Consider the following 57,671-nt stretch of genomic DNA (forward strand, 5'->3'; position numbering starts at 1 on the left):
ATAAAAGCTACCCCGGGGATAACAGGCTGATCTCCCCCAAGAGTCCACATCGACGGGGAGGTTTGGCACCTCGATGTCGGCTCATCGCATCCTGGGGCTGTAGTCGGTCCCAAGGGTTGGGCTGTTCGCCCATTAAAGCGGTACGCGAGCTGGGTTCAGAACGTCGTGAGACAGTTCGGTCCCTATCCGTCGCGGGCGCAGGAAATTTGAGAGGAGCTGTCCTTAGTACGAGAGGACCGGGATGGACGCACCGCTGGTGTACCAGTTGTCCCGCCAGGGGCATCGCTGGGTAGCTATGTGCGGAAGGGATAAGCGCTGAAAGCATCTAAGCGTGAAGCCCCCCTCAAGATGAGATTTCCCATCGCTAAACGCGAGTAAGATCCCTTGAAGATGACGAGGTAGATAGGTCCGAGGTGGAAGCGTGGTGACACGTGGAGCTGACGGATACTAATCGATCGAGGACTTAACCAAGAAAGAGCATCTATTCGTGAAGGAACCGTTATCTAGTTTTGAAAGAATGACATTCCGATGTCATTGACAACAGGAAGGAAAACAGAAAAGGCTGCTTGGTGGCAATGGCGAAGAGGTCACACCCGTTCCCATCCCGAACACGGAAGTTAAGCTCTTCAGCGCCGATGGTAGTGAGGGTTTGTCCCTTGTGAGAGTAGGACGCTGCCAGGCTGCCTTTATTTAATTGTTTTTAGGAGGATTAGCTCAGCTGGGAGAGCACTTGCCTTACAAGCAAGGGGTCGGCGGTTCGATCCCGTCATCCTCCACCATCTTGCATGCTCGTGCAGCTCAATTGGAGAGCATGTTCTGTCTTCTTTGATTATACTTCAGCGTACTACATTGAGATTCTTCTTAAGCAAGCTTACTTTCATTGGAATAACAATTTAAGCAAAGGCAAAAACTGAGTATTGAAGTTGTTATTATGCCGGTGTAGCTCAATTGGCAGAGCAACTGACTTGTAATCAGTAGGTTGGGGGTTCGATTCCTCTCGCCGGCATCATTTTAGTTGTTTTATTATGAATATGTCTTTCAATCAGTTGTTATACAAGCAATGCTTCATCAAATTTGTGGCAGGTTGTTTTGCCCTGATGTCATTGATCGTCCTCCAAATAGTTAAGACAGAAGAGACAGCTGAAAAAATATTTTTGATTATGAGCCATTGCTCAGCAGGTAGTGCAACGAGCAAAGCCTCGTCGAATAAGCGGCGAGTTGTCCCGACGCATCTATCATCCTCGAGAAGCTGGCAGAGGAAGGGACATCTGACAAATGAAAAATGGATTAGGAGAAAAAAATTTTTTATGAGCCATTAGCTCAGTCGGTAGAGCATCTGACTTTTAATCAGAGGGTCGGAGGTTCGAATCCTCCATGGCTCACCATTTTGACGCGGGTGTGGCGGAATTGGCAGACGCACTAGAATCAGGATCTAGCGCCTTTATGGCGTGGGGGTTCAAGTCCCTCCACCCGCATCATATGCGGAAGTAGTTCAGTGGTAGAACACCACCTTGCCAAGGTGGGGGTCGCGGGTTCGAATCCCGTCTTCCGCTTTTCTCTGCCGGGGTGGCGGAATTGGCAGACGCACAGGACTTAAAATCCTGCGGTAGGTGACTACCGTACCGGTTCAAGTCCGGTCCTCGGCACCATATTGGCGCCCGTAGCTCAATTGGATAGAGCGTTTGACTACGGATCAAAAGGTTAGGGGTTCGACTCCTCTCGGGCGCGCCATATCGGGAAGTAGCTCAGCTTGGTAGAGCACATGGTTTGGGACCATGGGGTCGCAGGTTCGAATCCTGTCTTCCCGACCAGGGAATTTAAAGGGGCCTTAGCTCAGCTGGGAGAGCGCCTGCTTTGCACGCAGGAGGTCAGCGGTTCGATCCCGCTAGGCTCCATCCAAATATTTATTTATACAACCAATTCCAATAATCCACTGAACCTTAGGGAGATTCCTAAGTTTTTTTTATTGCCCATGAAAAATGGACATGCCTGGCGCAGGTCGTTAAAAATTGCATATCACAATAAATTGATTGTTGAGGAAGCCAATCGGCGATATCATTGTGCTTGGTTATTTCTCACACTGACAGTTCGGAATGTCGAGGGAGGAGAGCTTCGCCAAACGATTTCCGATATGATGAAGGGGTTTAATCGTTTAACGAAGTACAAGCGATTTGATGCAGCCGTCCTTGGGTATTTTCGAGCTTTAGAAATCACGAAAAATCATGAAGAACATACATATCATCCACATTTTCATGTGTTATTACCAGTAAAGAAAAGTTATTTCACAGGCAAGTTATATATTAGTCAAAAAGATTGGACAAGCCTTTGGAAAAAGGCAATGAAACTTGATTACACGCCGATTGTACATATACAGCGGGTCAAAGGGAAAACCAAGATTGATGCTGAACAGATCGAGAGTGAAGTGCGAGAGGCTATAGAGGAGCAAAAAGCTGTTTTGGAAATTTCAAAGTACCCTGTGAAGGATACAGATCTTGTCCGCGGCAACAAGGTGACTGAAGACAATTTGGATACGGTCTACTATCTGGACGACGCGCTGTCGGCTCGGCGACTAATCGGATATGGTGGCATTTTGAAGGAGATACATAAGGAAATGAATCTCGGGGATGCAGAGGACGGCGATCTGGTTAAGATTGAGGAAGAAGATGATGAGGTGGCAAACGCTGCATTTGAGGTTATGGCTTATTGGCATCCTGGCATAAAGAATTACATAATCAAGTAAGAAAAGCAGGCCTAGAGCCTGCTTTTCTTACTAAGGTAGATGTTTTTTTAACTTTTTGTCCCATCCTGTGAAGACCATTATTGCCGTTATTGGTAGCCCTAATGCCATAACAAAAATCAAAGATACATTTTCAGATGGACCTAAGATTAAATAAATCAATAACATTATAGCCGCGAGGCTAATATAACTTTTTAAAAATGCTATCAGTGAGTTTTTATTCATAATCTCGCCCCATTTTAAATTATTTTACAATCGTGTATTATATTTGTACTGAATAGGATGTATGGTAATTTTTATAATCAGTTATTGTTATTTTTAATCTCTTTCCTTTTTTTGCAGCATTTATAACTTCTTTTTTATAAAGAGAATTAGAACTCAGTTGTGTTGCTAATGCAAGAAGCCCATCCAGCAACTCCACCCCATTTAGTAGCAATAGCTAAAATAACAATTTTTAGATTACTATTACCTTTTATTGCTTTCATATTATTAGCCAACTCTTTATTGAGCTTTGGATAAAGTATAAGACCCTACTACAACTCTCTTTTCTGCTGCATGAGCAACATTACTTGATTTATTAAATCCCAAAAAACTTGTTGATCCTAACAGAGGTGGGGCAACCAATATAATCTTCACTAAAAAACCAAATTTCTTCTTTTTCACAATCATAGCATTATCTCCTTTACTTTCACACTCTTTTTCAATCAAAAAACATCCTTTCCTGGAATTATATGGGCCCATATACTACTACTATAAACAAATATAAGTCTTTTTGGAATACTTTGGATATGATTTAATTAGAATTAGTCGAAAATTAAGAAGGGTTTGAATTAAAGATAGGAAAAAACGTTTTACTTTTTATAACGTGTGGTTTTTTGGATTGATAATGTACAACATTAGAGAGCATACTTCCTTTGCTACAGCGACGATTATTTTAGCTGCTTTCATTGCTGTTTGTTTGATGCTTGAGGTGGTTTGGAAAAGATATAAAAAAGACTTAGAAGAATACGAGAAAGATTTTAAAAAAGCTATCAGAGAACAAAATGCTATTTTGGAAGTTTCTAAGTATCCAGTCAAAGATACGGATGTCATTAAAGGGAATAAGGTCACGGATGAAAATGTGGAAACCGTTTTGGTGTTAGACAACGCCTTGGCATATAAGCGATTAATCGGTTATGGTGGTTTGCTGAAACAGATCCACAAGGAATTGAATTTGGGAGATGCAGAAGATGGAGATTTAGTCTATATCTCCGAAAATGACGAAGTAGCAAACGGTGCTTTTGATGTGATTGGCAAGTGGCATATCGGTTTAAAAAATTATGTGATAAAGAGAGATTAATAGGGTGTAGAAAATTAGAGATACAGAAGATACGGGAGATGATTTTCGTATCTTTTTTTATTGCTCGGCGGGTCACTAGAGGGAAGAAGGTGACGCATGGCGGTTGTCAATTAAAATGTGCGGTAGCGGACCGAAGGGAGCATAAGGAGCACATTTTTTTGTGTTGCTTAACATAGTGCTTTGAAGCCGTTAGTATGATCCGAAAAGTGTATAGCGATGGGGGCAAACAAAACTATCGATATCGATCGAAACATAAAAAATGGGAGAATTTCTAATAAATCGCTAAATATGGTTGATTAATGGTATATTTGGTAATATTATTTAATTGATCAGATGAAGAGAAAGTGAGAGTTTAAATATGAGTTCAGCTATACAATGGCTCAGCAGCTTCATTATTTTTTAGGAAAAATTTAAGAAAATAGATAAACATCGCGTAATGAACATTGTTTCTAAATTTCGTTTTATGGTTTTATTGATGAGGTGCAGACTATGTCATATGTAAGAATTTTTTTTCTTATTGCAATCAATGCTTTAAGAGTATATCAAAGCAATTTGTATGAAAAATTTGAAAAAATTTTACCTGAATTTAAGTACCTGGCGAAATATTATATATACTTACCCATGGTGCTAGTTGAGCGTCAACGCTCAACTAGCCCAAGAACAACGAGCGAATAGGCCAATAAAATGGCATCAAGCGCCGTTTCAAATCCAGAGATCGAATTGGCGCGAATTTTCGTGATCCGAAATGAATCCACTAAAACCGAGAACGCGGTTTCGACGATTTTGCGTTTTCGTTTCATCCATTGTTTCCATTCTTTTGATTGCACCACACGTTGATTTTTTCGGGCAGGCGTCCAAAAAGCGATCTTGTATTCATCGTACAGCTTCTTTTGCAGGGCTTGGCTCACATATCCTTTGTCGCCAAGTGTATACGGATGAGGAAGTTGAGTCATCACTGTTTCCGCAGCTGTCCGATCGTGGCAGGATGCCTCGGTCAGGACATATCCCATCGGAAGCGCTTGGTCGGTAATCTGAAGATGAAGCTTAAACCCATAGTAAACCATCTTTTTGGATGCACAATACCCAATATCTGCGATTCCTTGAAATCGTTTGACGCGATACATTCGTGCGTGGTGGCAGAGTTCAATGGGTAAGCTGTCCACTACCGCATAAGCGTGATGTTGTCCACGTTTGGCGAGTTGGTGACGAATCCATTTGATCGCCCAACGCAAAGAACGGCATCGACGGTTGTATCGAGAGCGCTCTAGGAACTTTTCCTTGGTGAACAGGTTTCCAATGACAAATCGATGCCAAGCCCGTTCCGAAGTAAAACCCAGCAATTTTCCAAGAACGTGAATGGCGATGATAACCTCATCCTCTTGCTTCAACAAATGACGATTTCGACGTTGCAAATACATCTGAATACAAGACAGTTGTGCTGATACAACGAATAAGATCGCGGTATATTGCTTTTGAATTTTTGCTTGGTTTATTGTAAAATGAAAGTGCTCTTGCATGGAACTTCTCCTTTTGAATGTTTGTTCGCACTTTCATTTTAAAGGAGATCCTCATGCAAGGGCTGTTTTTATGTCTCGAGATTTTATCTAGCACCACGGGTATATACTTTTATGCAGCGTCAAATATTTTATTATTAGGGATTATTCTTTTACTAGACCCTTCTCAAAATGTACATATTCATCGTATTTTAAATGACTATAAATGGGAAATTTTAATCGCAAAATATTTAATGGAATTATTTATCATTATAACTTTGTTAAGATTTGAAGTTCCAAAAGGATTTAAAAAAGTTTATGGATTAATACCGTCTATTTTTTATGTAATCACTGCTAATTTTAAAAACGTTTATACATGGATACTGATACAGTTTATATATTATGCATTTTTAGATAAACAACTTTTTTTGATCTTATTGATTTTAAGCTGTATCATCATTTATCTTTCTTTGTTTGCTAAAATATCAGAATTTCAATACATATTAAATATTTTAAAAATGGCTCGTCTCATGTTTGTAATATTGTTAAGTTATCAAATCATTCAAGAAGTATCGCAAAAAGCAGGTTTTAGCTTCGCGAGTGCAAGCAATAAAATCGAGGTTTTATTATTTTTATGGGTGGCTTTTCTATTAATTCTGTTAATATCTAACTATTTTTTATTAAGATATATTAAAGCTACTACACGAATTTTCCAGGAAAAACAATTAATCCATTATTTCAAACTATTTTTTATACCCTTCATATTTTTGACTTTGATACAGATCGCGTCCAGCTTGTTTGTTTTTATCAGCAATATCGAAGAATCACTGATAATCATGTCCTATTTAATTTCATCTCTTTTTGTAAAAATCAAATTTATTGATTTTTTAACTATGGAAACTTATGGTTATTATTTGTTTATTTAAAGTCTTTAGACAAAAAAATTCAATCTGAGTTTATGATGAATATTAACTTAAATAATTTCTTCTTATTATTGCCCGTTTTACTATTTCACCTCTGTTATCTCATTTTAAATCAGCAATATATTTATGCTTTCCTGCAGATGCTTGTATACATATTAGACATTAAGGCAGATGAACTAATCATTTTAATCACGAGAAAAATATTGAAGAAAAGTGAATTGCCTAATTTGTTTATACACACAAAAAAAGGTTTATCCAACGTATTATTAATAGCGTTTGTTCCCAGTGCCATTATTAGCATTCTTGTAAACAGTAGCAGCATAAAGAGCTCCAGCTTAGCTACAACGATGTTGCTGCTCGTTTCCGTCATACTATTTTGTGTGTCAATATTGGCGCATTATTGGAGGAAGAGCTTTTTTGACGAATTACATAAGTGAGGTAAAAAATAAATGTTAGAAATTAAAAATTTAACGTATAGCATAGGGGAGAAAAACATTTTAGATCATATATCTTTTTCAATACCTGAAAATAAAGTGACAGCCATTGTCGGGCCTAATGGCGTGGGCAAAACTACAACCGTGCAAATATTGTCGAATATAATCAAAACGGAAAATGCTTCTGTTAGGAGCCTAAATCGTAATAAGAAAATCGTTTACTTGGATATTGAATATTTAGTTTTTGATGAGTTGACAGCACAAGAGTTTCTCGAGTTACATTCACGAATTCATAATAAAAACATCCATGAGTAATTTTACTCCCCACCCATGCATGAAAATCCATCATTCCTTCCCATAATGGATATGAACGCAAACAGTTTTGAAAGACGTTCTCTTTAATGGTGGTTCGACCCTGTAATAAAAACTGTTTGAGTCCATTTGGTGTTCCACCCATTGTCAGCCCTTTTCGTGTGAAAAGGTGACTACGAACAGAAAAATGCCTAACGTGCAAATGGACTCCCTGTTTGCGAATTTATCGATGGAAGGAGTAAGAATCATGGATGTTCTTTATCATCGTTGTGCAGGATTAGATGTCCATGCCGAAACAATTGTCGTTTGTGCTCTTCTTGGAGAGGAAGAACACGTTCAAAAGGAAGTTGAAACATTTCCTACTTTCACGAAAGACTTGTTTCGTCTTCTGAAATGGTTAGAAGATCGTGGTGTCACTCATATTGCGATGGAGAGTACGGGCGTTTACTGGAAACCTGTGTTCAATATTTTGGAAGATTACTTTGACATTACACTTGCCAACGCTCAGCGAATCAAAAATGTACCGGGGAGAAAAACCGATGTTTCCGATGCAGAATGGATCGCCAAATTGTTGCGTTACGGATTGATCGAGAAGAGTTTCGTACCTCCTGAGAACATTCGAGAATTACGGGATTTAACTCGCTTGCGCAAAAAATGGATCGGGCAGTTAACCGCGGAGAAAAACCGCATTCAAAAAGTGTTGGAATGTTCCAATATCAAGTTAAGTTCCGTGATTTCGGATGTATTTGGTGTATCTGGGCGAAAGCTACTGGAACGTTTAATGAAACAGGGATACATCGAAGAAACCGAAGTCGATGCTTGCATTCACAGGAGTATGAAGAGGAAAAAACAACAAATTCAGGATTCTCTCTTTGGTACATTGACCAACCATCAACTGTTCATGATTCGCCAATCGTGGAAGCACATCGAATCGTTGGAAAGTTTACTTCGAGACATCGAAGAACGAATCGACCAACTCTTACAAGTATACAAACAAGAGATGGAGCTTCTTGTGACCATACCGGGGATCAAGAAGGAAACCGCTGCCGTGATTATCGCTGAAATCGGAGTCGATATGGGACAATTTCCAACGTCTCAACACCTCGCTTCATGGGCGGGAGTCGCGCCGGGAAATCATGAAAGTGCTGGAAAACGAAAAAGTACCCGAACGACGAAGGGGAATCCGCATATCAAATCGGCGTTATGTGAGGCGGCTTGGGCTTTGTCTCGATGTAGGAATCAACGTTTGGCAGCGAAATATTGGTCATTGGCGGCACGCAGGGGAAAGAAAAAAGCACTCGTTGCGATCGCGCACCGAATGCTTACCATCATTTACTGCATCATTTCTCGAAAAGAACCGTTTCGAGAGCAGTAAATAAATTAGTATAACCAAAAAGGTTCAGAAATATACGAGATACCTAAAAATAAGGTAGCTCTGCTTTCCTATTTCCTTTTTTTGGTCGTTAATAGGGTATCCAATTTGATTGTGGGGTATACCGCTTCAGCCATGGTTAATTGATTTTCACAGAAAATAAAGAAGAGCTTGAAGAACTATTAAACGAATTTGAAGTATTGAATATTAAAGAATTTTTACCGAACAAGTTAAAGGGTCTTTCCTTAGGGCAAAAGCAAAAATTGATTATATTAATGGGATTTATGTCCAATGCAGATATTTTAATATTTGATGAGCCATTTAACGGTTTAGATTATAAATCTGAAATGAATTTTAAAGAGCTGCTCAGAAAAAATAAGTTTAACTTCACAATTATCATCACTACCCATAATTTTCATGATATCGAAAGGTACACTAAGCAGTGCATTGTGATGGAAGATAGCAAAACGATTAAGCAGATTACAAACGTAAATACTCAAAGTTATAAAAAAAATATATTTCAGTATTTAGGTTTAGAACAGGAGCAGTATAGATGAATCGTCAGTTCGTCATAAAAAGGGAAGAGTTCATGAAAATTCCTCTGCTTATATTTGGTTTTTTATTGGCAGGATTCTTCTTTGGCGCATTATTAGAAGTCGATTTAAAAAGGGAAGCTCTCGATTTAAATTTTATTGATATTTTTTTCAATAACGCCTCAATCGGCATTATGTTAGTTCTGCTAACAAGTTTCATATCTTATCCGATTATTTTATATAATTCATTTTTTTAGGGTTAAACATATATTTTAGCATAGAGCTCTTTGGCGTATATAAAACTTTCATGACTTTAATTTTCCATACGCCGATAGAAATAGTAGGATGGATCATATGTATCATCGCTTCGAAAAGAATGAAAGATTTTTATAAAACTGTGTTAAAAAAAGAAATAAACAAAGAAAATATAAAGGCTGTTTGTATGTTATTGCTGACAATGATAGCTGTTTACTTTGTTGCAGCCATAGTGGAATATTATGCTTTTGAATTTCTGGGGGGACATAAATGGTTAAATTAAAAGCAAATGAAAAAATATTATTAATACTGTTTACGCTTTGGTATTTATTATCCATACAATTTATCAGTCAATACATGATCATGAATCAAGGCAGTGTAATCTATGAAATGAACATTTTTAAAACGAAAGAAATCATGTTTGTATTCCTAAATTTTGTCATAATGATCTTTTCGATTGTTTTTCTTTTCTTTCAAGCTTTTATCTATCGATTTATCATACTATTATTTAAACCGCAGAAATATCCATCAATATTTTCAAGCTTTTTTTATTTAATGATTGGATATTTGCCATTTTCCATTACGATCATTATCACAAACTTTATTCATCAAGAGTATGTTTACAATATTTCAACGAATATATACGCAAAAATTTTCATAACGATTATTGTAAACGTAATATATATATTCATCATTGTTAAAAAAAATATCATCGATTCCAAAAAGGCGCTATTATTGTGTATGTTTTTAATCGTAATAAATGCTCTAGTTTTATTCATTAATTTCAATTCACTATAAAAGTCGATCGCTTCATCATTGCCTGTTTTTCCAGAGGAACTTGGCAAAATATATGAGAGGATATGAAAATGGTTAATGAAATTTTCTCATCACAAACCAATTTATGTTATACTTGCTGCAATCATGATAGGATGCGGACTGCAATATTTCATACTTAGCAATGAGAATATGAAGTCTGTACAGGATGCTTTATCGGAAGAATCGGAGTCATTGATTTTCCAAAGCTTCTCTGTCGATATCATTGCCCTAATTGCCTTGCTATATTATATTTTTTGCTCTGCTAATTCAATCATGAAAGATGGAGTTTTTGAAAAAAATAAAAGCACCCGTAAAATGATTTTACATAAAATATACGCTTCTTATTTGTTCGTATTTATTTGCAACGGAATCATTGTATTATCGACTAGCATAATCGTTATCATACTTTATGGATTTCATCATGATATTTTTTATCATGCATTGTTATTACTTATTGCGAAGTCCTATACCGCAATTTTTTATGTAACATGATCTATGTTTTTGGCTGTTCTATTCAAAAAGTATATGTTTATTTTTCCATGCTTTTTGTTGTGGAGATTGCAAAAATTGCGGTTTTTGCATTTCTGCGTAAATTTGCTGTTTTTGATTACGTTATATTTAATCATTTAGATATTTCTTCTTATTTCCATTTGCCGTCTTCGGGAATTGATAAGGGATATAACATATTATTTTCCATTGCCATATATTTAGCGTATATATTCCTTCTGCAAGCTTTGAGTGTTTATATATTCAACAAGAAAAGAGAGCGTGTAACCTATTAATTAACATTTATCGTTGTTATGGATGGCATTATCACCATTGTAAAGATTTTGAAAAGGCCGTTTAGCTCGCTAGGCTAGCTGTTAAAAATACTTTGGCTTCATATCAAAAGAAAAGAAAAGTCAGACCTGTTCTCTTTTGTCCATTATATGATTAACTGAATATACCAATGGAAAATTTCCGTTTCATAAAAATATGAAAGCACGGCTCCAATACTGATGAAAGGTCCGAATGGTATCGCCGATTTACGGCTTAATTGTTTCGTGATGATGCCAAATAGACCGAATAATGCACCAATTAAGGTAGACAGGAAAAAAGCTAATAACACTCCTTTAAGACCTAAAACATATCCTAAAACAGCAAATAGTTTAATATCTCCGCCTCCCATTCCGCCATTGCTTACAATGGCAATGATATAAAGAAGGATAAAACCGACAGTCATTCCAATTATCGAATCATACCAAGGATGAAGCGGAATCCAGGTCCGCAGGAGAACAAATAGAACGAAGAAAAAGATTAAAATTCGATTCGGAATCAATTTGTAAGATAAATCACTCACCGTAATAATGATCAGGAGTGAAACAAAGGGTAGTGCTACTAAAAGCTCCTCGTTAAATCCAATTTTGTAAAAACTAAAAACAAATAGTAAACCTGTAAACAGCTCCATCACTGGGTAAATAGCCGAAATCGGAACACGGCAGCTGCGGCATTTTCCTTTTTGAAGCAAGTATGAAAAGATGGGTATTAATTCATACCAGGATAAGAAATGGCCACAATGCGGGCAGTGCGACCTCGGCTGAACGATTGAGCGTTTTTTCGGGATGCGAAGACCGACAACATTAAAAAAAGACCCGAAAATGATTCCGATAGCAAAGAAAAAAAGGTAAACGAAAACCATTGCCAAACTCCTCGTACATTAGTATTTAGGGCTGTTTTTACCATTTTGCGATTCCTTATTTGTTTCTGATGAATGATTTTTATCTGCTGAATCAAAATAAAAGGTAGTTAATTGAATTTCCATCGTAATGGTTTGATTCGTTTCGTCCTCTAAAAGCTCCTTTTCCCCCGGTTTCGTGAATGAAAGGACGTCCACTCGGGTGATTCGCTCCAATTTTTCTATTTCTTGTAGGAATTGTAAAAAATGCTTGAAATCTGGTGAAACAACCGACAGATTGAAGGTAATTAGTTTCACGTTTTTATATTTTTCTTTCTCTGTCGATTCGTTCGAAGCTGATTGGTTTTCGCTTTGATTAGACGGAGCATCCGTATTTTCATTTTCAGATTGATTAGTTGCAGACTCCATTTCGGCTGATTCATTTTGCTCCTTATTTTTGTTCGTATTGTTCGTATCTGTTTTATTGTTTTCCGATAATAATTCCGATTCAGACAGCGTTTGCTCATCCTTAAAGGAAATGTTCTGGATTTGGCTGCCGCTGACGTATTCCGCTTCCTGTAAATCAAGCAGCAGCTGGTCCATATTGCGGCTTAACGGCATTTTTTTCTCTAATTGAGCAGTATTTTCTTCCTTATCCGTTTTACTTTTATTTAATTGTGCTTCCAATTGCTTCATTTCCACTTCAAGCTGATTGGCATCTAACTGTGCAAGCGCAACAACGTCTTTCAAAGGCTTTACCGTATACATATACACAACGCCAATAAGCAAAAACAGTAAAACGATTAAACAATAAAAAAAGATTTTCCTTTCTTGGAGGAAATCACTCATCTTCTTCACCCCCGTTTTCGTCCTCTAACGCCGAAGAATGAGTCTCAAGAATAATATTCACATCATATCTCGGAATCTCCTTGAACATTTCTTCATCCACTTGTTCATCTGAAGCTTCTTCAAATGTGAAGGTTTTAATTTCTTTGATCCTTACATTTGTAAAAAGAGGGGAAGAGACGAGCTTTGAAACATAAGATGCGGCAACATCCAATGATTCGAATTGGGTTTGGATCGACAATTGTTTATTTTCATATTCATAATGGCTTAAATAGCTATGATTTGGCAGCAATTCCAGCAATTCTTCAATGAGATGTGAGGTAGGTGCGGTCAATTCCTCTGCTTTAGCGACCGCTTCTTCTAAGCTGCCTGATTGTCCATGTTTTTGATTTTCTACTTGAGTTTCTAAAACTTCCTTATCCATTTTTAAATTTTCAATTCTCGTATCGGCCAGTTCTTTCTCATTTTTCGTATGAATATATTGATAAACAATGATCGATAAACAGATTAGCCAAACAATAAGAAAAGAGATAAAAATAATCAAAACCGTCGAACTTTGTCTTTCGGATTTCGGCAATAAATTTATTTCAGGGATCACTTAACTTCCCCCTTTCAAGGCAAGCCCCAAAGCAGGTATAAAATGACGAGGAACTTTATCCATTTTTTCAGGAGAAAGGTAAGCATCTAAAATTGTAACGGGAATTTGAAATTGATCTTCTATTTTTTTTCTAATCAAATCTAAGTTTGGAAAATCCCCTAACAGCATAATTTTCGATACAGCTTTCTGACCTTTATGAATGGAGTAGCGGTAAAAATTCATCATCCGCTCCAATTCCATTATTTGATCATCAATTAAACTTAAAAATTGCGCTTCATCTCCATGATACGTCCAGGTGAGCAGATCATCATCGTATTGGTAGCTTGTCCAATCCTTCATTTGAATATCTAAATCTTGAAATCTTAAAAATTCAGGCTGGTTCTCCGAAAAAATACTGATCATGATTGAGTTTAAATTCAACTCAAAAAATAAATATGCTTCATCTGTATTTTTTGTCATATATGTATATTGGAAATACCGATATACGCCAATTGAACGAATATCAGCAGCGACAGGCTTTAGTCCTGTATCAATCAAAATCTCCGTATATTTTCTCATTTCATCTTCTGGAACAGCAAAAAGAAGCCCTTCCCGTTCTTGTGTATCAGCTTTTCCAGGCAATGGTGATACATCAAAGATTGAATTGTCAAATGGAAGATAAAGTGTATGTCCTAATTCCATAATAAAGTGGCCGTTGATTTCTTTATCTTTTAAATGAGCAGGAAACTTTACCTTTCTCATAATGACAAGGGAATCAGGCGCATAAAACTGGACATTCCGCCTTTTGATTCCCCACTCTTTGACGGTCTCCTTCATAAAATGATAAAACTCCATCTCATCAAGAATTCGCCCATGCTCTAGCAGGCCGTTCGGTATAGACTTTTCTTTGAAATGTTTAATATTTGATAAATCGCCGCCGGAATGATCCACCATCCGAAGCGCATAATCATCGATGACTAAGTTGATTGTTTTTTTAGCCGAAAGAAAAGTGAGCATAGGCGAACCCTCCTGTGACCAAAATATTTTTGCAAAGAGAAATACTTCAGTTTTTGATAAAAAGTAACAGGCAAATTATTATGTTTACATGTTCCAAGTTAAAACGAAAAAGATTTTTAATTATTTTCTTTTTCTTTATTTAAGAAAGCGCGTAATTTTCCTTCAGTAGCAGATTTACCAACACCCTTTACACGATTTGCAGGATGACCAGTAATTTTCCAATTTTTGCCGTCAAATGTAACAGTAAATTGATCATCATCATTTTGTTCAATATCAATATACCCTGCAAGCTCACTGGCTTTATAAGAGGCTGAACCAGAAGTATTATCTTTATCTTGTGCATATTTTAGTTTGGCAGCTGAAATAATATTTAATGCCTCTGATACAGTAGCACGGTCTCTAGAATCGCCAATGACATTTGTGATAATCGGGATTGCAATAGCTAGTATGATTGCAATGATGATAATAACAGCCAATAGCTCAATTAATGTCATCCCTTTTTCTTTTTTGAGAAGTTTTACATGTTTTCTCATTTCATATTCCTCCTTTGTTTTTAGTTTTCCAAAATTTACTTTCATAAGGCAAAACGGCAAGCGCTTGTCATGTTCCCGCAAACTTTATTAACTCGATTTCTTGATCACCTCCTAAAGGAATTTTTTTGGAATCTAGTACAATACGTTTCTTTTAGACATGCTTTAATGCTGCAAGCTTCGTCATCTATTTACATTTGCTGATAAATGCTAAACATAGGCATCATAATGGCAAGAACAATCGTCCCAATGACAAAGGCTAAAATGACGATCATAATCGGTTCGATCAGCGATTTCAAAATTTCAACGCTGCGGTCAACTTCCGCTTCATAGAAATCAGCTATTTTGGTTAACATGAAATCTAATGAACCAGTCTCTTCGCCGATCGCCGTCATATGGGTGACGAGCGGCGGGATTACCCAGCTTTTTCTAAACGGTTCGGATAAGCGGTCTCCTTTTTCTAAACTATCACGTGCGTCCAACACGACTTTTCCAATGACTGGATTGTTGACAACCCGCTCGACAATAGTTAATGCTTGTAAAATCGGCACTGAACTAGAAAAAAGAGATGATAATGTCCGCGTCATTCTTGCAATAGCTGATTTTTGCAGCAATTTGCCGAAAACAGGCATTTTTAACAAAATAACATGGACAGCGTAATAAAAGGCTTTATTGCTTTTCATCAACAAGCTGAAAGCAAGAATCGCTGCTAATAAGACAAGAAGTACAATCCACCAAAAGTTTTGAACTACATGGCTTGCGCCAACTACGAATTTCGTAATGGCAGGCAGTTCACTGTCAAATTGGGCAAAAATTTCGGTGAATTTAGGCACAATCGTTAGCATCAGAAATACAACAACTGCAATGATGATAATGATTAATGTGATTGGATAAGCAAGAGTTGATTGAATTTTTTTCTTCAAATCGTATTGCTTTTCAAAATAAGCCGCCAGCCTGTCCAATGTTTCGTCCAAACTCCCGCTGGCTTCCCCGGCGCGAACCATATTGACAAAAATGGCCGGAAAAATTTTCGGATATTTGCTCACCGCATCTGAAAAAGCATTTCCTGTCCGCAATTCCGTTTCAATCTCAGCCAATACTTTGGCCAATGCTTTGCTTTCCGTCTGCTTTGATAAAATATTCGTTGAATCTACAATAGAAACTCCTGCACGGATCAGTGTTGCAAATTGCCGGCAATAAATGACAAAATGCTGGTTTTTCACAGGTCTGCCAATCGATACTTCCTTATAGATCAAGCCTTTTGCTTCATTGATCTCACGGGGGCTTATTCCTTGTTCTCTTAATTTTGCTATCGCATTTGTTTTATTTAGTGCATCAATCGTACCTTTCTTTAGCTGTCCTGTTTTCGTACGACCGACATATTTATAGATAGCCATTTTCATCACCTTTATTGATATATGGCATGGCGCTTTCGTAAGAAATTTTTCCTGAGCTTAATAGGCTTTGAACGGACATTTCCAATGTATGCATTCCTTGAGCTCTATTCGTTTGCAAAACATTGTGGATTTGATGAATTTTTTCATTGCGAATCAAGTTTGAAATGGAAGGATTATTAATTAAAATCTCCGTTGCAACCGTTCGCCCGGATCCGTCCTTTAGCGGGAAAAGGCGCTGTGAAATGATTCCTTGCAAAACGTTTGCTACTTGAAGGCGAATTTGCCTTTGCTGATGGGGCGGGAACACATCTATGATCCGGTCGATCGTCTGGGCTGCACTGCTTGTGTGCAATGTGGCTAGCACTAAATGACCTGTTTCAGCAGCAGTAATAGCTGTCGATATCGTCTCAAGATCCCGCATTTCCCCCACTAAAATAATATCCGGGTCTTGCCTTAAAGATGCGCGCAGTCCGTTTGCAAAGCTTTTTGTATCTGAACCAATTTCCCGCTGATTGATAATGGATCGCTTATGGGAATGAATATATTCTATTGGATCTTCTAATGTAATAATATGTTTGGAATAGTTTCGATTAATATAATCGATCATCGCTGCCAATGTCGTTGACTTACCTGAACCGGTTGGTCCCGTGACGAGAATTAACCCTTGGGGCTTTTCCATCAATTTCTCGACAATGGAAGGTATTTTAAGCTCTGCGATCGTTGGGATCTTCGTCGGTATAATTCGGATCGCGACACTTATATGATTGCGTTGGCGAAAAGCGTTTAATCGAAACCGTGAAATTCCCTCTAATTCATAGTTAAAATCAAGCTCGCCCTGCTGCTCGAACGTATCCCACATCGTCTCCGGAATAAGCTCTTTCGCCATTCTTTCCGTGTCGTTTTTAGACAATGAATGGTCTCCGTAAGGCTTTAGCTCGCCGTTTATGCGAAAAACCGGAGGAGAGTTGACAATTAAATGGAGGTCTGAAGCATGATCAGTAAAAGCTTTTTTAAGTAAATCTGATATATTGTATGACATGAAGCCCACCTCCTACTCGAGGACAGCGACGCGTAAAATTTCTTCTGTTGTCGTTAATCCCTCTTTTACTTTCAGCAAACCGTCATCGATTAAAAATTTTAATCCTTTTTCCCGCACAAAATTTTGCAAATAAGAAGTTGACGTATTATTCATGATGAGTTCACGAATCTCCGCATCGATCGGCAATACCTCTTGAATGGCTAGGCGCCCGCGGTAGCCGGTCATGTTGCAGCTCGGACAGCCTTTGCCTTTTGCAACCGTCTCGATTTCAAGGCCTCTATTCGCAAAAATTTCTTTTTCTCTTTCAGTCGGGCGGACGATTTCGCGGCAATCCCGGCACACTCGTCGAACTAAACGCTGGGCTACAATGCCAATGATTGAAGACGATATGAGATACGGTTCAATGCCCATATCGATTAATCTCGTTAAAGCAGCAACTGCACTATTCGTATGTAGAGTACTTAATACTAAATGACCTGTAAGTGACGCCCGAATGGCAATTTGTGCTGTTTCTGTATCACGAATTTCGCCGATCATAATAATATCCGGGTCCTGGCGCAAAATCGAGCGAAGCCCATTGGCGAATGTCAGGCCGATATCTTCATTTACTTGAATTTGATTGACTCCTTCGATCTGGTATTCGACAGGATCTTCAACCGTGATGATATTTACATCCTCTGAATTTAACTGATTTAAAGCTGCATACAATGTCGACGACTTTCCGGATCCTGTAGGTCCAGTGATTAATATTATTCCATTTGGCTGCTTTAGCATAGTAATAAATTTTTCCAAATTTTCATCTGTAAAACCGATTTTTTCCACACTGTTTAATACATTGCTTAAATCAAGAATCCGCATCACGACTTTTTCACCAAAAATTGTCGGCAGCGTGGCGACACGAATATCCACCGGTTTAAAATTAATCGTTGTTTTAATTCGGCCGTCCTGCGGCAATCTATTTTCTGTAATATTTAAGTTTGCCATAATTTTAATCCGGGCAATGATGACATTTTGCATATGTTTTGGCAGTGACCGCTCTAAACGTAAAATGCCGTCGACCCGGTAGCGGACCTTTACGTCTGTTTCTTGCGGGTCAAAGTGGATATCACTGGCACGCTGGGCAAGACCGTTGGCAATGATTTGGTTGACAAGACGAACAACAGGAGAATCTTCATCCGTTACTTTTGCTTCATCCATTGAATCCTTTGGTGAAAGATCACTCATGATCTCTTCCATCGATTCTTGAAGATCATAATATTTTGTGATCGTTCGATATAATTCATCTTTTGTCGCAATAGCGGGTTCAATATGGCATCCTGTTGCCATTCTCAATTCTTCTATAGCAAAATAGTCCATCGGATCCGCCATTGCAACAAAAAGTTTATTTTTATCTTTTCGGATTGGCATCACATAATGCCTTTTTGCCAGCTCTTTTGGAATTAATTGAAGAACATCCTGATCAATTGGATATTGATAAATATTAATATGCGGTATTCCTAATTGGAACTCCAATACTTCAATCAGCTGCTGCTCGGTAATAAAACCTTCTCTCAGCAGGGCATCCCCTAATTTTTCATCCGGTGACTTATTTTTTAATGTTTGGTTTAATTGTTCATTTGTAATGAGTCCAGCTTCTAAAAGCAAGTCTCCTAAACGCTTTCTAGACAATTTCCGTTCACCTCCAAAGATGCTGGCTTTATCATATTCATTCAGATTTCCTTTTCTCTAACGGCGTTGCCTTTATTTCACATATTCCGGCTCTTCCTCCACACTTTCCTCCATTAATTGCTTTTCGTATTCCTCTTCGCTTTGAAAACGGTCTTGCCCCATGCTTTCAGTTCCGTCGGTACCATTGTCCGTATTTATATCCTTTTGCTTCGTTTGGTCCGCATTTGTTGAATGATCAGCATTTGCATTACTAGGATCCGCTTGGCTACTATTCGTATTTGTATCGTCCGAATTCGTTTGGTCATTTTCGTTATTCGCATTATTATTTTGATTTTCAGAAGAAGGTAATGCTAATAAAATGATTTCAGGTACAGGCAAGTAAAAGTCAGTGCTAATCAACTCACGGGAAAGCTCCGCGCCGTTTTCGGCTACTGACACTCGGTATACTTCCACTCGCTGACCATTTACACCGTTTTGTATAACGCGCTTGCAGCATGGCTGTAAATCCTTTTTATAACGATAGATGGTGCGATAATGAATATCTTCTTTATTTTCAATTTTGTATTGATATTTTGTTTTTTGAGGTGCGGACAAGATCGCCATTTTCAATTTTGATCCGTTTTTTTCAGCTTGAATTGTGTATATATAAGGTCCAGGATTTGAAACGACGAAATCTTTATCATCTGTTTGACTGATTTTTGCTTCAATCCCTGCTTTTGAATAGGCCGGAATTACTCGCTGCGAATGGCGCTCAATAATCTCTACATTTGTTTGCAGGAGCAAAGAATACAGCATAGAAACGACGAAATTTCCATCATCCTCCCTAAAATAACTCACCTCATTTGCCACTTGTTGCAAAAACGAAAGTGAATTTCCAGGTGTTATCTTTTTTCCATTTAATTCTTCTACTAACTCATCTAAAAAGATATAGTCTTTCGGAATATTCCAGCTTGCTTCAGCAATTACATCATTTTGTTCGTTTGCATCTGTTAAAACCGCTTGAATGTTATGTTCTCCTAAATAAGAGGCCGTTGTTTCAACGTTGTTTATCGTTTTGACTTTATCAATATGGTTCGGCCATTCTGAAAGTTCTTCATCCGTTATATTCACTTTTACAACCAACGGCAGATCAACTGATTTTTTTTTAATAAAGAAGGCATACCACGGTGTTTTTGTTTTTTCGAGCAATTGATCCATCGTTTGATTCAGGTCATACTGAATATCTTCAGATGGAATGGTTAATATTTCCGTGGGTGATTCAATCGTCATATCACTTTGATTTTTCCACTCATTGATCTTATCTGATAAAATGTCTTTAGCTTCATCAACAGTCATTCCACCGACATCAATTCCCCCGACTGTAGAACCATCAGGAATTGTAAAGGCAGCGTTTGCGATATGGGGAGTTCCGAAACTAATGGTCGCAGCTGATATAACGATTATGAAAGAAAAAAACAAAGCCATTAACCTTTTCATCCTGCTCATAAAGAACCTGCCTTTCTATGTATCATTTGTCTGATCAAGCTTAGAAGACTGAAACCGGCAAATAAATATATATTACAAAGGTTGACTTTTCCTTTCAATGCCAATATTCGGTATCTTTAAGAAGCGCGGTTGATTGCTGCAAGGCTCCAGTTCCTTCGAGCTTGTTTCTTCATCGTATGGGTAAAAGAAGAAGTACAATTGATTTGTCTGATCCAGTCTGTAAAAATATAAAATTTTACAAAATAGGTAAAAAATACAGTTTCATTTAGTTAAAAAGACCTATTTTGGGGTAAAATGAAAGCAACGAAGATGAAATATTTTGTATAATAATAGCAAAATTACAGCAATTCATCCACAATAAAATGTAAAAAAATTGAATAAATAGTAAAAATATTATTTTTTTAGTCTAAAAGACCTTATTTTGAAGTAAAATAAAAGTAATAAATAATATATTTTTGTATAATTATAGCAAATTTAGGAGAGAGAAATTTTTACGGATTTAGTAAAAATGTTCCATATACTTACATTCTATTATTATGATTCGTTTAAGACAATGGTTTTTTAGTCAAAAAGTCCAATTTCAGAGGATATAGTTCCAATTCACTACAGCCATTGCGACTATTACTTAATATTTAAAAAAATGGGTGAATATTCTATGAGAATGAAGATTGTGAAGAAAATGGACGGGTTTACACTTGTGGAGATACTAATTTCTCTCGTCATTCTTTCCATCATTATTTTGGCATTTCTTAATCTTTTTGTTTTTACAAATAAAACAACTGTAGTAAACAATGATCAATTAGTGGCAATTCATCTGGCGAAATCAACAATGGAAAGAATTAAGATGAATCCTTTTTCTTATATTGATGAACCAGATAATGATCGCTTTAATCAGCCGCAAGTTTATACTTCTGACAGCTGCTCGAACCGTCCAGATCCCGATGAATGTGAACTTTTGTTTTCTCCACTTATAAATAATAAAACGTATGCAGTTCAAGTAACGGTCAGTCAAACTGCTAATGAAAAAGCGATTCGATTAATGAATGTACTTGTTGAAGTGAATTTACAAAATTCAAAAACACCCATTACTTCAAAGGTTGAAGGGTATGTGAGCTATGAGTAAAAAAATCATATCCTCTAGTAAAGGAATTACGTTAGTAGAAGTTCTTTCAGTGGTTTTATTGGGTTCTGTTATCGGACTGATCGCTTACTCTGTTCTTTTTAGCGGATTAAAAACATATGACCGTGCGATGGAAGAAGCAGCATTGCGCGATGAAGCAGATTATATACTCGCCCATTTAATTGATGAGCTGTTTGTGTTAAAGGTTAGTGAGATTAAGGAGCAGAAATTGCCGGATCCAAGCGGGAATTACTTTTTGATCAAAAATGACGGCAGCAAAATTGGTTTTGATCATGAACATTCACGTGTAGTGATTAATAACAAAGAATTGTCGTTAACAAACGGAAATATCGTGCTTTCTCGCGAATCAAAATTGATAGAAACTGAACGAGAAGATGTGTTTGAAATTTTGTTAGTTTTACAATCTGCTAAAACACAGCAAACAATGAAACTGAAAAGTATTGTGAGCATTATTAATGATCGAAAAGGAGTGCAAAATAATGAAAATCTTAATGAATGAGAAAGGATACTCCTTGATCTTAACCATGTTGATCTTTTTACTATTTACAGTCTTGTCTGTTTCCGTTTTGACAGTGGCTTTATCTGGGGTGAAAAGAAATCAAACAAGCGAGGATTATGTTCAAGCTCGTGAATTAGCCAATAAAGGAATTGAGCATATTACGAGTCAGATTCAAAGTGATTTGAAAAATGAACTCGGAGAAGAAGGAATTACCCGCAGCGAGTTTATAACGAAATTAAATACGATTTTAAATCGCTATAAAGACGAGGTAAATAGTGTTCACAATACTGGCGCAATTGGTGAATATCGAGTATATATACGAAATATAGAAAATGTAATAGAAAATGGTGAAGAAAACCCGCTAAAGAAGAAGATAACCTTTTTAAGCAGAGGATTTGTTGATGGCAAGGAAAAAACGGTTATTTCAGAAGTTGAAATTGGTGCACAATCTGTTTTGGAGACGTTACATTATGCGCTCGGTGCCAACAAATTATGTAAAACTCCAAATACCTGTATACCTGGTGAAGGAAATTTGTTTTTGCACGGCGGGGTTTCAATCACAGGGGATATGAAGGTAGACGGGAATTTAATCATAACGAACCGCGGATATGCATTATTAAATCGTGAGGAGAAATGGATTGCGTCCGTTTACCCGAGCATTTTACCAACACAAGGAAAAGCAAATGCAAATTTACTACTTGGCGGAAATATTTTTACCTTTAATCATACTCCTCCATATGGACAACATATTACAACTTCTAATTTTGGAAGTTCTTATACAAAGCTAACAGATCGTATTGATGATGCTTTTTACAATCGGCAAGCCCCGGTTATTGTAAAAAGGCAGCCGATCCGTGATGACATTCAAATTCCTGCACAAAAATCGGTTTTTTATTATAAACATAATTCTCCCGGTGTAACGATCATAAAAGCTAATAATAGACTAATCTCAAACCAAAATCGGCCTAATGACAAAGTTTATGCGAGTCATGATGAATGTTTTTTATGGTGTAATCAGAAATACGATGGAGATTACACATTTACTGGGAATAATCTTTTTAAAAGCTTTGCCACTGCAGGTTCATTAACAATTCGCAATTTAGATAATCAATTCAGACAGACCACCTTTAAGGAGGGAGCCTATATAGAGAAAAATTTAACAATTGGCAACGAGTGGTCTGATTCGTACAACCCAAATAATTATGACAAAATTCGGGTGGACGGCCCCATATTTGTGAACGGTGATCTGACGATTAGAGGGGCTGATGCGGAATTTAATTCAATTATGTATGTAATGGGGGATGTGACGATTGAATATTCGCGCATCAATGGATTAGGTCAAAACGGTTCATTAATTATTTTTGCAAAAGGAAATATAAACATTAGAAATAATAGCGTTAACCAGGATGAACCTAGTAATATTAAAGGGTTTTTCTATTCAGAACAAGCATTAGAAATGTTTGGAGTGGGGTCAAATATTCGTATAGAAGGAGGAATATCAGCGAGGCGCATTGTTTTAAATGCGATAAGAGGGCGTGCTAGTAATCAAAATTTTAGTGGGGCGCAAAAAATTACGAATAACGATTATTTTGAAGGTGCACAAAACCAAATAGGCAAGCTTTCTAGGCTGCAAATTATTTATGATCCGGAAATTATCAATACGTATGCAGATATAAAGTCTAGAGAGCCCGTTATTAAAAACTTAGATCCGCCTAAAATTATTAATCGTGACATAGAATAAATACCTTTCATCTTATTTTTTTGCCGATATGACCGCCGCCTCTCGTGTATAGTGAAGGCGGTGGAGGAATCGGCTTCTTTTTTAGCTTTTTGTGATGTTTTTCCGTTGCAATACTTTCCGTTATGATCATAAAATGAAAAATTAAGAAATGACAGTCTAAAAGCCAATTTTTCGAGAAAATTGTCGAAAGCCGAAATGGATATTTTTGCTGTTACAAAAACATCTTTAATTGATTTGAATGATGCAAACCGTTTTAATTAATCTGAGAAAAGCGATGGAGGCGAGATTTGCTTATCCTTGTAAAAAAGTATGGACGAAACAATTATTCGCTGCAATGCGGTTTGAGAAGCTCAAGCCTCTTTTATCCTCTTGTAAATGGAAATTTACAACAAACAGACAAAACAGCTTAAAACAGAACGAACAAAAACGACAAATTTACGAACAACTAAGAGCTCGCTTCTTCTGAAGATCCTCCGCATCTATTGCAATCAAGCTCGCTTTCTTTAAAACCTTCAATCGGAGTATAATTAATTGATCGCTACTTCAGAAGCATAAACTGTTCCATTCTTGAAGCATATGAGCAGTGAAAGCTTCGTTTGATTTTAAAGCCAGCTCTAAAAGTGCTTTTTTGTTTCATATCATTCTTAGTCTCATACTCAAGAACAATTGAATATTGAGCACTGTTCATCGCATATAATGGGAAAGTATAATACTGTATCATTTCAAAATTCATATATGGCCAAAACAGAAAAAGTCATTTGGATGGTAAGGAGGAATGATAATGCCTGAGGAATGGCAAATTATGTTGATTCGCATTGTTTTAGCAGTCATTTTAAGTGGATTTATTGGCCTTGAACGAGAATTTAAACGGCATCCAGCAGGCTTTCGCACTCATTTGTTAGTTGGTGTCGGCTCCTGCATGATGATGCTGCTGTCTCTTTATGGCTTTGAAGAATATATGGATCGTTATGAAAATATTCGTTTTGACCCAGCAAGAATTCCTTCTTATGTCATTAGCGGCATTGGTTTTTTAGGTGCTGGAACGATATTAGTGAGAGGGGTTACGGTAAGAGGATTAACGACGGCAGCCTCGATTTGGGTTGTTGCAGGACTTGGCCTTGTTGTTGGGGCAGGAATGTATCCGCTGGCGATTTTTTCTACCTTGATTGTATTGTTGAGTTTGATCTTTCTCAATAAGGTGGAGGCTTTTTTTGCTGAGAAGTCAAGCAAAAAATGGATACAAGTTAATCTTCCAGAAGATGATTTGGTGGAATTTACTCGGAAACTTGAACAATTAAATATTTCTGTTTATAAAATTCATTTTACATTGTCAAAGCCAAAAGAAACTAAACATGCGAAGCGTTCATATTTACTTGAAATTGGCCTTCCAAAAGATGAAATGCCTGAAATCATAAACGAATTAATGAAATTTCAAGAAGTTAAAAAAGTTTTTTAAAGAGCGGGTTTTTTCCATATTGTAAATGGCAATATTATTAGTGAGCTTTTTTGTTGAAATGACACAAAAAAAAATTTATATTATAATTAAGGTCAAATATAGTCAAAGTCAAGTGACTAGTTGTTATCGTTTAGGAAATAAGCATTACGTAAACATCTTGCCTCCTATCCCTCAAGGATATTGCACATTTCTTGAGCGTTTTGCAATTCCAATCAAAAAGTTGAAGGAGGTGTTTTTCGAGGTGCGGAATATATCTGATATTATCGAGCAATATTTAAAGCATGTATTAGATTCTAGCGGAAAAGAAATTGTTGAAATTAAAAGAAGTGAAATTGCGGATAAATTTCAATGTGTTCCATCGCAAATCAATTACGTGATCAACACTCGTTTTACAATTGAACGGGGTTACATTGTCGAAAGCAAAAGGGGTGGAGGCGGTTATATCCGAATTATGAAAATTCGAATCAATGACCGTATCCAGCTGATCAATCAAATTTTAAATGCCATTGGTAAAAGGCTGTCACAATCGTCGGCGGAGGATATTATTTTGAGATTGGCTGATGAAGAGGTTATTTCAGAAAGAGAAGCGAAAATTATGTTGAGCGTAATTGATAGGTCTGTTTTATATATTGATTTGCCTGATCGAGACGAATTGAGGGCAAGGATGATGAAGGCGATGCTCACCTCGTTAAAATATAAGTGAGGATGTGATGGACGATGATTTGTCAAGAATGTCATGAAAGGCCCGCTACTTTCCACTTTACAAAAATCATCAACGGCGAAAAGACTGAAGTGCATATATGTGAAAAATGTGCACAGGAAAAAAGTGATGTATTCATATTCAATATGAATCCAGGCTTTTCTATAAACAACTTATTGTCCGGATTATTAAATATGGACAGCGCCATTAGCAGCCAAGGGCAAAATGTTTTCAAGAAAAATCAGGTCATTCAATGTGAGAAATGTAATATGACGTTTGATCAATTTACGAAAATTGGTAAATTCGGGTGCTCCCATTGTTACAAAACGTTTTATCACCAAATTACCCCGATTTTAAAACGTGTTCATGGCGGGAATACAACTCACGGCGGTAAAGTACCGAAACGGACCGGTGGAAGTATTCATTTGAAAAAGCGCCTGAAAATGCTTAAACAGGAACTGCAAGAATTAATTGCGAAAGAGGAATTCGAAAGAGCAGCTCAAGTTCGGGATGAAATTCGGTCCATTGAAGCGAAGATAAATGGACGGAACGAAAGGGGAGTATGACATGTCCTTTCAAAAATTTATTCGTTCAGCCATGAGCCCTTGGATGAATCAAGAAGGACCTGATTCCGATATTGTGCTGAGCAGCCGAGTCAGATTGGCGCGAAATATAGAAAATATCAGCTTCCCTACCATTATGTCGAATGAAGAAGCCTTGGCTATTTTAAATACGTTTGAAGAATCATTTTCACAAAGAGTGTTTGACGGTTTAGGGACATTCGTGCTGCTGAAAATGAATGAACTTCAGCCTATTCAAAAACGCGTACTTGTAGAGAAGCATTTGATTAGTCCTTATTTAATGGAAGAATCAGCACTTGGAGGGTGCCTTTTATCTGAAAACGAAGAAGTGAGCATTATGATAAACGAGGAGGATCATATTAGAATTCAATGTTTGTTCCCGGGCCTTCAGCTAAAAGAAGCGTTGAAAATGGCAATGAATCTTGACGATTGGATTGAGGAAAAAGTAGATTATGCATTTGATGAACATAGGGGCTACTTAACTAGCTGTCCAACAAATGTCGGTACCGGCTTGCGGGCTTCCGTGATGATGCACCTTCCAGGACTTGTCTTAACACAGCAGATTAACCAAATTATACCTGCTATCAATCAATTAGGATTGGTTGTGAGAGGTCGGTACGGAGAAGGAAGTGAAGCGATAGGTAATATATTCCAAATTTCGAACCAAATTACGCTAGGCAAATCAGAAGATGATATTGTCGATGATTTAATAGGTGTTGTCGGGCAATTAATTGCTCAAGAACGGGCTGCAAGAGATGCTTTATATAAAACGAATCCGCATCATCTAGAAGACCGTGTATATCGTTCCTACGGCACTCTCAAATACAGCAGGATTATTCCATCGAAAGAAGCAATTCAATGTTTATCAGATGTGCGCTTAGGAATTGACCTGGGAATTATTCAAAATGTTCCACGCAGTGTTTTAAATGAGCTTATGATTTTAATTCAGCCCGGATTTCTGCAACAATATTCAGGAGGAGTTCTACGGCCGAATGAACGGGATATTCGCAGGGCAACATTAATTCGTGAAAGGCTTCAATTAGAAAGGAAGCAAAGGGAGGATGATGAACAATGATGTTTGGGAGATTTACGGAACGGGCGCAAAAAGTGCTTGCTTTAGCGCAGGAAGAAGCTGTACGCCTCGGACATAACAATATCGGCACAGAGCACATATTGCTTGGGCTCGTGCGCGAAGGAGAAGGAATTGCCGCTAAAGCGCTTCACGCTCTAGGATTAAGTCCAGAAAAAATCCAAAATGAAGTGGAAAGCCTGATAGGACGGGGACAAGAAATTTCGCAAACGATCCATTACACACCGAGAGCAAAGAAAGTCATTGAACTGTCAATGGATGAAGCAAGAAAATTAGGACATTCTTATGTCGGAACAGAACATATCCTATTGGGATTAATTCGAGAAGGCGAGGGAGTTGCTGCGCGTGTTTTAAACAATCTCGGAGTAAGCTTGAACAAAGCGCGTCAGCAAGTTTTACAGTTGTTAGGCAGCAATGAAGTATCCTCAAGCCACCAAGGAAGTTCGATGACAAACGCAAATACTCCGACGCTTGATAGTCTTGCGCGGGACTTAACGGCTGTTGCACGGGAGGGCGGACTTGATCCAGTCATCGGCCGAAGCAAAGAAATTCAGCGTGTCATCGAGGTTTTGAGCCGAAGAACAAAAAATAATCCTGTTTTAATAGGTGAACCTGGTGTTGGGAAAACTGCCATAGCAGAGGGACTTGCTCAGCAAATTGTGAATAATGAGGTTCCTGAAATTTTGAGAGATAAGCGCGTTATGACCCTTGATATGGGAACAGTTGTAGCTGGCACAAAATATAGAGGGGAATTTGAGGACCGCCTTAAAAAGGTAATGGATGAAATTCGCCAAGCAGGAAACATCATTTTATTTATTGACGAGCTTCATACACTGATCGGCGCAGGCGGGGCGGAAGGTGCAATTGATGCTTCCAACATTTTAAAACCTGCTTTGGCTCGGGGAGAATTGCAATGTATTGGGGCAACAACTTTGGATGAATACCGTAAATATATTGAAAAGGATGCTGCACTTGAACGGCGCTTCCAGCCAATCCAAGTCGACGAACCGTCCATTGAAGAGAGCATTCAAATTTTAAGAGGCTTAAGAGACCGATATGAAGCACACCACCGGGTATCCATTTCCGATGAGGCGATTGAAGCTGCTGTTAAACTTTCAGATCGGTATATTTCCGATCGGTTCCTGCCTGATAAAGCGATTGACTTGATTGATGAAGCAGGCTCCAAAGTCCGTCTTCGTTCATTTGCAACACCTCCGAATTTAAAGGAATTGGAGCAAAAATTAGAAGAAGTGCGAAAAGAAAAAGAAGCTGCAGTCCAAAGCCAAGAATTTGAAAAAGCAGCTTCATTAAGAGATACAGAGCAGCGGCTCAGAGAGGAATTAGAGGAAACGAAAAAATCATGGAAGGAAAAACAAGGTCAAGAAAATTCTGAAGTGACCGTAGAGGATATTGCAATGGTTGTTTCAAGCTGGACGGGAATTCCGGTTGTTAAACTTGCCCAAACAGAATCAGAGCGGCTTTTGAATCTCGAAGAAATTTTACACTCGCGCGTTATTGGTCAAGAAGAAGCTGTCACTGCAGTCGCAAAAGCTGTCAGACGGGCACGTGCAGGCTTAAAAGATCCGAAGCGTCCGATCGGTTCATTTATCTTCTTAGGACCGACAGGTGTAGGGAAAACGGAATTAGCCCGTGCATTAGCTGAAGCAATGTTTGGTGACGAAGATGCTATGATTCGAATCGATATGTCAGAATATATGGAGAAGCATTCTACGTCAAGGCTCGTTGGTTCGCCTCCTGGATATGTAGGCTATGAAGAGGGAGGACAATTGACGGAAAAAGTGCGCCGCAAGCCATACTCAGTCGTATTATTGGATGAAATTGAAAAAGCTCATCCAGATGTGTTTAACATTTTGCTGCAGGTGCTTGAAGACGGAAGACTCACAGACTCAAAAGGGCGCACCGTTGATTTTCGAAATACGATTTTAATTATGACTTCAAATGTAGGGGCAAGCGAATTAAAACGGAATAAATATGTCGGCTTTAATGTTCAAGACGAAAATGAAAATTATAAAGATATGAAAAACAAAGTGATGGATGAACTGAAAAAAGCATTTCGTCCTGAATTTTTGAACCGGATTGACGAAATTATTGTGTTCCACTCTTTAGAGAAAAAACATTTGAAAGAAATTGTTTCGCTGATGGCGGATCAGCTGACAAAACGATTAAAAGAACAGGATATAGAACTCGAATTAACGGATCGTGCAAAAGAAAAGCTGGCTGAAGAGGGCTTTGACTTAGAATATGGAGCGCGTCCGTTGCGGAGAGCGATTCAAAAATATGTCGAAGATCGCTTATCAGAGGAATTATTGAAAGGCACGATCTCGCAAGGTCAAAAAGTTGTATTGGACGTGCAAAATAATGAATTTGTCGTAAAAACTGCAGAAAAGGTTCAATAATCCAATGGGCATACTGCTTCACGTATGCCCCTCCCTTTCATTATATTGTCGTGTATCGATTGAACAAAGTGGGGAATAACCGAATGTCAAAGATCAAATCAAAATTTATTTGTCAATCGTGCGGATATGAATCGCCGAAATGGATGGGAAAATGTCCAGGGTGCGGCGAATGGAATTCAATGGTTGAAGAAGTTATCAAGCCAAAGGGAAAACACCGCATTGCTTTTAGTCATTCCGAATCATCCACTGTCAGCAAACCTTCTCCAATTCATCAAATCCAAGCTGCGCAAGAACCTAGAATGCTTACAGGACTTCATGAGTTTAACCGCGTATTGGGAGGCGGAATTGTAAAAGGGTCTCTCGTTTTAATTGGAGGGGATCCTGGAATTGGAAAATCCACTCTCTTATTGCAAGTCTCCTCACAGCTGGCAGAGAGAGGGAACGATGTTTTATACATTTCGGGAGAAGAATCTTTAAAACAGACAAAACTTCGCTCCGACCGACTCGGGGTAAAAGGCGAAAGACTTTTCGTGCTTTCTGAAACGGACTTAGAAATCATCATTCAATCCATAATGGAAACTGAACCGGCTTTTGTCATCATTGATTCCATTCAAACGATTTATAACAGTGAAATTGCTTCTGCTCCTGGAAGCGTATCTCAGGTTCGAGAATGTACGGCTGAATTAATGAGATTGGCAAAGACAAAAGGAATTCCGATTTTTATTGTCGGTCATGTAACAAAAGACGGCACAATTGCAGGGCCGCGCATTTTAGAACATATGGTTGATACTGTATTGTATTTTGAAGGTGATCGACACCATACGTACCGAATTTTACGGGCAGTTAAAAACAGGTTCGGATCCACTAACGAAATAGGAATTTTTGAAATGAAGGAAGCAGGTCTTAAAGAAGTGCTCAACCCGTCAGAAGTGTTTTTAGAAGAGCGTGCAAAAGGGGCATCTGGTTCAACAGTAGTCGCTTCCATGGAAGGGACAAGACCTGTTCTAGTCGAAATACAAGCTTTAATCACCCCGACAAGCTTTGGAAACCCAAGAAGGATGGCAAATGGGATTGATCATAATCGTGTTTCTTTGTTGATGGCGGTATTGGAAAAACGTGTTGGTTTATTGCTCCAAAACCAAGATGCCTACTTAAAAGTTGCCGGCGGGGTGAAATTAGACGAGCCTTCAATTGACTTGGCAATTTGCATCAGTATAGCTTCAAGCTTTAAAGATGTTCCGACGAACATTTATGATGTTTTTGTAGGTGAGGTTGGTTTAACAGGAGAAATTAGAAGGGTTTCACGAATTGAACAGCGTGTACAAGAAGCTGCCAAACTGGGATTTAAGCGGATTTTTTTACCGAAAGCCAATCTGGGCGGTTGGAAATGGCCGGAAGATATAGAAATTGTCGGTGTGCAAAACATTTCAGAAGCGCTCGAACTTGCAATAGGGGGATAAGCTATGAAACAAGAAAAATCGCTTAAGGAAATCTTGCAATTTGTAGCCCCAGGCACACCAATCCGGGAAGGAATTGAAAACGTGCTGCGCGCAAAGACCGGGGGGCTAATTGTTGTAGGATATAACGAAAAAATCAAACAAATTGTAGACGGGGGATTTTATATCAATTGCCCTTTTTCCCCCGCCTATTTATATGAACTAGCTAAAATGGATGGAGCCATTATTTTAAGCGACTCAGGGCAAAAAATTTTATACGCAAACGCACAGCTTGTTCCGGATACGAGCATAGAGGTAAGAGAAACAGGCATGAGGCATAGAACAGCTGAACGAGTAGCAAAGCAAACAGGAAATCTCGTAATTGCTATTTCTGAAAGAAGAAATGTCGTCACATTATATTTTGGCAATTCCCGCTATGCTTTGAGGGATATCGGCGTCATTTTAACGAAGGCCAATCAAGCTTTGCGGACGTTGGAAAAGTATAAATCTGCCACTGACCAATCCATTAATAATTTAGGATCTTTAGAGTTTGAAGATTTAGTCACGATCGATGAAGTGATCCAAGTTTTACATAGAATAGAAATGGTGCTGCGAATTAAGAGTGAAATTATTAATTATATTTACGAACTCGGTACAGAAGGGCAGCTGATTCAGCTTCAGATGACCGAGCTTTTAGCAGATATTGAAAAAGAAGCGGCTCTGCTTATCAAAGATTACAGCATGGAGCGGCTGAATGATCCTATTCCTGTATTAAAGCAGCTGCAAGAATTGTCCAGCTCAGCATTATTAGATGATGCGGTTTTATTGAAGCTGCTCGGATATCCCCATTTTACCAATATAAATGAACCTGTTGTTCCTCGAGGTTACCGGTTTTTGCATAAAATACCAAAGCTTCCTTCCGTTATTATTGAAAATTTAGTGACAACCTTTGAAAATTTGAAACAAATTGCAAATGCTACCGTAGAAAAGCTTGATGAAGTGGAAGGAATAGGTGAAGTTAGGGCGAGGAAAATTAAGGAAGGATTAAGGCGCCTCCAAGATCAGTATAACATTGCAAGGGAGCTCTAACACATCCTTTACAGTAATTTATCAATATTTTTACAATCCTTGTTTTTAGATGTTTGAAAGGTTTGAAAGTGTATATAATGAAATAAAGGAGGTGGAGGTATGTTAAAACGAATTGTTCAAATATTTTTCTTTTTTGTTGGCGGAACGTTAGGTGTTTTGTTTATACCGGAATTATTATTTCTCTTAAATCTTGATGATGTTCCATTTCTGATGACACCATATACATTGGCGATATTAGGTGCAATTTTATTTTATATAACCTCCTTCTGGCTAGTGGATTATGTGGTGAATTGGATAAAATTTATAGAAGAGAAATTAGTGAAAGCTCCGGTTACGGATGTATTATTTGGCAGTTTAGGATTAATTTTTGGTCTGATTATTGCTTATTTAATTGGAATTTCATTATCTGAACTTCCATACCCAATTATCAATAACATTGTTCCGATCTTTTTAACCATAATTTTAGGATATTTAGGTTTTCAAATCGGATATAAAAAGCGCGACGAACTGTTGAACTTGTTTTCGATTACAGCAAGAATCAGCAAGAAGAAAGCCTCTCAAGAAGAAGAGGAAAATGTTGAAAAGAAAAGCTTAAAAATATTAGATACAAGTGTTATTATAGATGGCAGGATTGCAGATATTTGTCAAACAGGTTTTTTAGAAGGGACCATTATTATTCCTCAATTTGTGTTGGAGGAACTTCAGCATATAGCGGATTCTTCAGATGTGCTAAAAAGAAATCGAGGAAGAAGAGGTCTGGATATTTTAAATAAAATCCAAAAAGAGCTGGACATTCAAGTGGAAATATGGGAAGGCGACTTCGAAGATATACAAGAAGTCGACAGCAAGCTTGTAAAACTGGCAAAAATCATTCAAGGCGTTGTGGTCACAAACGATTTCAATTTAAATAAAGTATGTGAGCTCCAAAACGTCTCTGTTTTGAACATCAACGATTTAGCCAATGCGGTAAAACCGATTGTACTACCAGGGGAAGAGTTAAATGTCCAAGTAATTAAGGATGGAAAAGAGCATAACCAAGGTGTTGCTTATCTTGATGATGGCACGATGATTGTTGTCGAGGACGGAAGGGACTATATCGGGAAAAATATTGACATTCTCGTTACAAGCGTTCTTCAAACATCTGCCGGACGAATGATTTTTGCAAAGCCAAAGCTGCTGGAAAAAGCATTGTAATAAGGGAGAAAGAAGATGGAATATCGGGTTGTCATACCAGCTGCAGGGCAAGGGAAAAGAATGAGGGCAGGAAAAAATAAACAGTTTATCAAACTTAATTCTTTACCTGTGATTGTTCATACTTTAATGGTGTTTGAAAAAGATCCTCAATGCACCGAAATTGTTCTAGTCATAAACGAGAAAGAGCGTGAAGAATTTCTTTCTTTACTGAAAAAATATAAAATAAAAAAAGTGCAAAAACTAGTTCCCGGAGGACAGGAACGCCAATATAGTGTTTACAACGGGTTAAAAGCTGTTGAAGAAGATGGTATAATATTAATTCACGACGGTGCAAGGCCTTTCATTCGCAGGGAAACCATTCATCAGCTTGTTGAAAAGGCTCATTTAGAGGGCGCAGCGGTTGTAGCCGTTCCTGTAAAGGATACTGTGAAAAGAGTTCGCAATATGGAAGTCATTGATACTGTTGAACGTTCTAGCTTGTGGGCAGTTCAAACGCCACAAGCTTTTCGTCTTTCCATCGTATTAAAAGCTCATGAAGCGGCCAATAGGGATCAATTTGTAGGAACAGACGATGCAAGTCTTGTAGAAAGAATTGGCGAAAAAGTTTGTATTGTACATGGGGATTATTCAAATATAAAGCTTACAACCCCTGAAGATTTGATTTTTGCCCGTGCGATTTTAGAGAGTGAAAGAGGGGAAAGGGAATGATTCGGATTGGACAAGGTTTTGATGTTCATCAGCTTGTGGAAGGAAAACCGCTTGTGATCGGTGGAGTCAACATTCCTTATGAAAAAGGATTGCTTGGACATTCTGATGCTGATGTTCTTCTTCATGCATTGACAGATGCCTGCTTGGGAGCGATTGGAGAAGGAGATATCGGCAAGCATTTTCCTGATACGGATCCTGCATATAAAGATATTGACTCGGCGAAATTGCTTCAAGAGGTATGGAACTTGGTAAAGGAGAAAGGCTATATATTAGGCAATGCGGATTGTACAATTATTGCTCAAAAACCAAAAATGGCGCCTTACATCCATCAAATGCGTACTAGAATTGCGGAGCTCTTGGAGGCTGAACTTGACCAAGTGAATGTTAAAGCAACGACGACGGAGGAGCTTGGGTTTACAGGACGCGGGGAAGGAATCGCTGCACAGTCAATCGTTTTATTGCAAAAGAAAAAGTAATCTTTGAACATCAATGGTTTGGTGGTACAATATTTTAAAGAATTACGGTTTGATTATTGGAGGGACAAAATATGGCTGACAACGGAATACGGGTTCGCTATGCACCGAGTCCGACGGGGCATTTACATATTGGAAACGCACGCACTGCATTATTTAATTATTTGTTCGCTAGAAGCCAAAATGGGAAATTTATTATCCGAATTGAAGATACCGATCAGAAGCGGAATATCGAAGGAGGAGAACAAAGCCAGCTTTTTTATTTAAAATGGCTTGGAATTGATTGGGACGAAAGCATAGACAAGGGCGGAGATTACGGTCCTTATCGACAATCGGAGCGGACAAGCATTTATAAAAAATATTATGAAGAGCTCTTGGAAAGAGACTTGGCGTATAAATGTTATTGTACGGAAGAGGAGCTTGAAAACGAGCGTCAAGCGCAAATCGATCGCGGTGAAATGCCAAGATATTCAGGGAAATGCGCGCACCTTTCTAAAGAACAGCAAGAGGCACTCGAAAAAGAAGGACGGAAACCAAGCATTCGTTTCCGGGTTCCAAAAGGAAAAATATATAAATGGAACGATATCGTAAAAGGAGATATTTCTTTTGAGTCCGATGATTTTGGGGATTTTGTCATCGTGAAAAAAGACGGAACACCGACTTATAATTTTGCCGTCGCCGTCGACGATCATTTAATGGAAATCAGTCATGTGTTGCGCGGAGAAGACCATATCTCCAATACACCGAAGCAAATGATGATTTATGAAGCTTTTGGATGGGAACCGCCTGTTTTTGGTCATATGACGTTAATCGTCAATGAAAACAGAAAAAAATTAAGCAAGCGTGATGAGAGCATCATTCAATTTATTGAACAATATGCTGAATTAGGGTATCTGCCTGAAGCGCTCTTTAATTTTATCGGTTTGTTAGGATGGTCTCCTGTTGGGGAAGAAGAGATTTTCAGCAAAGAAGAGTTTATTAAAATTTTTGATCCAAACCGATTATCAAAATCACCTGCTGTTTTCGACACACTGAAATTAAAATGGATGAACAATCAGTACATGAAAAAGCTTGATCTCGAAAAAGTAGTCGACCTTTCGCTGCCCCACCTCGTAAAAGCCGGACGCGTCAGTGAAAATATGTCAGACGATGAAAAAAATTGGGTGCGCCGCCTCATTTCCCTATATCAAGATCAAATGAGCTACGGTGCAGAAATTGTCGAATTAAGCGAAATGTTTTTTAAGGAAGAGATAGAGCTCGATGAAGAAGGAAAGCTTGTGCTTCAAGAAGAACAAGTTCCTTCCGTGTTAAGCGCATTTTTGGAAGAAGTGAAAGCAATTCAAGATTTCAAAGCAGATGAAATCAAAAAAGCGATTAAGTCAGTTCAAAAAGCGACAGGTCAAAAGGGGAAAAAATTGTTCATGCCGATTCGCGTTGCGACAACCGGGCAGACACACGGTCCTGAGCTGCCGCTTGCCCTTGAGCTCTTAGGAAAAGGAAAGATTATCACAAGGCTGGAAAAAGCACTAGATTAACTTTTTAAAAAAATTGTAATATAGTATGTATGAACAGATGACGGAAAAACGTTGAGAAGGAGAAGTAAGAAAGCAAACGGCTTTTCAGAGAGAACCTCCTTTGGCTGAAAGAGGTTTAAGCACGCGCTTTCTGAAATGCCCCTTCGAGTCTTTTGTCGAAACCAGCGGGAGTAGACAAAAGCGGAGACTCACCGTTATAAGAGTTAAAGTTGAGGGAAAAGAAAAGCTATACTTTTCCCTAAACAGAGTGGAACCGCGCTTATTTGCGTCTCTGTATCTACAGAGGCGCATTTCTTGTGCGCCCGGCATGGGTGTAATCTATAGGGTGAAAGTCCCGAGCTGCGAAGGCAGAAGTAGCAGTTAGCTTAACGCAAGGGTGTCCGTGGTGACGCGGAATCTGAAGGAAGCGAGCGGCAAACTTCCGGTCTGAGGAACACGAACTTCATATGAGGCTAGGTATCACTGGGTGAGTTTGCAAGACAAAACAAAGCCCTTTCTGCCGAAGGTGATACAGAGTAAATGAAGCAGATGGATGGAAGGAAAGATTACACTCTTACCCGGGGAGGTCTGGCTGGCACGCCAAGTAACCTTGGTAACCTATCTAGTGATAGATAGCTGAACAGTCAGAAGTCAGCAGAGGTCATAGTATTAGTTGGTCTAGAACAACTAAGAAGGACCGAACAATTAAGAGAGAATAGCCCTTGGCATTCAGTGAGTCATGATGAACACAGAAAACGTAGTACCTCACTTGAGGGAGGAAGCGGTGAATCCCGTGGGAGATCTCTTGGAGGGTGGAGTGACCACTGGCATAAAGAGAACAGCTATTCACGGAAGTTATAAAGACTTGCGTCAATTATCTTAATTGAACCGCCGTATACGGAACCGTACGTACGGTGGTGTGAGAGGACGGGAGTTAATCGCTCCCTCCTACTCGATTTTCAGTAGGGTATTATGATTACTTTTTATGGGAGGGAGAAAAATATGTGGAAAATATTAAAAGAAGATGTGGAAGTCGTTTTTGACCAAGACCCTGCTGCGAGATCTTATTTAGAAGTGATCTTAACTTATTCAGGCCTTCACGCCATATGGGCTCATCGGTTGGCGCATGCGTTTTACAAACGGAAATTATACTTTATCGCCAGGGTCATTTCGCAAATAAGCCGCTTTTTCACGGGAATTGAAATCCACCCTGGTGCCAAAATCGGTCGTCGTTTTTTCATCGATCATGGCATGGGTGTCGTTATTGGCGAGACTTGTGAAATTGGCGATAATGTTACTGTATATCAAGGAGTTACATTAGGCGGAACAGGTAAAGAAAAGGGGAAACGGCATCCTACCATCAAAAATAATGTTCTCATTGCAGCTGGCGCGAAGGTATTAGGATCTATTACGATTGGAGAAAACTCGAAAATTGGCGCAGGTTCCGTCGTTTTGCGCGATGTTCCGGATAATTCGACTGTTGTAGGCATTCCGGGGAGAGTTGTTGTGCAAAACGGGAAAAAGGTGAGAAAAGATTTAAATCATAGAGATTTGCCGGATCCTATTTCAGATAAATTAAAAGAGCTTGAAAAAGAAATAGGAAAATTAAAGGCAGAATTAGATAATCTGAAAAAAAAGGAGGGCGTTCAATGAGTATCAAAATTTATAATACATTATCCAGGAAAAAGGAAGAATTTATTCCTTTAGAGAACAACAAGGTAAAGATGTATGTTTGCGGTCCTACCGTTTACAACTATATTCACATCGGAAATGCTAGACCAGCCATTGTATATGATACAGTTCGTCGATATTTGGAGTACAGAGGGTACGATGTGAAATATGTGTCGAATTTTACCGATGTGGATGATAAATTGATTAAAGCTGCAAATGATTTGGGCGAAACGGTTCCGGAAATTGCAGAACGATTTATTAAGGCCTATTTTTCTGATATTGATGCACTGGGATGCAAAAGAGCGGATGTTCATCCTCGTGTAACGGAAAATATGGAGACAATCATTGAATTCATCCAAGCTCTCATTGACAAAAATTATGCCTATGAAGTCGACGGAGATGTGTATTATAAAACACGGTATTTTAAGGAATACGGAAAGCTTTCGCATCAATCAATAGATGAGCTTCATGCCGGTGCCAGAATACAAATTGGCGAAAAAAAGAGAGATCCGCTTGATTTTGCACTTTGGAAAGCAGCAAAAGAAGGGGAAATTTCATGGGATAGCCCTTGGGGAAAAGGACGTCCTGGCTGGCATATTGAATGCTCCGCAATGGCAAGAAAATATTTAGGGGATACAATTGATATTCATGCAGGCGGCCAAGATTTAACTTTTCCGCATCATGAAAATGAGATCGCACAATCCGAAGCGCTTACCGGCAAACCTTTTGCGAAATATTGGATGCATAACGGTTATATTAATATCAACAATGAGAAGATGTCTAAATCACTCGGAAATTTTATTCTTGTTCAAGACGTTTTAAAGCAGTATGACCCACAAGTATTTCGATTTTTTATGCTGTCTGTACACTACCGACATCCTATCAATTATTCGAAAGAACTTTTGGATAGTACAAAAAACGGATTGGAAAGAATCCGCACCTCATATATCAATTTAAAGCATCGGCTGGAAAGTAGTGCGAATCTCACTGATGATGATGAAAAATGGCTGGAAGAAATCAGCCGGCTAAAGAAGGAATTTATTCATGAAATGGACGACGATTTCAATACGGCGAATGCTATATCTGTCATTTTCGATTTAGTGAAAAATGCAAACTATTATTTGGAAAGAAAAAACACCTCCGAAAAAGTAATTAAGGCATTTTTGCAGCTATTTAATGAATTTGGCGATGTATTAGGTTTGACATTTGATGTTCAAGAGCTGCTGGACGAAGACATTGAAAGGCTGATAAACGAGCGAAATCAAGCTAGAAAAGAAAGAAATTTTGCTTTAGCCGACAAAATTCGAGATCAGCTCAAGGAAATGAACATTATATTGGAAGATACGCCTCAAGGAACAAGATGGAAAAGAGGATAAATATGATTGAGCTTGAAAAAATAAAAGAAGCACGGCAGCTTAACGGTCTTGTTTTAGCATATATGGGCGATGCTGTATATGAAGTATTTGTCAGGCATCATCTGTTATCAAAAGGAACTGTCAAACCGGGCCAGCTTCATAAATTGGCGAAGTCGTTTGTTTCGGCCAAAGCGCAGGCAGCGATTTTAAAAACATTAACTGACAACGGCTTTTTCAATGAAGAAGAGCTGGAAATAATGAAAAGAGGGCGAAATGCCAAATCAAACACGGTGCCGAAAAATACCGATGTACAAACATACCGATACAGCACGGCTTTCGAATCTTTAATCGGCTATCTTTTTTTAACAGGTGATCAAGATCGGCTAAACGACGTCATAGATGCTGCAATGGCTGCAACATACGAGAAAGGGGGAGTTGAACGTGGCGGATGAATATATATACGGGAAGAATTCGGTTATCGAAGCATTGAAATCGAACAGGGATATTAACAAAGTGTTTATTGCGGAAAATTCATATACTAAACAAGCGCAGCAAATTATAATGCTGGCGAAAAATAAAGGGGTAGCAGTTCAATTCGTTCCAAAGAAAAAGCTCGATCAGATCGTTTCGGGCAGCCACCAAGGAGTCATTGCGCAAGTTGCTGCATATAAGTATACGGATTTTGAAGATTTGTTCAAATTGTCTGACGAACGCGGGGAAGCGCCCTTTTTTCTGATTCTAGATGAAATTGAAAATCCGGCAAATCTCGGCTCGATTATGAGAACAGCTGATGCTGCTGGAGTACACGGCATTATTATTCCAAAGAACCGGGCGGTCGGTTTAACCAATGTAGTGGCAAAAACGTCAACGGGAGCAATTGAATATGTTCCCGTAGTCCGTGTGACAAACTTGGCACGCACGATTGACGAGCTGAAAAACAGAGGTATATGGATTTACGGCACTGATGCAAAAGGGGAAGACGATTATCGGACAATTGACGGGAAACTCCCCGTTGCATTAGTAATTGGCAGTGAAGGGAAAGGAATCAGCCGCTTAGTAAAAGAAAAGTGCGACTTCCTTGTGAAAATTCCGATGGTTGGTCATGTTACTTCTTTGAACGCCTCCGTTGCTGCCAGTCTATTAATGTATGAAGTTTTTCGCAAACGGCGGCCATCAGGAGAGTAGCCAATGGATATTTTATTAGTCGATGGATACAACATTATTGGTGCTTGGCCTGATCTGCAAAAATTAAAAGATGAAAACAATTTGGAGGATGCAAGGAAGATCCTGATCAACAAGATGGCCGAATATCAAGCATACACTGGGATGAAGGTGATTGTCGTTTTTGATGCTCATTTAGTGAAAGGAATTGAAAAAAAATATTTAGATAATCGCGTGGAAATTATTTTCACGAGAGAAAATGAAACCGCTGATGAACGGATTGAAAAGCTGGCCAAAACATTAAAAAATATTAAGACGAAAATTTATGTAGCAACGTCCGACTATATAGAACAATGGACGATTTTTTCCCAGGGAGCTTTGAGAAAATCGGCGCGCGAGCTATATAACGAAGTGGTGTCTATTGAAGAAAGCATTCGAAAAAAAATTCAGCAAATTCAGGGCGAGCGCCCCGCTTCGAAAATTCGCCTTTCTTATGAAGTTGCCGAAAGATTCGAAAAATGGAGAAGAGGAGATTTATCGTAATTTTGACATAAGTTGACGTTTATGGAAATCTTACAGTATAATATTTCTAATAATTGTATGCGCGGTCGGGGTGATTTGCATGAGTGTTCAAGACAACAAGGGGGAAAAAATAAAAAAATTGCAGAAGCTTGAAGATGAACAAATTGTAGAGCTCGTCCACAAAGGCGACAGCGCTGCATTAGATTTCTTGATTACAAAATACCGGAACTTTGTGCGGGCCAAGGCAAGATCCTACTTCCTCATCGGGGCGGATCGTGAGGATATAATTCAAGAGGGGATGATTGGATTATATAAAGCGATTCGTGACTTTAAAGAGGACAAGCTTACCTCCTTTAAGGCTTTTGCCGAGTTGTGCATTACCCGCCAAATGATTACTGCCATTAAAACTGCTACCCGTCAAAAACATATTCCTCTAAACTCGTATGTTTCATTGGATAAACCCATTTATGATGAAGAATCAGATCGCACACTGATGGATGTAATATCTGGTGCAAAAGTAATGGACCCAGAAGAGCTCATCATTAACCAGGAAAAGTTTGATGATATAGAATTGAAAATGGGGGAAATATTATCTGATCTTGAACGGAAAGTGTTGTCCCTTTATTTGGAAGGCCGTTCCTATTTAGAAATTTCAGAAGAATTAAACAGGCATGTGAAATCTATTGACAATGCCTTGCAGCGGGTGAAAAGAAAGCTAGAAAGATACTTAGAGCTGAGGGAATTTACTTCATAACTCATTGACATAAAAATTGCCATTATGTTACTGTTTAATAGAGTAAGTATCGGTAGGTGTAATATGAGGAAAAAAATAGTTCTAGCTTGTTCTCAATGCGGCAGCCGAAATTATTCAACGATGAAAAAGGCGACCGAAGAACGGTTGGAAATCAAAAAGTTTTGTAAAACGTGCCAAGCTCATACCACTCATCGGGAAACAAAGTAAATTGCACGATTCTTGGATTTCTGGAGGTAAACAAATGCAGCGCTTGACTGGATTTTTTCGAGATGTCGTAAAAGAAATGAAAAAGGTCAGCTGGCCGAAAAGAAAGGAATTGGTTCGCTATACGATTACGGTCATTACAACGGTAGCCTTTTTTGCTATATTTTTTGCTATTGTCGACTTAGGAATTTCTGAGTTATTAAGGCTTATTCTTGAATAAAAGCCTTTTATCCATGATATAATAGATATTATTCATAAGTCCGTCAGTAAACCCGGTAAACGGGTTTTTTCATTGCCTAAAAATGAAATGGGGAGGGAAGGACAAGGTCCTCTGATATGGAAAAGAACTGGTATGTTGTGCATACATATTCCGGCTATGAAAATAAAGTAAAAGCGAATTTAGAAAAACGCGTAGAGTCAATGGGCATGCAGGACAAAATTTTTCGTGTGATCGTCCCTGAAGAAGAAGAAATGGATATGAAAAGCGGAAAGAAAAAAGTGACGAAAAAAAAGGTTTTCCCTGGGTATGTTTTAGTAGAGCTCATCATGACGGATGATTCATGGTATGTGGTTCGCAACACTCCCGGAGTAACCGGATTCGTCGGCTCTGCAGGGTCTGGATCTAAACCAACTCCGCTTTTGCCGGAAGAAGTACAGGCAATTTTCAAACGCATGGGAATAGAAGAGGCTCGTGTGGAAGTTGATTTTGAATTAAAAGAAACGGTAAAAGTAAATGACGGCCCGTTTGCCAATTTCACAGGCGTTATCGAAGAAATCGATACAGATAGAAAAAAAGTCAAAGTGCTCGTCAATATGTTTGGGCGTGAAACACCAGTTGAACTAGATTTTTCCCAAGTTTCCAAATTGTAAAATGTAGAAAAACAAACTTGAAATCATTAATTAAAAATGGTAATATTTCTTAAGTCGATATGTCTCTGAAAGAGACTGAATGATGCATTAATCTTTCTCTCATTCATATAAAGAAGGATGTTGCATGAGTGGGAGGGTTTTACCCTATTACCACATCACGGACTTAAGGAGGTGTGTCTCGTGGCTAAAAAAGTGATTAAAATCGTGAAATTGCAGATTCCTGCAGGTAAAGCTAATCCTGCGCCGCCAGTAGGTCCTGCTCTCGGTCAAGCTGGGGTTAATATCATGGGATTCTGTAAAGAGTTCAACGCTCGCACGGCTGATCAAGCTGGCTTAATTATTCCTGTTGAAATTACGGTATTTGAAGACCGTTCATTTACATTTATTACGAAAACTCCGCCTGCTGCCGTTCTTTTGAAAAAAGCAGCTGGAATTGAATCAGGTTCTGGTGAACCGAATCGTAATAAAGTGGCAACAATTAAACGCGATAAAGTTCGCGAAATTGCCGAAACGAAAATGCCTGACTTAAATGCAGCTAGCGTTGAAGCAGCAATGCGTATGGTTGAAGGCACAGCCCGAAGCATGGGCATTGTGATCGAAGACTAATCAATATGCATTGGTGTAGTAGGTTGCGAGTTTGTTTATTCAAGTTCGCAACCTTTATTCGTGGGAGGTTATTCCGCTAAAACCACATAAGGAGGAAAATGATATGGCAAAAAGAGGTAAAAAATATTTAGAAGCTGCAAAGCTTGTTGATCGTTCAAAAGCTTATGACGTAAAAGAAGCAATTGAATTAGTAAAGAAGACGAATATCGCAAACTTTGATGCGACGGTTGAAGTTGCATTCCGCCTTGGCGTTGATCCTCGTAAAAACGATCAGCAAATCCGCGGGGCTGTTGTGCTGCCGAACGGTACAGGTAAAACGCAACGCGTTTTAGTATTCGCTAAAGGGGAAAAAGCAAAAGAAGCGGAAGCTGCTGGTGCGGACTATGTCGGCGACAGCGACTACATCAATAAAATTCAACAAGGCTGGTTTGACTTCGATGTTGTTGTGGCTACCCCTGATATGATGGGTGAAGTCGGTAAACTTGGACGTATTTTAGGTCCTAAAGGTTTAATGCCAAACCCTAAAACAGGAACGGTAACATTTGAAGTTGAAAAAGCTGTCAAAGAAATTAAAGCTGGTAAAGTCGAATACCGTGTAGATAAAGCTGGGAACGTTCATGTTCCAATCGGAAAAACTTCTTTTGACAGTGAAAAATTAGTTGAAAACTTTACAACAATTTACGACGCACTATTAAAAGCAAAACCGGCAGCGGCAAAAGGCACTTACATGAAAAACGTTTCTGTAACGTCTACAATGGGCCCTGGAATTAAAGTAGATCCTTCCAGCTTTGTCGTGAAATAATAGACCGGTTTGACAAGCAGGATATATTTTAGTAAAATAAAAATGTTGTGTAATTAAATAGAATTCATTTATACCGTAGACAGTAGGTGCCGAAAGGCTTAATATCCTACCGAGGTGTATGATATAGATTAAGCGGAACGTTTGCTTATTTGTACGATACCTCCATGTCTGCGGGCATGGAGGTATTTCATTTCACCGGCGGTATAAGTGTTCATTTTCAATTTGCAGGAGGTGTAAACAAATGAGCAGCGCAATTGAAAAGAAGAAACAGATCGTTGAAGAAATTGCAGCCAAATTCCGTGAAAGCGTCTCTACTGTTATCGTAGATTACCGCGGTCTTAATGTAGCGGAAGTAACGGAATTGCGCAAAAGACTTCGTGAAGCAAATATAGAGTTCAAGGTTTACAAAAATACGTTAACTCGCCGTGCTGTTGAACAAGCAGAAATTTCTGGATTAGAAGAAGTGCTGACTGGTCCAAACGCTATCGCATTTAGCACTGAAGATGTCGTGGCGCCTGCTAAAATTTTGAATGATTTTGCAAAAGAGCATGAAGCGCTTGAGATTAAAGCTGGCGTCATCGAAGGCAATGTTGCAACAGTTGATGAAATTAAAGCGATTGCTGACCTTCCATCTCGCGAAGGCTTGCTTTCTATGTTGCTTTCTGTACTGCAAGCTCCTATTCGCAACTTTGCACTTGCAACAAAAGCAGTTGCAGATCAAAAAGAAGAGCAAGGCGCTTAAAGCAAATTTTCGTATTAAACTATTAGAATTTAAAACATAAGGAGGAAAAACAAATGACAAAAGAACAAATTATTGAAGCGATAAAAGAAATGACTGTTCTTGAACTTAACGACTTAGTAAAAGCAATCGAAGAAGAATTTGGCGTAACTGCTGCTGCTCCTGTTGCTGTGGTTGGTGGCGCTGGCGGCGGTGAAGCTGCTGCAGAAAAAACTGAATTCGATGTTATTCTTGCTAATGCAGGTGCACAAAAAATTAAAGTTATCAAAGTTGTTCGTGAAATCACAGGCCTTGGCTTAAAAGAAGCAAAAGAATTAGTTGACAACACTCCAAAACCATTAAAAGAAGGCGTATCTAAAGAAGAAGCTGAAGAACTTAAAGCAAAACTTGAAGAAGTTGGAGCAGAAGTTGAAGTTAAGTAAAAGCTGTTAAATAAATAGAAAAGCTCGCTGATTCATTGGCGGGCTTTTCTTTTATGTATGAATTTCTGCCCGTAGAAAATACTCCTAAAAAAGGGGTGCAGAAAATGAGCGAACATTATTTTTCGGAAAAACCGGAAGTGGAAAGCAATAGGAGAAAAATTGAGTGCACGTTGAGAAATCATCCATTTGCGTTCATGACCGACCGCGGAGTTTTTTCAAAACGGGAGGTTGATTTTGGAACGCAGCTATTAATTGAAACTTTCGCTGCTCCCGAAATTCCAGGAGATATTTTGGATGTAGGCTGCGGATACGGACCGATCGGATTGTCAATTGCAAAATCGGAACCCGATAGAATGATTGATATGATCGATATAAATGAAAGGGCAGTCGAACTTGCAGAACTGAATGCTCGAATAAACAACATTCAAAATGTCCGTGTGTTTCAAAGCAATTTGTTTGAAAAGCTGGAAGGGAAATGGTATGCTGCTATTTTAGCAAACCCTCCCATTCGGGCTGGAAAACAAGTCGTCCATCATATATTTGAAAAAAGCTTTGATCATTTAAAAGACCATGGAGAGCTTTGGATCGTTATCCAAAAAAAGCAGGGGGCTCCTTCCGCTAAACAAAAGCTGGAGACTCTGTTTCGTTCGGTAGAAGTGGCAGAGAGAAAAAAAGGCTATTATATTTTTAAAGCAAAAAAAGATTGACCTGCAATCCAGGATATGTTAACATTATAAAATGCCAATATATTAATTTCCATTTGTAGCTAAATTTTTTCTTGGATGTATAGAACCAATCCATTAAGGAAAAAATAATAAAATCAACTATTTCTGCGCAGTGGTTTTCTTTTTTCATAAAGAAAATCCTTTTTCTTTTTACTTGTAATAGTATTTATTTTATTATATAAAACATGGAATGCTATTTACAAGATATTATTATGCTGATTTGAGGGGTGACTCAGTTGACAAGTCAACTAGTTCAGTACGGACGACACCGCCAACGCAGAAGTTATGCGCGAATTAAAGAAGTGTTGGAATTACCTAATCTTATTGAAATCCAAACCTCTTCGTATCAGTGGTTTCTTGATGAGGGTCTTCGTGAAATGTTTCAAGACATATCTCCTATCGAAGATTTCACTGGTAACCTCTCGCTTGAGTTTATTGACTACAGCTTAGGTGAACCGAAATACTCCGTTGAAGAAGCAAAAGAACGCGATGTTACTTATTCTGCCCCGCTGCGGGTAAAAGTGCGCCTAATTAATAAAGAAACAGGCGAAGTGAAAGATCAAGATGTATTTATGGGCGATTTTCCGCTTATGACGGAAACCGGCACATTTGTGATCAATGGCGCAGAACGAGTAATTGTTTCCCAATTAGTCCGTTCACCTAGTGTTTACTACAGCGACAAAATTGATAAAAACGGTAAGAAGGGCTTTACAGCTACCGTCATTCCAAACCGTGGCGCTTGGTTAGAGTACGAAACAGATGCAAAAGATGTTATATATGTCCGCATTGATCGCACTCGCAAATTACCAGTTACGGTTCTTTTACGTGCCCTTGGGTTTGGCTCTGATCAAGAAATCATCGATGTGTTCGGAGAAAATGAATATTTAAGAAATACGTTGGATAAAGACAATACCGAAAGCCCAGAAAAGGCGCTTCTTGAAATTTACGAACGCCTGCGTCCTGGTGAACCGCCAACAGTTGAAAACGCAAAAAGCTTATTGATCTCCCGTTTCTTTGATCCAAAAAGATATGATTTAGCAAGTGTCGGCAGATATAAAATTAACAAGAAACTTCATATCAAAAACCGACTCTTTAATCAACGATTAGCAGAAACTCTAGTCGACCCTGAAACTGGAGAAATCATTGCTGAAAAAGGAACTATTATTGATAGAAGAACGCTGGATAAAATTTTGCCTTACCTTGAAAAAGGAATAGGGTTTAAAAAATTCACTCCTGATGGTGGAGTAGTTGATGAAGACATCACGTACCAATCTATTAAAATTTATGCTCCAAACGATCCGGATGGAGAAAAAATTCTCAACGTTGTTGGCAACGCAAACATTGATGAAAGTGTAAAAAACATTACGCCAGCAGACATTATTGCGTCCATCAGCTACTTCTTTAATTTGCTATATGGAGTAGGAAATACAGATGATATTGACCATCTAGGAAACCGCCGTCTTCGTTCGGTAGGGGAGCTTTTGCAAAACCAGTTCCGAATCGGACTTTCACGGATGGAGCGTGTTGTGAGGGAAAGAATGTCCATTCAGGATGCCAATACGATTACTCCGCAGCAATTAATCAACATCCGTCCAGTAATTGCGGCCATTAAAGAATTTTTTGGCAGCTCCCAATTGTCCCAATTCATGGATCAAACAAATCCTCTTGCAGAACTGACGCATAAGCGCCGTTTATCTGCATTGGGACCTGGCGGACTCACACGTGAACGAGCAGGCTTTGAAGTTCGCGACGTCCATTATTCCCATTATGGACGCATGTGTCCAATTGAAACGCCTGAAGGTCCAAATATCGGATTGATTAACTCATTATCAACATATGCAAAAGTAAACCGTTTCGGTTTTATTGAAACGCCGTATAGAAGAGTTGACCCTGAAACAGGGAAGGTAACAGACCGAATTGACTATTTGACAGCTGACGAAGAAGATAACTATGTTGTTGCTCAGGCTAACGTGCCAGTAGCAGAGGATGGAACGTTTTTAGAAGATAATATTGTTGCCCGTTTCCGCGGGGAAAACATAGTGGTGAAAAAAGACCGTGTCGACTACATGGACGTTTCGCCTAAGCAAGTTGTATCAGCAGCAACAGCTTGTATCCCGTTCTTGGAAAACGATGACTCCAACCGTGCATTAATGGGTGCGAACATGCAGCGCCAAGCTGTTCCTTTGCTTCAACCAGAAGCGCCTATTGTTGGTACCGGAATGGAGTATGTATCGGCTAGAGACTCTGGAGCAGCTGTCATCTGCAAGCACGCAGGCGTTGTCGAACGAGTTGAAGCCAACAGAATTTTAGTTCGCCGTTATGAAGAAGTGGACGGCCAAAAGGTTAAAGGTGATCTCGACGAGTACAAATTGTTGAAATTCGTCCGTTCCAACCAAGGAATGTGCTACAATCAGCGCCCAATTGTATCTGTTGGAGACGAAGTCGAGAAAGGCGAAATTTTAGCTGACGGTCCTTCCATGGAAAAGGGAGAGCTTGCTTTAGGCCGAAATGTACTTGTCGCCTTTATGACATGGGATGGATATAACTATGAAGATGCCATCATCATGAGCGAGCGTCTTGTAAAAGAAGACGTCTATACTTCCATCCATATTGAAGAATATGAGTCTGAATCCCGTGATACAAAATTGGGTCCGGAAGAAATCACTCGTGATATTCCAAATGTCGGAGAAGACGCTCTTCGCAACTTGGATGAACGAGGCATTGTCCGCATTGGAGCAGAAGTTAAAGACGGCGACTTGCTTGTTGGGAAAGTAACGCCAAAAGGAGTTACAGAACTGACTGCTGAAGAACGATTATTGCACGCTATTTTTGGAGAAAAAGCACGTGAGGTTCGTGATACATCACTTCGTGTTCCGCATGGGGGCGGAGGTATTGTTCTTGATGTAAAAGTGTTTAACCGTGAAGACGGAGATGAACTGCCTCCAGGTGTCAACCAGCTGGTGCGTGTATACATTGTACAGAAGCGTAAAATCTCTGAAGGGGATAAAATGGCAGGCCGCCATGGAAACAAAGGGGTTATTTCCCGAATTCTCCCTGAGGAGGACATGCCGTTTTTGCCGGATGGAACACCAGTTGACATCATGTTAAATCCATTAGGAGTACCTTCCCGGATGAACATCGGGCAAGTATTGGAATTGCACCTAGGAATGGCGGCTAAGAAGCTGGGTATTCATGTTGCAACTCCGGTATTCGATGGTGCGACAGAAGAAGATGTATGGTCAACAATTGAAGAAGCTGGGATGGCCCGTGATGCGAAAACGGTCCTTTACGACGGCCGCACTGGGGAACCTTTCGATAATCGCGTGTCTGTCGGAATCATGTATATGATCAAACTGGCGCACATGGTTGACGATAAACTGCATGCTCGTTCCACAGGTCCATATTCGCTTGTTACACAGCAACCGCTCGGCGGTAAAGCACAGTTCGGTGGACAGCGGTTCGGAGAAATGGAGGTTTGGGCTTTAGAAGCCTATGGAGCAGCATATACATTGCAAGAAATCCTTACTGTAAAATCAGACGATGTTGTCGGTCGTGTAAAAACATACGAGGCAATCGTAAAAGGCGAAAATGTGCCTGAACCTGGAGTTCCTGAATCTTTCAAAGTATTAATTAAGGAGCTTCAAAGCTTAGGACTGGATGTTAAAATTCTCTCAAGCGATGAACAAGAAATCGAAATGAGAGAATTGGAAGATGAGGTAAATTCCACCCAGTCAGATAGCCTCTCTTTAACGACTGATACAATCGAAGAGGAAATTGTTGATAAAGAAGAAAAAGATGCAGTTGCCAAAGAGTAAAGGAATTTTTTGCTACGGAAGATAAAAAGGGAGGTAGGCCCCTTGCTGGATGTAAATAATTTTGAGTATATGCACATCGGTCTTGCTTCACCTGATAAAATTCGTTCATGGTCATATGGTGAAGTGAAAAAACCAGAAACGATCAACTATCGTACTTTAAAGCCTGAAAAAGACGGTTTGTTTTGTGAACGTATATTCGGTCCGACAAAAGATTGGGAATGCCACTGCGGAAAATATAAACGGGTTCGCTATAAAGGCGTAGTATGCGATCGATGCGGTGTTGAGGTTACGCGAGCAAAAGTGCGTCGGGAGAGAATGGGGCATATCGAACTTGCTGCCCCTGTCTCTCATATTTGGTATTTCAAAGGGATTCCAAGCCGTATGGGACTAGTTCTTGACATGTCACCTCGAGCATTGGAAGAAGTTATTTATTTTGCCTCTTACGTCGTGACAGATCCTGGGGACACACCACTTGAAAAGAAACAGCTTTTATCTGAAAAAGAGTATCGCACATACCGCGAGAAATACGGAAATGCCTTCCAAGCATCAATGGGTGCGGAAGCAATTAAAAAATTATTGCAAGATATCAATCTTGATAAAGAAGTAGAAGCGTTAAAAGAAGAGCTTAAATCTTCTCAAGGCCAGCGGCGCACAAGAGCGATTAAACGCCTTGAAGTGATGGAGGCATTCAGAAATTCCGGAAATGACCCTTCATGGATGGTGTTGGATGTACTTCCTGTCATTCCGCCTGAATTGCGGCCGATGGTTCAATTGGATGGCGGACGCTTTGCAACTTCCGATTTGAACGATTTGTATCGCCGTGTTATTAACCGAAACAATCGTTTAAAAAGACTGTTGGATCTTGGAGCGCCAAGTATCATCGTGCAAAATGAGAAACGGATGCTTCAAGAGGCTGTTGACGCACTTATTGACAATGGACGCCGTGGTCGTCCAGTTACTGGACCGGGAAATCGTCCACTGAAGTCACTCTCTCATATGCTGAAAGGAAAGCAAGGACGCTTCCGTCAAAACCTGTTAGGAAAACGGGTTGACTACTCTGGACGTTCCGTTATCGTTGTCGGCCCAAATCTGAAAATGTATCAATGCGGTTTGCCAAAGGAAATGGCGCTTGAGCTCTTTAAGCCTTTTGTCATGAAGGAGCTTGTTGAAAAAGGGCTGGCACATAACATTAAAAGCGCCAAACGGAAAATTGAACGCGTCCATCCTGAAGTTTGGGATGTGTTGGAGGAAGTCATTAAAGAACATCCGGTTCTGCTTAACCGGGCACCGACTTTGCACAGATTAGGAATCCAAGCGTTCGAACCGACGTTAGTCGAAGGGCGTGCCATTCGTCTACATCCGTTGGTATGTACAGCCTATAATGCTGACTTCGACGGTGACCAAATGGCTGTTCACGTTCCGTTATCGGCAGAAGCACAAGCAGAAGCAAGGCTGTTAATGCTTGCGGCTCAAAACATTTTAAATCCGAAAGACGGAAAACCGGTTGTTACGCCTTCACAAGATATGGTGTTGGGGAACTATTACTTAACAATGGAACGTGAAGGAGCGATCGGAGAAGGGAAAATTTTCAAAGATCCTGATGAGGCGCTCATTGCCTATCAAAACGGCCATGTACATTTGCATACACGAATTGCAGTACATGCCGGTTCCTTAAAGAACGAAACATTTACAGAAGAACAAAATAAAAAGCTTCTGATCACAACGGTAGGAAAATTAATATTCAACGAAATACTGCCGAATTCGTTCCCGTATATTAATGAGCCGTCAACTAAGAACATTCAAGAATGCACGCCTGATAAATATTTTGTTGATCCGGCACAGGTAGATGTGCGGGAGCACATTAAAAACCAAGAAATCATTCCGCCATTTAAAAAAGGAATTTTAGGAAAAATTATTGCCGAAGTCTTTAAGAGATTCCATATTACTGAAACATCGAAAATGCTTGACCGCTTAAAAGATTTAGGCTTTAAATATTCGACTAAAGCCGGAATTACAATCGGTGTTTCTGATATTGTTGTGTTGGCGGAAAAAGAAGCAATTTTAAAAGAGGCGCAAGCTAAAGTTGACAATGTCTTGAAGCAATTCAGACGCGGATTAATCACTGAAGATGAGCGGTACGATCGTGTTATCTCTATTTGGAGTGCTGCTAAAGACACCATTCAAAGCAAGCTGATGAATTCATTAGATAAGCGGAATCCGATTTTCATGATGAGCGATTCAGGAGCTCGCGGAAATGCATCTAACTTCACGCAGCTTGCGGGAATGCGCGGACTGATGGCTAACCCTGCTGGACGAATTATTGAGCTTCCAATTAAATCGAGTTTTAGAGAAGGTTTGACAGTGTTAGAATACTTCATCTCGACCCATGGTGCCAGAAAAGGTCTGGCAGATACAGCATTAAAAACTGCTGACTCCGGTTATTTAACACGCCGCCTTGTAGATGTTGCGCAAGATGTGATTATTCGTGAGGAAGACTGCGGAACAGACAGAGGAATTTTAGCGAGAGCGCTGAAAGACGGTTCAGAAGTTATCGAAAAACTCGAGGAACGGATTATCGGACGATATGCAAGAAGATCGGTTATTCATCCTGAAACGGGCGAAGTGCTTGTCAGGGAAAATGAAATGATTACCGAAGACATAGCAGCTCAAATTGTCAATGCAGGGATAGAAGAAGTTTGGATTCGCTCTGCATTCACATGTAATACAAGACATGGTGTATGTAAAAAATGTTATGGACGGAACTTGGCTACCGGCACTGATGTCGAAGTAGGCGAAGCGGTAGGAATTATCGCTGCTCAATCGATCGGAGAGCCGGGTACACAGCTGACGATGCGTACTTTCCACACCGGTGGGGTTGCCGGCGACGACATTACCCAAGGTTTGCCGCGTGTTCAAGAATTGTTTGAAGCCCGTAATCCAAAAGGGCAAGCGGTTATTTCAGAAATTGACGGGGTAGTTGCTGAAATTAATGAAGTGAGAGATAAGCAGCAAGAAATTGTCGTCCGCGGTGAAGTGGAAACACGCACATACATGGCGCCATTTAACGCCCGCTTAAAAGTAGCTGTGGGGGACCGTGTAGAGCGCGGCCAAGAAATTACGGAAGGTTCAATAGATCCAAAAGAATTGTTGAAAGTAAAAGACATTTTAGCCGTTCAAGAATATTTGCTTCGTGAAGTGCAAAAAGTGTACAGAATGCAAGGTGTGGAAATCGGCGATAAGCATATTGAAGTAATGGTGCGGCAAATGCTGCGGAAAGTCCGTGTCATCGATTCCGGCGATACGGATGTTCTGCCGGGAACACTCCTTGACGTTCATCAATTTACAGAAGCGAATAAAAAGGTGCTTTTGGAAGGAAAACGCCCTGCAACAGGACGGCCGGTATTGCTCGGTATTACAAAGGCATCGCTTGAAACGGAGTCCTTCTTGTCTGCCGCATCATTCCAAGAGACAACACGCGTATTAACGGATGCGGCCATTAAAGGAAAACGGGATGAACTGTTAGGCTTGAAGGAAAATGTTATTATCGGTAAGCTTGTTCCGGCTGGAACAGGAATGCAGCTCTATAGAAAAATAAAACCGGTCATGAATAAAAAATCCGTTGACGAAACGATTTCGGTTGAATAATTGTCGGGGAAAAGATGGATGCCGTAAAATGCACAGTTGACATCCATCTTTTCCAATGTTAATATTATCAAGGTGTGTAAATATCACCTGTCACTTTGGAGGATATGAAATATGTCTTATGAAAAAGTAGCACAGGCTGAAAAGATTATTATTGGTACAAAGCAAACAGTGAAAGCTCTGAAAAATGACACTGTAAAGGAAGTTATCATTGCAGTGGATGCTGACCCGAAAGTGACAAACAAAGTGGTTCAGCTGGCTGAAGAGAAAGAAGTTCCTTTAATTAAGGTCGATTCTATGAAGAAGCTCGGAAAAGCTTGCGGAATAGAAGTTGGAGCGGCAGCTGTTGCAATTATAAAATAAACATTGTTTTTGTAGATTTCTGCAAAAACAATTGTTTTTACCAAATTATGAACCGCCTGGATGTGTGGGTTTGAAAAAACGTTTGAAGGGAGGAAATGTATATGCCTACAATTAACCAATTAGTGCGAAAAGGCCGCACGCGCAAAGTAGTAAAATCAAAATCTCCTGCGTTAAACAAAGGATACAACAGCTTCAAAAAAGAACAAACAAATTTATCTTCGCCGCAAAAACGAGGAGTATGTACACGTGTTGGAACAATGACACCTAAAAAACCAAACTCAGCTCTTCGTAAATATGCACGTGTCCGCTTGTCAAACGGAATTGAAGTAACAGCTTATATTCCGGGGATCGGACATAACCTGCAAGAGCACAGCGTTGTGCTAATCCGCGGCGGACGTGTAAAAGACTTGCCTGGTGTCCGCTATCATATCGTACGCGGAGCTCTTGACACAGCTGGAGTTGAAAACCGTAAGCAAGGCCGTTCCAAATATGGAACGAAACGTCCTAAAAACTAAAAGATAATATAATAAATACAGAATGAAGGGAGGAATTTAGTGATGCCACGTAAAGGACCTGTACCAAAACGTGACGTACTACCAGATCCAATTTACAATTCAAAATTAGTAACTCGTCTGATTAATAAAATCATGATTGACGGTAAAAAAAGCAAAGCGCAAAAAATTCTTTACAATGCATTTGATATCGTGAGAGAACGAACTGGCAAAGATCCAATGGAAGTGTTTGAACAAGCATTGAAAAATATTATGCCAGTATTAGAAGTTCGTGCACGCCGTGTAGGGGGCGCAAACTACCAAGTACCTGTAGAGGTTCGTCCTGAACGCCGCACAACTTTGGGTCTTCGCTGGTTAGTAAACTATGCCCGCCTTCGTGGTGAAAGAACGATGGAAGAACGTCTTGCGGCTGAAATCATTGACGCAGCAAACAACACAGGTGCGGCAGTGAAAAAGCGTGAAGATACACATAAAATGGCTGAAGCGAATAGAGCATTTGCACATTATCGCTGGTAATAAACATAATATTTATCAATACCCATGAAGGAAGGAGAAATTACCCGATGCCAAGAGAGTTCTCCTTAGAAAAAACTCGCAATATCGGTATTATGGCGCACATTGATGCTGGTAAGACGACAACAACTGAGAGAATTTTGTTCTATACAGGCCGCATTCACAAAATCGGGGAGACTCACGAAGGAGCTTCCCAAATGGACTGGATGGAGCAAGAACAAGAACGCGGTATTACCATTACATCTGCCGCTACAACAGCTCAATGGAAGGGACATCGGATCAATATTATTGATACGCCAGGGCACGTAGACTTCACGGTTGAAGTTGAACGTTCTTTGAGAGTCCTAGACGGAGCAGTTGCAGTTCTTGATGCTCAGTCTGGTGTTGAGCCGCAAACGGAAACAGTTTGGCGCCAAGCAACAACATACGGAGTGCCGCGCATTGTATTTGTTAACAAAATGGATAAAATCGGCGCAGACTTTTTATACTCTGTCAAAACACTTCACGATCGCTTAGAGGCTAACGCACACCCTATTCAGCTCCCGATTGGAGCAGAAGATCAATTTGAAGGTATCATTGACCTTGTGGAAATGAAAGCATATTACTATCTGGATGATCTAGGTACGCGTTCGGAAGCTCGTGAAATTCCAGACGAGTATAAAGAACAAGCAGAAGAGCTGCACACTCGATTGATTGAAGCAGTTGCAGAGCTTGATGAAGAATTGATGATGAAGTACCTTGAAGGAGAGGAAATTTCCGTTGACGAGCTTAAAGCAGCTATCCGTAAAGGTACTTGTAACGTTGAGTTTTATCCTGTTTTATGCGGCTCAGCTTTTAAAAATAAAGGCGTGCAGCTAATGCTGGATGCGGTAATTGATTACTTGCCATCGCCAATCGATGTGCCACCGATAAAAGGCGTCATCCCTGATACAGAGGAAGAAACAGTTCGCAAATCAAGCGACGATGAACCATTTGCTGCATTGGCGTTTAAAGTAATGACAGACCCATATGTAGGAAAATTAACTTTCTTCCGCGTATATTCAGGAACATTAAGTTCCGGTTCATACGTATCCAATTCCACAAAAGGTAAACGTGAACGGATTGGACGTATTCTACAAATGCACGCGAATCACCGCGAAGAAATTCCAATGGTATATGCAGGTGATATTGCTGCTGCAGTTGGTTTAAAAGATACAACAACTGGAGATACTCTATGTGATGAAAATCATCCGGTTATTTTAGAATCGATGGAGTTTCCAGAGCCTGTTATCAGAGTTGCGATTGAACCTAAATCAAAAGCAGACCAAGACAAAATGTCAACAGCATTGCAAAAACTATCTGAAGAAGACCCAACATTCAAATCGCATACGGATCCGGAAACTGGCCAAACAATTATTGCCGGTATGGGCGAACTTCACCTTGACATTATCGTTGACCGTATGAAACGTGAATTTAAAGTTGAATGTAATGTAGGTGCGCCACAAGTTGCGTATCGCGAAACATTCCGCTCATCCGCACAAGTTGAAGGTAAATTCGTACGTCAATCAGGCGGACGCGGACAATACGGTCACGTTTGGATCGAATTCAGTCCAAATGAAGAAGGAAAAGGATTTGAATTCGAAAACGCAATTGTCGGTGGTGTCGTTCCACGCGAGTACATCCCAGCGGTTCAGGCTGGTTTGGAAGATGCTATGCAAAACGGTGTGCTTGCAGGCTATCCGTTAATTGACATTAAAGCTAAACTTTTTGATGGGTCTTACCACGATGTTGACTCAAGTGAGATGGCGTTTAAAATTGCCGCTTCACTTGCCCTTAAAAATGCTGCTCAAAAATGTAACCCGGTACTCCTTGAGCCAATTATGAAAGTTGAAGTAATTGTACCTGAAGAGTACATGGGAGACATCATGGGTGATATCACTTCACGCCGTGGACGTGTGGAAGGAATGGAAGCACGTGGAAATGCACAAGTTGTAAAAGCAATGGTTCCACTTGCTGAAATGTTTGGTTATGCAACCGCACTTCGTTCCAATACACAAGGACGCGGTACATTTACGATGCACTTCGATCATTACGAAGAGGTGCCTAAAAACATTGCAGAAGAAATTATCAAAAAAAATAAAGGCGAATAATTGATTTTCAACCATTGTTCAAGTATAAATACTTATGTAGCCCTTGGATGCGGATGCACTTGCGCCGCCTCCAAGTATTCTATATATTTATTTAAAATGAAACATATTTTTTTAAGGAGGAAAAATTACTTATGGCTAAAGCGAAATATGAACGCTCTAAACCACATGTTAACATTGGTACAATCGGCCACGTTGACCATGGTAAAACTACTTTGACTGCAGCTATTACTACTGTTCTTGCAAAACAAGGTAAAGCTGAAGCTCGTGCATATGATCAAATTGACGGTGCTCCAGAAGAGCGTGAACGCGGAATCACGATTTCAACTGCACACGTAGAATACGAAACTGACAACCGCCACTATGCACACGTTGACTGCCCTGGACACGCAGACTATGTTAA

At 39.3% G+C, this 57,671-nt stretch carries 53 protein-coding genes, 9 tRNA genes, 2 rRNA genes, 1 pseudogene and 2 other annotated features (2 of these 67 only partly in view); of the genes and pseudogenes, 54 read left to right on the forward strand and 11 right to left on the reverse strand.

Translation table 11 applies throughout. The features are described from left to right. The 12 genes from NSS70_RS00465 to NSS70_RS00520 all read left to right on the forward strand — a co-directional run. Positions 1-471, forward strand: a 23S ribosomal RNA gene (locus tag NSS70_RS00465); it begins 2,462 nt to the left of the window's first position. 94 nt (positions 472-565) lie between these two features. Further along, a 5S ribosomal RNA gene (rrf, locus tag NSS70_RS00470) occupies positions 566-681 on the forward strand. Between the two features lie 22 nt (positions 682-703). Then, a tRNA-Val gene (locus tag NSS70_RS00475) sits at positions 704-779 on the forward strand. A gap of 154 nt (positions 780-933) precedes the next feature. Further along, a tRNA-Thr gene (locus NSS70_RS00480) sits at positions 934-1,006 on the forward strand. Positions 1,007-1,309: 303 nt separating this feature from the next. Beyond that, positions 1,310-1,385 (forward strand) — tRNA-Lys (locus NSS70_RS00485). A gap of 7 nt (positions 1,386-1,392) precedes the next feature. Next, a tRNA-Leu gene (locus NSS70_RS00490) sits at positions 1,393-1,475 on the forward strand. 6 nt (positions 1,476-1,481) lie between these two features. After that, positions 1,482-1,553: transfer RNA gene (locus NSS70_RS00495), tRNA-Gly, on the forward strand. Between the two features lie 7 nt (positions 1,554-1,560). Continuing rightward, positions 1,561-1,649 (forward strand) — tRNA-Leu (locus NSS70_RS00500). Between the two features lie 5 nt (positions 1,650-1,654). After that, a tRNA-Arg gene (locus NSS70_RS00505) sits at positions 1,655-1,731 on the forward strand. A 3-nt stretch (positions 1,732-1,734) separates the two neighbouring features. After that, positions 1,735-1,811, forward strand: a tRNA-Pro gene (locus NSS70_RS00510). Positions 1,812-1,822: 11 nt separating this feature from the next. After that, a tRNA-Ala gene (locus tag NSS70_RS00515) sits at positions 1,823-1,895 on the forward strand. 77 nt (positions 1,896-1,972) lie between these two features. Beyond that, a complete protein-coding gene (locus NSS70_RS00520; protein ID WP_340880753.1) occupies positions 1,973-2,740 on the forward strand; it encodes a protein rep in 768 nt (255 codons plus the stop codon). Between the two features lie 498 nt (positions 2,741-3,238). Here NSS70_RS00520 and NSS70_RS00525 read toward each other — a convergent pair whose 3' ends face one another. Continuing rightward, the gene (locus NSS70_RS00525) at positions 3,239-3,445 is read right to left on the reverse strand and encodes a hypothetical protein (RefSeq protein WP_153028081.1); all 207 of its coding nucleotides are present in this window, start codon (positions 3,443-3,445) and stop codon (positions 3,239-3,241) included. Positions 3,446-3,725: 280 nt separating this feature from the next. Between NSS70_RS00525 and NSS70_RS00530 the strand changes: the two are divergent. Beyond that, a pseudogene (locus NSS70_RS00530) lies at positions 3,726-4,076 on the forward strand (protein rep); the annotation flags it as partial. Positions 4,077-4,714: 638 nt separating this feature from the next. On the opposite strand, the gene NSS70_RS00535 reads toward NSS70_RS00530, so the two are convergent. Next, positions 4,715-5,593 carry an IS982 family transposase gene (locus tag NSS70_RS00535; RefSeq protein ID WP_327848482.1) on the reverse strand — a complete coding sequence of 293 codons (879 nt, stop codon included), beginning with the start codon at positions 5,591-5,593 and terminating at the stop codon, positions 4,715-4,717. Between the two features lie 53 nt (positions 5,594-5,646). Here NSS70_RS00535 and NSS70_RS00540 point away from each other — a divergent pair, with 53 nt between their 5' ends. From NSS70_RS00540 to NSS70_RS00565, 6 genes are all read left to right on the forward strand, one after another. Beyond that, the gene (locus NSS70_RS00540) at positions 5,647-6,495 is read left to right on the forward strand and encodes a hypothetical protein (protein WP_340880755.1); all 849 of its coding nucleotides are present in this window, start codon (positions 5,647-5,649) and stop codon (positions 6,493-6,495) included. A 446-nt stretch (positions 6,496-6,941) separates the two neighbouring features. Further along, positions 6,942-7,241: an ATP-binding cassette domain-containing protein gene (locus NSS70_RS00545; protein WP_340880756.1), complete on the forward strand. Its 300-nt coding sequence runs from the start codon at positions 6,942-6,944 to the stop codon at positions 7,239-7,241. 244 nt (positions 7,242-7,485) lie between these two features. After that, positions 7,486-8,613, forward strand: coding sequence for an IS110 family transposase (locus tag NSS70_RS00550; RefSeq protein ID WP_339199994.1), 1,128 nt, complete (start codon positions 7,486-7,488; stop codon positions 8,611-8,613). Between the two features lie 140 nt (positions 8,614-8,753). After that, positions 8,754-9,167: an ATP-binding cassette domain-containing protein gene (locus tag NSS70_RS00555; RefSeq protein WP_340880757.1), complete on the forward strand. Its 414-nt coding sequence runs from the start codon at positions 8,754-8,756 to the stop codon at positions 9,165-9,167. Further along, positions 9,164-9,400 carry a hypothetical protein gene (locus NSS70_RS00560; RefSeq protein WP_066247873.1) on the forward strand — a complete coding sequence of 79 codons (237 nt, stop codon included), beginning with the start codon at positions 9,164-9,166 and terminating at the stop codon, positions 9,398-9,400. Before NSS70_RS00555 ends, NSS70_RS00560 begins: the two co-directional genes overlap by 4 nt. A 268-nt stretch (positions 9,401-9,668) precedes the next feature. After that, positions 9,669-10,196, forward strand: a complete 528-nt coding sequence (locus NSS70_RS00565) for a hypothetical protein (protein ID WP_144597982.1) — start codon at positions 9,669-9,671, stop codon at positions 10,194-10,196. A 943-nt stretch (positions 10,197-11,139) separates the two neighbouring features. Here the strand turns inward: NSS70_RS00565 and NSS70_RS00570 are convergent. From NSS70_RS00570 to NSS70_RS00610, 9 genes are all read right to left on the reverse strand, one after another. Beyond that, entirely contained in the window at positions 11,140-11,892 is a 753-nt protein-coding gene (locus tag NSS70_RS00570) for a prepilin peptidase (protein ID WP_340880759.1), read from the reverse strand. 18 nt (positions 11,893-11,910) lie between these two features. Further along, on the reverse strand, positions 11,911-12,717 hold the full coding sequence (locus tag NSS70_RS00575; protein WP_340880760.1) for a hypothetical protein: 807 nt from the start codon (positions 12,715-12,717) through the stop codon (positions 11,911-11,913). Continuing rightward, positions 12,710-13,312 (reverse strand): PilN domain-containing protein, encoded by a 603-nt coding sequence (locus tag NSS70_RS00580; protein ID WP_340880761.1) that lies wholly within the window; start codon positions 13,310-13,312, stop codon positions 12,710-12,712. The genes NSS70_RS00575 and NSS70_RS00580 overlap by 8 nt, the downstream gene beginning before the upstream one ends. Further along, complete coding sequence (pilM, locus tag NSS70_RS00585; RefSeq protein WP_340880762.1) at positions 13,313-14,308, reverse strand: type IV pilus biogenesis protein PilM; 996 nt, start codon at positions 14,306-14,308, stop codon at positions 13,313-13,315. It lies immediately after the preceding gene. Between the two features lie 116 nt (positions 14,309-14,424). Beyond that, entirely contained in the window at positions 14,425-14,841 is a 417-nt protein-coding gene (locus NSS70_RS00590) for a prepilin-type N-terminal cleavage/methylation domain-containing protein (protein WP_340880764.1), read from the reverse strand. A gap of 188 nt (positions 14,842-15,029) precedes the next feature. Further along, entirely contained in the window at positions 15,030-16,235 is a 1,206-nt protein-coding gene (locus NSS70_RS00595) for a type II secretion system F family protein (RefSeq protein ID WP_340880765.1), read from the reverse strand. Further along, positions 16,222-17,274: a type IV pilus twitching motility protein PilT gene (locus NSS70_RS00600; protein ID WP_340880766.1), complete on the reverse strand. Its 1,053-nt coding sequence runs from the start codon at positions 17,272-17,274 to the stop codon at positions 16,222-16,224. Before NSS70_RS00600 ends, NSS70_RS00595 begins: the two co-directional genes overlap by 14 nt. Before the next feature lie 12 nt (positions 17,275-17,286). Beyond that, entirely contained in the window at positions 17,287-18,942 is a 1,656-nt protein-coding gene (locus NSS70_RS00605; RefSeq protein WP_144597974.1) for a GspE/PulE family protein, read from the reverse strand. Positions 18,943-19,014: 72 nt separating this feature from the next. After that, entirely contained in the window at positions 19,015-20,406 is a 1,392-nt protein-coding gene (locus NSS70_RS00610; protein ID WP_340880767.1) for a G5 domain-containing protein, read from the reverse strand. A gap of 676 nt (positions 20,407-21,082) precedes the next feature. On the opposite strand from NSS70_RS00610, the gene NSS70_RS00615 reads away from it, so the two are divergent. From NSS70_RS00615 to tuf, 35 genes are all read left to right on the forward strand, one after another. Then, positions 21,083-21,550 carry a type IV pilus modification PilV family protein gene (locus NSS70_RS00615; protein ID WP_340880768.1) on the forward strand — a complete coding sequence of 156 codons (468 nt, stop codon included), beginning with the start codon at positions 21,083-21,085 and terminating at the stop codon, positions 21,548-21,550. Further along, positions 21,543-22,067, forward strand: a complete 525-nt coding sequence (locus tag NSS70_RS00620; protein WP_340880769.1) for a hypothetical protein — start codon at positions 21,543-21,545, stop codon at positions 22,065-22,067. Before NSS70_RS00615 ends, NSS70_RS00620 begins: the two co-directional genes overlap by 8 nt. Then, positions 22,048-23,808, forward strand: coding sequence for a hypothetical protein (locus NSS70_RS00625; RefSeq protein WP_340880770.1), 1,761 nt, complete (start codon positions 22,048-22,050; stop codon positions 23,806-23,808). Before NSS70_RS00620 ends, NSS70_RS00625 begins: the two co-directional genes overlap by 20 nt. 781 nt (positions 23,809-24,589) lie before the next feature. Then, a complete protein-coding gene (locus NSS70_RS00630; RefSeq protein ID WP_445290574.1) occupies positions 24,590-25,264 on the forward strand; it encodes an MgtC/SapB family protein in 675 nt (224 codons plus the stop codon). Positions 25,265-25,505: 241 nt separating this feature from the next. Next, a complete protein-coding gene (locus NSS70_RS00635) occupies positions 25,506-25,967 on the forward strand; it encodes a CtsR family transcriptional regulator (RefSeq protein ID WP_063387474.1) in 462 nt (153 codons plus the stop codon). A gap of 14 nt (positions 25,968-25,981) precedes the next feature. Then, a complete protein-coding gene (locus NSS70_RS00640; RefSeq protein ID WP_063387128.1) occupies positions 25,982-26,530 on the forward strand; it encodes a UvrB/UvrC motif-containing protein in 549 nt (182 codons plus the stop codon). Position 26,531: 1 nt separating this feature from the next. Further along, positions 26,532-27,620 (forward strand): protein arginine kinase, encoded by a 1,089-nt coding sequence (locus NSS70_RS00645; RefSeq protein WP_327847634.1) that lies wholly within the window; start codon positions 26,532-26,534, stop codon positions 27,618-27,620. Next, positions 27,617-30,052 carry an ATP-dependent protease ATP-binding subunit ClpC gene (clpC, locus tag NSS70_RS00650; RefSeq protein ID WP_063387130.1) on the forward strand — a complete coding sequence of 812 codons (2,436 nt, stop codon included), beginning with the start codon at positions 27,617-27,619 and terminating at the stop codon, positions 30,050-30,052. Before NSS70_RS00645 ends, clpC begins: the two co-directional genes overlap by 4 nt. A gap of 83 nt (positions 30,053-30,135) precedes the next feature. Next, complete coding sequence (gene radA, locus NSS70_RS00655; protein WP_130156460.1) at positions 30,136-31,512, forward strand: DNA repair protein RadA; 1,377 nt, start codon at positions 30,136-30,138, stop codon at positions 31,510-31,512. A 3-nt stretch (positions 31,513-31,515) separates the two neighbouring features. Continuing rightward, a complete protein-coding gene (gene disA / locus NSS70_RS00660; protein WP_340880772.1) occupies positions 31,516-32,577 on the forward strand; it encodes a DNA integrity scanning diadenylate cyclase DisA in 1,062 nt (353 codons plus the stop codon). A gap of 99 nt (positions 32,578-32,676) precedes the next feature. Next, positions 32,677-33,771, forward strand: coding sequence for a PIN/TRAM domain-containing protein (locus NSS70_RS00665; RefSeq protein WP_339198285.1), 1,095 nt, complete (start codon positions 32,677-32,679; stop codon positions 33,769-33,771). 15 nt (positions 33,772-33,786) lie between these two features. Continuing rightward, positions 33,787-34,479, forward strand: coding sequence for a 2-C-methyl-D-erythritol 4-phosphate cytidylyltransferase (gene ispD / locus NSS70_RS00670; protein WP_063387134.1), 693 nt, complete (start codon positions 33,787-33,789; stop codon positions 34,477-34,479). Further along, positions 34,476-34,955 carry a 2-C-methyl-D-erythritol 2,4-cyclodiphosphate synthase gene (gene ispF / locus NSS70_RS00675; protein WP_063387135.1) on the forward strand — a complete coding sequence of 160 codons (480 nt, stop codon included), beginning with the start codon at positions 34,476-34,478 and terminating at the stop codon, positions 34,953-34,955. The genes ispD and ispF overlap by 4 nt, the downstream gene beginning before the upstream one ends. A gap of 71 nt (positions 34,956-35,026) precedes the next feature. Then, positions 35,027-36,487, forward strand: coding sequence for a glutamate--tRNA ligase (gltX, locus tag NSS70_RS00680; protein WP_339229894.1), 1,461 nt, complete (start codon positions 35,027-35,029; stop codon positions 36,485-36,487). A gap of 42 nt (positions 36,488-36,529) precedes the next feature. Beyond that, positions 36,530-36,763 (forward strand) — a binding site (T-box leader). A gap of 675 nt (positions 36,764-37,438) precedes the next feature. Next, positions 37,439-38,119, forward strand: a complete 681-nt coding sequence (gene cysE, locus NSS70_RS00685; RefSeq protein WP_082829424.1) for a serine O-acetyltransferase — start codon at positions 37,439-37,441, stop codon at positions 38,117-38,119. Beyond that, positions 38,116-39,513: a cysteine--tRNA ligase gene (gene cysS, locus NSS70_RS00690; protein ID WP_063387138.1), complete on the forward strand. Its 1,398-nt coding sequence runs from the start codon at positions 38,116-38,118 to the stop codon at positions 39,511-39,513. The genes cysE and cysS overlap by 4 nt, the downstream gene beginning before the upstream one ends. Positions 39,514-39,515: 2 nt before the next feature. Next, the gene (locus NSS70_RS00695) at positions 39,516-39,944 is read left to right on the forward strand and encodes a Mini-ribonuclease 3 (RefSeq protein ID WP_327873331.1); all 429 of its coding nucleotides are present in this window, start codon (positions 39,516-39,518) and stop codon (positions 39,942-39,944) included. Next, complete coding sequence (rlmB, locus tag NSS70_RS00700) at positions 39,892-40,677, forward strand: 23S rRNA (guanosine(2251)-2'-O)-methyltransferase RlmB (protein ID WP_339198296.1); 786 nt, start codon at positions 39,892-39,894, stop codon at positions 40,675-40,677. The genes NSS70_RS00695 and rlmB overlap by 53 nt, the downstream gene beginning before the upstream one ends. A gap of 3 nt (positions 40,678-40,680) precedes the next feature. Continuing rightward, positions 40,681-41,196 (forward strand): NYN domain-containing protein, encoded by a 516-nt coding sequence (locus NSS70_RS00705; protein WP_063387141.1) that lies wholly within the window; start codon positions 40,681-40,683, stop codon positions 41,194-41,196. A gap of 79 nt (positions 41,197-41,275) precedes the next feature. Then, complete coding sequence (gene sigH / locus NSS70_RS00710; RefSeq protein ID WP_063387142.1) at positions 41,276-41,929, forward strand: RNA polymerase sporulation sigma factor SigH; 654 nt, start codon at positions 41,276-41,278, stop codon at positions 41,927-41,929. Between the two features lie 63 nt (positions 41,930-41,992). Further along, positions 41,993-42,136, forward strand: coding sequence for a 50S ribosomal protein L33 (gene rpmG / locus NSS70_RS00715; RefSeq protein WP_082829425.1), 144 nt, complete (start codon positions 41,993-41,995; stop codon positions 42,134-42,136). 34 nt (positions 42,137-42,170) lie between these two features. Then, positions 42,171-42,353, forward strand: a complete 183-nt coding sequence (gene secE / locus NSS70_RS00720; protein ID WP_063387143.1) for a preprotein translocase subunit SecE — start codon at positions 42,171-42,173, stop codon at positions 42,351-42,353. Positions 42,354-42,469: 116 nt separating this feature from the next. Next, positions 42,470-43,003 carry a transcription termination/antitermination protein NusG gene (nusG, locus tag NSS70_RS00725; protein ID WP_063387144.1) on the forward strand — a complete coding sequence of 178 codons (534 nt, stop codon included), beginning with the start codon at positions 42,470-42,472 and terminating at the stop codon, positions 43,001-43,003. A gap of 180 nt (positions 43,004-43,183) precedes the next feature. Continuing rightward, on the forward strand, positions 43,184-43,609 hold the full coding sequence (gene rplK, locus NSS70_RS00730) for a 50S ribosomal protein L11 (RefSeq protein WP_063387145.1): 426 nt from the start codon (positions 43,184-43,186) through the stop codon (positions 43,607-43,609). A gap of 103 nt (positions 43,610-43,712) precedes the next feature. Next, complete coding sequence (gene rplA, locus NSS70_RS00735; protein WP_063387146.1) at positions 43,713-44,411, forward strand: 50S ribosomal protein L1; 699 nt, start codon at positions 43,713-43,715, stop codon at positions 44,409-44,411. 55 nt (positions 44,412-44,466) lie between these two features. Beyond that, positions 44,467-44,609: a sequence feature (ribosomal protein L10 leader region), on the forward strand. 43 nt (positions 44,610-44,652) lie between these two features. Further along, on the forward strand, positions 44,653-45,153 hold the full coding sequence (gene rplJ / locus NSS70_RS00740) for a 50S ribosomal protein L10 (RefSeq protein WP_063387147.1): 501 nt from the start codon (positions 44,653-44,655) through the stop codon (positions 45,151-45,153). Between the two features lie 53 nt (positions 45,154-45,206). Continuing rightward, positions 45,207-45,572, forward strand: a complete 366-nt coding sequence (gene rplL, locus NSS70_RS00745) for a 50S ribosomal protein L7/L12 (protein WP_063387148.1) — start codon at positions 45,207-45,209, stop codon at positions 45,570-45,572. Positions 45,573-45,676: 104 nt separating this feature from the next. Next, complete coding sequence (locus tag NSS70_RS00750; RefSeq protein ID WP_063387149.1) at positions 45,677-46,279, forward strand: class I SAM-dependent methyltransferase; 603 nt, start codon at positions 45,677-45,679, stop codon at positions 46,277-46,279. A 254-nt stretch (positions 46,280-46,533) separates the two neighbouring features. Beyond that, on the forward strand, positions 46,534-50,112 hold the full coding sequence (gene rpoB / locus NSS70_RS00755) for a DNA-directed RNA polymerase subunit beta (RefSeq protein WP_327873333.1): 3,579 nt from the start codon (positions 46,534-46,536) through the stop codon (positions 50,110-50,112). A gap of 42 nt (positions 50,113-50,154) precedes the next feature. Beyond that, positions 50,155-53,757 carry a DNA-directed RNA polymerase subunit beta' gene (gene rpoC, locus NSS70_RS00760; protein WP_340880775.1) on the forward strand — a complete coding sequence of 1,201 codons (3,603 nt, stop codon included), beginning with the start codon at positions 50,155-50,157 and terminating at the stop codon, positions 53,755-53,757. 111 nt (positions 53,758-53,868) lie between these two features. Then, positions 53,869-54,117: a 50S ribosomal protein L7ae-like protein gene (locus NSS70_RS00765; RefSeq protein WP_063387152.1), complete on the forward strand. Its 249-nt coding sequence runs from the start codon at positions 53,869-53,871 to the stop codon at positions 54,115-54,117. Positions 54,118-54,218: 101 nt separating this feature from the next. Next, positions 54,219-54,632, forward strand: a complete 414-nt coding sequence (gene rpsL / locus NSS70_RS00770) for a 30S ribosomal protein S12 (RefSeq protein WP_063387153.1) — start codon at positions 54,219-54,221, stop codon at positions 54,630-54,632. A 42-nt stretch (positions 54,633-54,674) separates the two neighbouring features. Further along, positions 54,675-55,145 (forward strand): 30S ribosomal protein S7, encoded by a 471-nt coding sequence (gene rpsG / locus NSS70_RS00775; protein WP_063387154.1) that lies wholly within the window; start codon positions 54,675-54,677, stop codon positions 55,143-55,145. Positions 55,146-55,192: 47 nt separating this feature from the next. Further along, positions 55,193-57,271 (forward strand): elongation factor G, encoded by a 2,079-nt coding sequence (gene fusA / locus NSS70_RS00780; protein ID WP_063387155.1) that lies wholly within the window; start codon positions 55,193-55,195, stop codon positions 57,269-57,271. Positions 57,272-57,402: 131 nt separating this feature from the next. Further along, positions 57,403-57,671 carry the 5' portion of an elongation factor Tu gene (gene tuf / locus NSS70_RS00785; RefSeq protein ID WP_063387156.1) on the forward strand. Its footprint extends 919 nt past the window's final position, so 269 of the gene's 1,188 nt are visible here — the first part of the coding sequence; it begins with the start codon at positions 57,403-57,405; the stop codon falls past the right edge of the window.

The sequence above is a fragment of the Aeribacillus sp. FSL K6-2848 genome (assembly GCF_038004325.1).
GTDB lineage: Bacteria > Bacillota > Bacilli > Bacillales > Aeribacillaceae > Aeribacillus > Aeribacillus composti.

Bases quoted from the DNA above. Each gene is read 5' to 3' on its own strand.
- NSS70_RS00520 (WP_340880753.1), top strand. From the start codon at position 1,973: ATGAAAAATGGACATGCCTGGCGCAGGTCGTTAAAAATTGCATATCAC.
- NSS70_RS00535 (WP_327848482.1), bottom strand. From the start codon at position 5,593: ATGCAAGAGCACTTTCATTTTACAATAAACCAAGCAAAAATTCAAAAG.
- NSS70_RS00540 (WP_340880755.1), top strand. From the start codon at position 5,647: ATGCAAGGGCTGTTTTTATGTCTCGAGATTTTATCTAGCACCACGGGT.
- NSS70_RS00545 (WP_340880756.1), top strand. From the start codon at position 6,942: ATGTTAGAAATTAAAAATTTAACGTATAGCATAGGGGAGAAAAACATT.
- NSS70_RS00550 (WP_339199994.1), top strand. From the start codon at position 7,486: ATGGATGTTCTTTATCATCGTTGTGCAGGATTAGATGTCCATGCCGAA.
- NSS70_RS00560 (WP_066247873.1), top strand. From the start codon at position 9,164: ATGAATCGTCAGTTCGTCATAAAAAGGGAAGAGTTCATGAAAATTCCT.
- NSS70_RS00565 (WP_144597982.1), top strand. From the start codon at position 9,669: ATGGTTAAATTAAAAGCAAATGAAAAAATATTATTAATACTGTTTACG.
- NSS70_RS00570 (WP_340880759.1), bottom strand. From the start codon at position 11,892: ATGGTTTTCGTTTACCTTTTTTTCTTTGCTATCGGAATCATTTTCGGG.
- NSS70_RS00575 (WP_340880760.1), bottom strand. From the start codon at position 12,717: ATGAGTGATTTCCTCCAAGAAAGGAAAATCTTTTTTTATTGTTTAATC.
- pilM (WP_340880762.1), bottom strand. From the start codon at position 14,308: ATGCTCACTTTTCTTTCGGCTAAAAAAACAATCAACTTAGTCATCGAT.
- NSS70_RS00590 (WP_340880764.1), bottom strand. From the start codon at position 14,841: ATGAGAAAACATGTAAAACTTCTCAAAAAAGAAAAAGGGATGACATTA.
- NSS70_RS00595 (WP_340880765.1), bottom strand. From the start codon at position 16,235: ATGGCTATCTATAAATATGTCGGTCGTACGAAAACAGGACAGCTAAAG.
- NSS70_RS00600 (WP_340880766.1), bottom strand. From the start codon at position 17,274: ATGTCATACAATATATCAGATTTACTTAAAAAAGCTTTTACTGATCAT.
- NSS70_RS00610 (WP_340880767.1), bottom strand. From the start codon at position 20,406: ATGGCTTTGTTTTTTTCTTTCATAATCGTTATATCAGCTGCGACCATT.
- NSS70_RS00615 (WP_340880768.1), top strand. From the start codon at position 21,083: ATGAGAATGAAGATTGTGAAGAAAATGGACGGGTTTACACTTGTGGAG.
- NSS70_RS00620 (WP_340880769.1), top strand. From the start codon at position 21,543: ATGAGTAAAAAAATCATATCCTCTAGTAAAGGAATTACGTTAGTAGAA.
- NSS70_RS00625 (WP_340880770.1), top strand. From the start codon at position 22,048: ATGAAAATCTTAATGAATGAGAAAGGATACTCCTTGATCTTAACCATG.
- NSS70_RS00630 (WP_445290574.1), top strand. From the start codon at position 24,590: ATGCCTGAGGAATGGCAAATTATGTTGATTCGCATTGTTTTAGCAGTC.
- NSS70_RS00640 (WP_063387128.1), top strand. From the start codon at position 25,982: ATGATTTGTCAAGAATGTCATGAAAGGCCCGCTACTTTCCACTTTACA.
- NSS70_RS00645 (WP_327847634.1), top strand. From the start codon at position 26,532: ATGTCCTTTCAAAAATTTATTCGTTCAGCCATGAGCCCTTGGATGAAT.
- clpC (WP_063387130.1), top strand. From the start codon at position 27,617: ATGATGTTTGGGAGATTTACGGAACGGGCGCAAAAAGTGCTTGCTTTA.
- radA (WP_130156460.1), top strand. From the start codon at position 30,136: ATGTCAAAGATCAAATCAAAATTTATTTGTCAATCGTGCGGATATGAA.
- disA (WP_340880772.1), top strand. From the start codon at position 31,516: ATGAAACAAGAAAAATCGCTTAAGGAAATCTTGCAATTTGTAGCCCCA.
- NSS70_RS00665 (WP_339198285.1), top strand. From the start codon at position 32,677: ATGTTAAAACGAATTGTTCAAATATTTTTCTTTTTTGTTGGCGGAACG.
- ispD (WP_063387134.1), top strand. From the start codon at position 33,787: ATGGAATATCGGGTTGTCATACCAGCTGCAGGGCAAGGGAAAAGAATG.
- ispF (WP_063387135.1), top strand. From the start codon at position 34,476: ATGATTCGGATTGGACAAGGTTTTGATGTTCATCAGCTTGTGGAAGGA.
- gltX (WP_339229894.1), top strand. From the start codon at position 35,027: ATGGCTGACAACGGAATACGGGTTCGCTATGCACCGAGTCCGACGGGG.
- cysE (WP_082829424.1), top strand. From the start codon at position 37,439: ATGATTACTTTTTATGGGAGGGAGAAAAATATGTGGAAAATATTAAAA.
- cysS (WP_063387138.1), top strand. From the start codon at position 38,116: ATGAGTATCAAAATTTATAATACATTATCCAGGAAAAAGGAAGAATTT.
- NSS70_RS00695 (WP_327873331.1), top strand. From the start codon at position 39,516: ATGATTGAGCTTGAAAAAATAAAAGAAGCACGGCAGCTTAACGGTCTT.
- rlmB (WP_339198296.1), top strand. From the start codon at position 39,892: ATGCTGCAATGGCTGCAACATACGAGAAAGGGGGAGTTGAACGTGGCG.
- NSS70_RS00705 (WP_063387141.1), top strand. From the start codon at position 40,681: ATGGATATTTTATTAGTCGATGGATACAACATTATTGGTGCTTGGCCT.
- sigH (WP_063387142.1), top strand. From the start codon at position 41,276: ATGAGTGTTCAAGACAACAAGGGGGAAAAAATAAAAAAATTGCAGAAG.
- rpmG (WP_082829425.1), top strand. From the start codon at position 41,993: ATGAGGAAAAAAATAGTTCTAGCTTGTTCTCAATGCGGCAGCCGAAAT.
- secE (WP_063387143.1), top strand. From the start codon at position 42,171: ATGCAGCGCTTGACTGGATTTTTTCGAGATGTCGTAAAAGAAATGAAA.
- nusG (WP_063387144.1), top strand. From the start codon at position 42,470: ATGGAAAAGAACTGGTATGTTGTGCATACATATTCCGGCTATGAAAAT.
- rplA (WP_063387146.1), top strand. From the start codon at position 43,713: ATGGCAAAAAGAGGTAAAAAATATTTAGAAGCTGCAAAGCTTGTTGAT.
- rplJ (WP_063387147.1), top strand. From the start codon at position 44,653: ATGAGCAGCGCAATTGAAAAGAAGAAACAGATCGTTGAAGAAATTGCA.
- rplL (WP_063387148.1), top strand. From the start codon at position 45,207: ATGACAAAAGAACAAATTATTGAAGCGATAAAAGAAATGACTGTTCTT.
- NSS70_RS00750 (WP_063387149.1), top strand. From the start codon at position 45,677: ATGAGCGAACATTATTTTTCGGAAAAACCGGAAGTGGAAAGCAATAGG.
- NSS70_RS00765 (WP_063387152.1), top strand. From the start codon at position 53,869: ATGTCTTATGAAAAAGTAGCACAGGCTGAAAAGATTATTATTGGTACA.
- rpsL (WP_063387153.1), top strand. From the start codon at position 54,219: ATGCCTACAATTAACCAATTAGTGCGAAAAGGCCGCACGCGCAAAGTA.
- rpsG (WP_063387154.1), top strand. From the start codon at position 54,675: ATGCCACGTAAAGGACCTGTACCAAAACGTGACGTACTACCAGATCCA.
- fusA (WP_063387155.1), top strand. From the start codon at position 55,193: ATGCCAAGAGAGTTCTCCTTAGAAAAAACTCGCAATATCGGTATTATG.